The sequence below is a fragment of the Rhodanobacter umsongensis genome (genome assembly GCF_042654965.1).
Taxonomy (GTDB): Bacteria; Pseudomonadota; Gammaproteobacteria; order Xanthomonadales; family Rhodanobacteraceae; genus Rhodanobacter; species Rhodanobacter umsongensis.
This window is the reverse complement of sequence record NZ_JBHSMK010000002.1, coordinates 895,077-952,747: the sequence shown is the minus strand read 5'-3', so window position 1 is coordinate 952,747 and position 57,671 is coordinate 895,077. Positions and strand designations below refer to the sequence as shown.

47 protein-coding genes (2 of these 47 cut by a window edge) are annotated in these 57,671 nt (G+C 67.5%); 30 read left to right on the top strand and 17 right to left on the bottom strand.

The features are described 5' to 3' along the window. On the bottom strand, positions 1–387 hold the beginning of the coding sequence (locus tag ACFPME_RS04580; RefSeq protein WP_377302480.1) for a methyl-accepting chemotaxis protein. Its footprint begins 1,206 nt before the window's first position; only the first 387 of its 1,593 coding nucleotides appear in the window; the start codon lies at positions 385–387; the stop codon falls past the left edge of the window. Positions 388–518: 131 nt separating this feature from the next. After that, positions 519–1,535 carry an NADPH-dependent aldehyde reductase Ahr gene (gene ahr, locus ACFPME_RS04575; RefSeq protein ID WP_377302478.1) on the bottom strand — a complete coding sequence of 339 codons (1,017 nt, stop codon included), beginning with the start codon at positions 1,533–1,535 and terminating at the stop codon, positions 519–521. Positions 1,536–1,671: 136 nt separating this feature from the next. On the opposite strand from ahr, the gene ACFPME_RS04570 reads away from it, so the two are divergent. Beyond that, a complete protein-coding gene (locus tag ACFPME_RS04570) occupies positions 1,672–2,637 on the top strand; it encodes a potassium channel beta subunit family protein (RefSeq protein ID WP_377302477.1) in 966 nt (321 codons plus the stop codon). Between the two features lie 48 nt (positions 2,638–2,685). Here the strand turns inward: ACFPME_RS04570 and ACFPME_RS04565 are convergent, their stop codons facing one another. From ACFPME_RS04565 to ACFPME_RS04550, 4 genes are read right to left on the bottom strand one after another with little or no spacing between them, the layout of a single operon-like run. Next, positions 2,686–4,773, bottom strand: coding sequence for an oxidoreductase (locus ACFPME_RS04565; RefSeq protein WP_377302476.1), 2,088 nt, complete (start codon positions 4,771–4,773; stop codon positions 2,686–2,688). Between the two features lie 4 nt (positions 4,774–4,777). After that, the gene (locus ACFPME_RS04560) at positions 4,778–6,079 is read right to left on the bottom strand and encodes an amino acid permease (protein ID WP_377302474.1); all 1,302 of its coding nucleotides are present in this window, start codon (positions 6,077–6,079) and stop codon (positions 4,778–4,780) included. Between the two features lie 14 nt (positions 6,080–6,093). Continuing rightward, positions 6,094–7,395: a Xaa-Pro dipeptidase gene (locus tag ACFPME_RS04555; RefSeq protein ID WP_377302472.1), complete on the bottom strand. Its 1,302-nt coding sequence runs from the start codon at positions 7,393–7,395 to the stop codon at positions 6,094–6,096. Beyond that, positions 7,392–8,462 carry an aromatic ring-hydroxylating oxygenase subunit alpha gene (locus tag ACFPME_RS04550; RefSeq protein WP_377302470.1) on the bottom strand — a complete coding sequence of 357 codons (1,071 nt, stop codon included), beginning with the start codon at positions 8,460–8,462 and terminating at the stop codon, positions 7,392–7,394. Before ACFPME_RS04550 ends, ACFPME_RS04555 begins: the two co-directional genes overlap by 4 nt. A gap of 169 nt (positions 8,463–8,631) precedes the next feature. On the opposite strand from ACFPME_RS04550, the gene ACFPME_RS04545 reads away from it, so the two are divergent. After that, positions 8,632–9,678 (top strand): DmpA family aminopeptidase, encoded by a 1,047-nt coding sequence (locus tag ACFPME_RS04545; RefSeq protein ID WP_377302468.1) that lies wholly within the window; start codon positions 8,632–8,634, stop codon positions 9,676–9,678. Between the two features lie 11 nt (positions 9,679–9,689). On the opposite strand, the gene ACFPME_RS04540 is transcribed toward ACFPME_RS04545, so the two are convergent. From ACFPME_RS04540 to ACFPME_RS04510, 7 genes are read right to left on the bottom strand one after another with little or no spacing between them, the layout of a single operon-like run. Next, the gene (locus tag ACFPME_RS04540; protein ID WP_377302466.1) at positions 9,690–11,723 is read right to left on the bottom strand and encodes a S9 family peptidase; all 2,034 of its coding nucleotides are present in this window, start codon (positions 11,721–11,723) and stop codon (positions 9,690–9,692) included. Then, the gene (locus ACFPME_RS04535; protein ID WP_377302464.1) at positions 11,720–14,281 is read right to left on the bottom strand and encodes a CehA/McbA family metallohydrolase; all 2,562 of its coding nucleotides are present in this window, start codon (positions 14,279–14,281) and stop codon (positions 11,720–11,722) included. Before ACFPME_RS04535 ends, ACFPME_RS04540 begins: the two co-directional genes overlap by 4 nt. A gap of 2 nt (positions 14,282–14,283) precedes the next feature. After that, the gene (locus ACFPME_RS04530) at positions 14,284–15,618 is read right to left on the bottom strand and encodes an acetyl ornithine aminotransferase family protein (RefSeq protein ID WP_377302462.1); all 1,335 of its coding nucleotides are present in this window, start codon (positions 15,616–15,618) and stop codon (positions 14,284–14,286) included. 5 nt (positions 15,619–15,623) lie between these two features. After that, a complete protein-coding gene (locus tag ACFPME_RS04525; protein WP_377302460.1) occupies positions 15,624–16,418 on the bottom strand; it encodes a CoA-transferase subunit beta in 795 nt (264 codons plus the stop codon). Further along, complete coding sequence (locus ACFPME_RS04520; RefSeq protein WP_377302458.1) at positions 16,415–17,266, bottom strand: CoA transferase subunit A; 852 nt, start codon at positions 17,264–17,266, stop codon at positions 16,415–16,417. Before ACFPME_RS04520 ends, ACFPME_RS04525 begins: the two co-directional genes overlap by 4 nt. Further along, positions 17,263–18,846 carry an aldehyde dehydrogenase family protein gene (locus ACFPME_RS04515; protein ID WP_377302456.1) on the bottom strand — a complete coding sequence of 528 codons (1,584 nt, stop codon included), beginning with the start codon at positions 18,844–18,846 and terminating at the stop codon, positions 17,263–17,265. Before ACFPME_RS04515 ends, ACFPME_RS04520 begins: the two co-directional genes overlap by 4 nt. 9 nt (positions 18,847–18,855) lie before the next feature. Continuing rightward, entirely contained in the window at positions 18,856–20,175 is a 1,320-nt protein-coding gene (locus ACFPME_RS04510) for an aminotransferase family protein (protein WP_377302454.1), read from the bottom strand. A 103-nt stretch (positions 20,176–20,278) separates the two neighbouring features. Between ACFPME_RS04510 and ACFPME_RS04505 the strand changes: the two genes are divergently transcribed. From ACFPME_RS04505 to ACFPME_RS04385, 25 genes are all read left to right on the top strand, one after another. After that, positions 20,279–21,097 (top strand): IclR family transcriptional regulator domain-containing protein, encoded by an 819-nt coding sequence (locus ACFPME_RS04505; RefSeq protein ID WP_377302452.1) that lies wholly within the window; start codon positions 20,279–20,281, stop codon positions 21,095–21,097. Then, complete coding sequence (gene pcaF, locus ACFPME_RS04500) at positions 21,090–22,292, top strand: 3-oxoadipyl-CoA thiolase (protein ID WP_377302450.1); 1,203 nt, start codon at positions 21,090–21,092, stop codon at positions 22,290–22,292. The genes ACFPME_RS04505 and pcaF overlap by 8 nt, the downstream gene beginning before the upstream one ends. Continuing rightward, entirely contained in the window at positions 22,289–23,686 is a 1,398-nt protein-coding gene (locus ACFPME_RS04495; RefSeq protein WP_377302448.1) for a M20/M25/M40 family metallo-hydrolase, read from the top strand. The genes pcaF and ACFPME_RS04495 overlap by 4 nt, the downstream gene beginning before the upstream one ends. Positions 23,687–23,786: 100 nt before the next feature. Next, entirely contained in the window at positions 23,787–25,826 is a 2,040-nt protein-coding gene (locus ACFPME_RS04490; protein ID WP_377302446.1) for a tetratricopeptide repeat-containing sulfotransferase family protein, read from the top strand. A 28-nt stretch (positions 25,827–25,854) separates the two neighbouring features. Then, the gene (locus ACFPME_RS04485) at positions 25,855–28,374 is read left to right on the top strand and encodes a TonB-dependent receptor (RefSeq protein WP_377302444.1); all 2,520 of its coding nucleotides are present in this window, start codon (positions 25,855–25,857) and stop codon (positions 28,372–28,374) included. A gap of 262 nt (positions 28,375–28,636) precedes the next feature. Next, on the top strand, positions 28,637–29,908 hold the full coding sequence (locus ACFPME_RS04480; RefSeq protein ID WP_377302442.1) for an efflux RND transporter periplasmic adaptor subunit: 1,272 nt from the start codon (positions 28,637–28,639) through the stop codon (positions 29,906–29,908). 67 nt (positions 29,909–29,975) lie between these two features. Beyond that, positions 29,976–30,695: an ABC transporter ATP-binding protein gene (locus ACFPME_RS04475; RefSeq protein WP_377302440.1), complete on the top strand. Its 720-nt coding sequence runs from the start codon at positions 29,976–29,978 to the stop codon at positions 30,693–30,695. A gap of 89 nt (positions 30,696–30,784) precedes the next feature. Then, on the top strand, positions 30,785–32,098 hold the full coding sequence (locus ACFPME_RS04470; protein ID WP_377302438.1) for an ABC transporter permease: 1,314 nt from the start codon (positions 30,785–30,787) through the stop codon (positions 32,096–32,098). Positions 32,099–32,114: 16 nt separating this feature from the next. Next, positions 32,115–33,347: an ABC transporter permease gene (locus tag ACFPME_RS04465; RefSeq protein WP_377302436.1), complete on the top strand. Its 1,233-nt coding sequence runs from the start codon at positions 32,115–32,117 to the stop codon at positions 33,345–33,347. 65 nt (positions 33,348–33,412) lie between these two features. Beyond that, positions 33,413–34,738 carry an ABC transporter permease gene (locus tag ACFPME_RS04460; RefSeq protein WP_377302434.1) on the top strand — a complete coding sequence of 442 codons (1,326 nt, stop codon included), beginning with the start codon at positions 33,413–33,415 and terminating at the stop codon, positions 34,736–34,738. Positions 34,739–34,748: 10 nt separating this feature from the next. Then, positions 34,749–36,002, top strand: coding sequence for an ABC transporter permease (locus tag ACFPME_RS04455; RefSeq protein WP_377302432.1), 1,254 nt, complete (start codon positions 34,749–34,751; stop codon positions 36,000–36,002). A 72-nt stretch (positions 36,003–36,074) separates the two neighbouring features. Continuing rightward, positions 36,075–37,373 carry an ABC transporter permease gene (locus tag ACFPME_RS04450; protein WP_377302430.1) on the top strand — a complete coding sequence of 433 codons (1,299 nt, stop codon included), beginning with the start codon at positions 36,075–36,077 and terminating at the stop codon, positions 37,371–37,373. A gap of 1 nt (position 37,374) precedes the next feature. After that, on the top strand, positions 37,375–38,598 hold the full coding sequence (locus tag ACFPME_RS04445; RefSeq protein ID WP_377302428.1) for an ABC transporter permease: 1,224 nt from the start codon (positions 37,375–37,377) through the stop codon (positions 38,596–38,598). A gap of 26 nt (positions 38,599–38,624) precedes the next feature. Then, positions 38,625–39,929, top strand: a complete 1,305-nt coding sequence (locus ACFPME_RS04440) for an ABC transporter permease (RefSeq protein WP_377302426.1) — start codon at positions 38,625–38,627, stop codon at positions 39,927–39,929. Between the two features lie 7 nt (positions 39,930–39,936). After that, positions 39,937–41,166: an ABC transporter permease gene (locus ACFPME_RS04435; protein ID WP_377302424.1), complete on the top strand. Its 1,230-nt coding sequence runs from the start codon at positions 39,937–39,939 to the stop codon at positions 41,164–41,166. 27 nt (positions 41,167–41,193) lie between these two features. Then, on the top strand, positions 41,194–42,495 hold the full coding sequence (locus ACFPME_RS04430; RefSeq protein ID WP_377302422.1) for an ABC transporter permease: 1,302 nt from the start codon (positions 41,194–41,196) through the stop codon (positions 42,493–42,495). Between the two features lie 11 nt (positions 42,496–42,506). Next, positions 42,507–43,724: an ABC transporter permease gene (locus ACFPME_RS04425; protein WP_377302420.1), complete on the top strand. Its 1,218-nt coding sequence runs from the start codon at positions 42,507–42,509 to the stop codon at positions 43,722–43,724. A 139-nt stretch (positions 43,725–43,863) separates the two neighbouring features. Then, positions 43,864–45,165, top strand: coding sequence for an ABC transporter permease (locus ACFPME_RS04420; RefSeq protein WP_377302417.1), 1,302 nt, complete (start codon positions 43,864–43,866; stop codon positions 45,163–45,165). A 9-nt stretch (positions 45,166–45,174) separates the two neighbouring features. Next, positions 45,175–46,383 (top strand): ABC transporter permease, encoded by a 1,209-nt coding sequence (locus ACFPME_RS04415; protein WP_377302415.1) that lies wholly within the window; start codon positions 45,175–45,177, stop codon positions 46,381–46,383. A gap of 130 nt (positions 46,384–46,513) precedes the next feature. Then, positions 46,514–47,854: a sigma-54-dependent transcriptional regulator gene (locus ACFPME_RS04410; protein WP_377302413.1), complete on the top strand. Its 1,341-nt coding sequence runs from the start codon at positions 46,514–46,516 to the stop codon at positions 47,852–47,854. An 81-nt stretch (positions 47,855–47,935) separates the two neighbouring features. Next, positions 47,936–48,271 carry a hypothetical protein gene (locus ACFPME_RS04405; protein ID WP_377302411.1) on the top strand — a complete coding sequence of 112 codons (336 nt, stop codon included), beginning with the start codon at positions 47,936–47,938 and terminating at the stop codon, positions 48,269–48,271. A 31-nt stretch (positions 48,272–48,302) separates the two neighbouring features. Beyond that, the gene (locus ACFPME_RS04400; protein ID WP_377302409.1) at positions 48,303–49,691 is read left to right on the top strand and encodes a sensor histidine kinase; all 1,389 of its coding nucleotides are present in this window, start codon (positions 48,303–48,305) and stop codon (positions 49,689–49,691) included. A 235-nt stretch (positions 49,692–49,926) separates the two neighbouring features. Then, a complete protein-coding gene (locus ACFPME_RS04395) occupies positions 49,927–50,874 on the top strand; it encodes an SPFH domain-containing protein (RefSeq protein ID WP_377302407.1) in 948 nt (315 codons plus the stop codon). Between the two features lie 10 nt (positions 50,875–50,884). Then, on the top strand, positions 50,885–51,331 hold the full coding sequence (locus tag ACFPME_RS04390) for an NfeD family protein (RefSeq protein WP_377302405.1): 447 nt from the start codon (positions 50,885–50,887) through the stop codon (positions 51,329–51,331). After that, positions 51,328–52,608, top strand: a complete 1,281-nt coding sequence (locus tag ACFPME_RS04385; RefSeq protein WP_377302403.1) for a threonine/serine exporter family protein — start codon at positions 51,328–51,330, stop codon at positions 52,606–52,608. Before ACFPME_RS04390 ends, ACFPME_RS04385 begins: the two co-directional genes overlap by 4 nt. 177 nt (positions 52,609–52,785) lie before the next feature. Here the strand turns inward: ACFPME_RS04385 and ACFPME_RS04380 are convergent, their stop codons facing one another. The 3 genes from ACFPME_RS04380 to ACFPME_RS04370 all read right to left on the bottom strand — a co-directional run bounded on the left by ACFPME_RS04380 (position 52,786) and on the right by ACFPME_RS04370 (position 55,632). Beyond that, positions 52,786–53,109, bottom strand: coding sequence for an H-NS histone family protein (locus ACFPME_RS04380; RefSeq protein WP_377302401.1), 324 nt, complete (start codon positions 53,107–53,109; stop codon positions 52,786–52,788). Positions 53,110–53,399: 290 nt separating this feature from the next. Continuing rightward, positions 53,400–55,097: a proline--tRNA ligase gene (locus ACFPME_RS04375; RefSeq protein ID WP_377302399.1), complete on the bottom strand. Its 1,698-nt coding sequence runs from the start codon at positions 55,095–55,097 to the stop codon at positions 53,400–53,402. A 97-nt stretch (positions 55,098–55,194) separates the two neighbouring features. Then, the gene (locus ACFPME_RS04370; RefSeq protein WP_377302397.1) at positions 55,195–55,632 is read right to left on the bottom strand and encodes a DUF4124 domain-containing protein; all 438 of its coding nucleotides are present in this window, start codon (positions 55,630–55,632) and stop codon (positions 55,195–55,197) included. A 111-nt stretch (positions 55,633–55,743) separates the two neighbouring features. Here ACFPME_RS04370 and ACFPME_RS04365 point away from each other — a divergent pair, with 111 nt between their 5' ends. The 3 genes from ACFPME_RS04365 to rimI are packed head-to-tail and all read left to right on the top strand — an operon-like array spanning position 55,744 to position 57,505. Then, positions 55,744–56,526, top strand: a complete 783-nt coding sequence (locus ACFPME_RS04365) for a CDP-alcohol phosphatidyltransferase family protein (protein ID WP_377302395.1) — start codon at positions 55,744–55,746, stop codon at positions 56,524–56,526. Further along, positions 56,523–57,017 carry a hypothetical protein gene (locus ACFPME_RS04360; protein ID WP_377302393.1) on the top strand — a complete coding sequence of 165 codons (495 nt, stop codon included), beginning with the start codon at positions 56,523–56,525 and terminating at the stop codon, positions 57,015–57,017. Before ACFPME_RS04365 ends, ACFPME_RS04360 begins: the two co-directional genes overlap by 4 nt. A 5-nt stretch (positions 57,018–57,022) precedes the next feature. After that, the gene (gene rimI / locus ACFPME_RS04355) at positions 57,023–57,505 is read left to right on the top strand and encodes a ribosomal protein S18-alanine N-acetyltransferase (protein ID WP_377302391.1); all 483 of its coding nucleotides are present in this window, start codon (positions 57,023–57,025) and stop codon (positions 57,503–57,505) included. Positions 57,506–57,580: 75 nt separating this feature from the next. Here the strand turns inward: rimI and ACFPME_RS04350 are convergent, their stop codons facing one another. After that, positions 57,581–57,671 carry the 3' end of a valine--tRNA ligase gene (locus ACFPME_RS04350; RefSeq protein ID WP_377302389.1) on the bottom strand. 2,738 nt of this gene lie beyond the right edge of the window, so only the last 91 of its 2,829 coding nucleotides appear in the window; its start codon lies beyond the right edge, outside the window; the stop codon is at positions 57,581–57,583.

The window sequence follows — 57,671 nt, the reverse complement described above, 5'->3', positions numbered from 1 at the left end:
ATGTGTGGCGATGGCGGTTTCCACTCCTGCCGTGGAAATTCCAAGCTTCGTCATCTGATTTTTGAGGGCGGCAAGATCAGCGTAGACCTTGTTGCTGTCGTCGACGAAGGCGCTACGGTATTTCTGGAAAGACGTCGCGTCGCCGCCCCGCAGCAAGAGGTCTTTCCACTCCTGCACCTGCTTCTTGAATCCCACTTGCGCCACTCGCGCGGTATCGACCGCCGTTGCGAAAGCAGCCATTCTCTGCATCGAGCTGACTTCGAGTGCGTGGGTTTTGACCAGGCCCTGCCAGCCTCCCACGGCGACGATGATCGTTGCAGCAAGCATGAGTGCACCGAGCAGACCGAGTCTGACGGCGATGCGAAGATCACGAAAACGTAAAGTCATGGCAGCCAATTTCCGAGCATGCGCCCACTGGGATCAATGACCGCCTACTTGTATCGGCTCGCTGCGCTCGATCTTTATGATGGCTGGCTTTAAGACGGCCGGGGCCGCAGCCCGGCGCCCGTCGCTCTTGATCAGCGGCCTTCAGCCTCCAGCACGATGCGATAGCGCGCCTTGCCCGCTTCCAGGTGCGCCAGCGCCTCGTTGACCTCGCTCATCGGGAACATCTCCACCTGCGGGCGGATGTCGTGACGGGCGGCGAAGTCCAGCATGCGGGCGATGTCGACCGGCGAGCCGGTGGGCGAGCCGGAGACTTCGCGTTGCTGGCCAATCAGCGCGAATGCGGGCACCGGGATCGGTTCCAGCACCGCGCCGACCACATGCATGCGACCCTTCGGCGCCAGCGTGGCGAGCAGGGCGTTCCAGTCCATCGACACGTTCACCGTGATCAGCAGCAGGTCGAGCGAGCCGGCGATCGCCTTGATCGCGTCGGAGTCGCGGCTGGCCACTACGTGGTGCGCACCGAAACCGCGTGCCTCGTCGGCCTTGGCGGCGGTGGAGGTGAATGCGGTGACTTCGCAACCCCATGCCGCGGCGAACTTGACCGCCATGTGACCGAGACCGCCGATGCCGACCACGCCGACCCGTGCCGTCGGCTTGATGTCATAGGCCAGGAACGGCTTCAGCACCGTAATGCCGCCGCACAGCAACGGACCGGCGCTGGCCAGGTCGATGCCCTCGGGCAGCGGAATCGTCCATGCCCAATGCGCGCGCAGCTTGTCGGCAAAACCGCCGTGGTGGCCGCCAATGGTCGCCACCGATGAGGCGCACAAGTTCTGGTCGCCGGACAGGCACTGGCGGCAATGCATGCAGCTCTCGGCGGTCCAGCCGATGCCGACACGCTGGCCGATGCTCAGCCCCTTCGCCTGCGCACCCAGCGCGCTGACCCGGCCGACTGCCTCGTGCCCGGGGATGAACGGATAGCGCGCGTTGCTCCATTCGTTGTGGATCATCGACAGATCCGAATGGCAGATGCCGCAATACTCCACCGCGACTTCGACCTCCTCGGCGCCGAGTGCGCCCACGTCGAACGCGGCCAATTCCAGGGGTTTACCGGGGGCCTTGGCGGCCCAGCCCTTGATCGTGGACATGACGGACTCCGGTGTGTGGGGGGACTCGAGGTTACGCCGTTGTGCGCGTGGCGGCAGCCGGCTTTCGCGCTGGGATTGGACGTGGCAACGCCACTGTTGTCATGCTGGCGGCCCCTTCCGTCATCGGAGCATCCCCATGCTTTACCGTCGCCTTGGCAAATCCGGTCTGCAACTGTCCGCGCTGTCGTTCGGCGCCTGGGTCACCTTCGGCAAGCAGGTGGGTCGCACGCAGGCGCGCGAGCTGCTGGCGCTGGCGCACGATCGCGGGGTGAACTTCTTCGACAACGCCGAAACCTACAACAACGGCGTGGCCGAGCAGGTGATGGGCGACGTGCTGGCCGACCTGCGCTTTCCGCGCGACAGCTACTGCGTCTCCAGCAAGGTGTTCTTCGGAGCCTACGACAAGCCGCTGCCGACCCAGCGCGGGCTGTCGCGCAAGCACGTGATGGAAGCCTGCCACCAGGCGTTGCAGCGCCTGCGCGTGGACTACCTGGACCTGTACTTCTGCCATCGCCCCGATCCGGACACGCCGATCGCGGAAACCGTGGCAGCGATGGACACGCTGATCCGCCAGGGCAAGGTGCTGTACTGGGGCACCAGCGAATGGCCGGCCGAGGCGATCCACGAGGCGCATCGGATCGCGCGCGAAAACCATCTCTACGCGCCGGTGATGGAGCAGCCGGAATACAACCTGCTGCATCGCGAGCGGGTGGAGGTGGAATACGCGCCGCTGTACGAAGCCTACGGCATGGGCACCACGATCTGGTCGCCGCTGGCGTCCGGCCTGCTCAGCGGCAAGTACAACGACGGCGTGCCGGCCGACTCGCGGCTGGCCCAACCCGGTTACGAATGGCTGCGCGAAAGCGTGCTGGGCCACGGCGATGAACGCCTGGGCAAGGTGCGCGCCTTGCAACCCATCGCCGCCGAGCTCGGCACCAGCCTGGCGCAACTGGCGATCGCCTGGTGCCTGCTCAATCCGCACGTTTCCACGGTAATGCTGGGTGCCAGCCGACGCCAACAACTGGAACAGAACCTGGGCGCGCTGGAAGTCCTGCCGCGGCTGGACGCAGCCTTCGCGCAGCGGATCCGGCAGGTTATCTAGGCGGGTGCCGGGGTCGGTCGATCCGGATGCGTGGGCCGATCGCGGCAGCTAAGCCGGCGACCCGCGCAGCAAGTCGTCGGCGTCGGCGGTATGGAAGTGCCGCTTGAACGCGACCTCGCCGGAAGCCGGCTCCTCCAGTTCGCGGGCGTAGCGATGGCCGGCGTAGACCGCGTGCGCGATCAGCCCCGGCGCCTCGGCGTCGCCGATGCAGCGCAACGACTGCACGCCGGCGGTGGGCCATTCCGGTTCGCGCCGCAGCAGCTCCTGGTACAGCGCGTCGTCGGGCACGCGGGCAGTCACCGTGACCACCGCGTCGCAAGCCAGCTCGCGGCGCTGGTGGGTCCAGACGTCCTCGACGGTCAGCGTGGTGCCGTCGTAGCTGACGATGTCGTGCGACACCATCGCCTCGATGCCGAGCTTCGTCATCCGCTTGCGGATATGCCGGTAGTCGAGCGTGTGCTGGCTCCACGGCGCGATGCTGTCGTCCGGGGTGAGGTGGATCACCTCGCAGCCGCGCAGGCGCAGCAGCTCCGCGGCCACGCTGCCGTAGTAGAAGCCGTCGTCGTCGAACACGACCAAGCGGCCTTCCGGCAGGCGACCGTCCATCAGGTCGTCGGGCGTGAACACGCGGGGGTTGTTGGCTAAGCCGGGGATGGCGAAGCCGTTGCTGCGGCCGTAGCCGTCGCGGCGCCAGTGGCAGCCGGTGGCGAGCACGACATGTTCGGCGCCGAAGTCGAGCACGTCCTGCGCGGTCAAGGCCGAATCGAGATAGACGGCTATATTCGCGAGCTTGTCGATCTGGCCCACGCGCCAGTCGCGCACGCGTGCCCATTCGGCCAGGCCGGGCAGGCGCGCCTCGCGGGTGACGCGGCCGCCGAGCTCCTTGCGTGCTTCGGCCAGGCTCACTTCGTAACCGCGCTGGCCGAGCGCGCGGGCGACCTCCAGTCCGGCCGGCCCGGCACCGACCACCAGCACGCGGCTGGCCGAACGCTTCGGCGCGATGCGCTCCGGGTGCCAGCCCTTGCGCCATTCCTCGCCCATGGTCGGGTTCTGCGTGCAGCGGATCGGCGAGATGGTCATGTCGCCGGAGACGCAGATGTTGCAGCCGATGCATTCGCGGATGTCGTCGATGCGGCCTTCCTCGATCTTGCGCGGCAGGAACGGGTCGGCGATCGACGGGCGCGCGCAACCGATCATGTCCAGCACGCCGCGCTTGAGCTGCGACGCCATCGTGTCCGGCGAGGTGAAGCGGCCCACGCCCACCACCGGCTTGCTGGTGGTCTGCTTGACGAAGTCGATGAACGGCTCTTGCGCGCCTTCGCCGGCGAAGCGCGAGGGCACCGAGTCGTTGTACCAGGCGGCCACGTTCACGTCCCACAGGTCGGGCAGCTCGGCCAGCATGCCGACGATCTCCTTCGCTTCGGCCAGCTCCACCCCGCCGGGCCCGAGCAATTCCTCGGTGGCGAAGCGCAGCGCCACCGCGCAGCTGTCGCCGACCGCGTCCTTGGTGTCCTGCAGCACCTCACGCAGCAGCCGCACGCGGTTCTCCAGCGAGCCGCCATACTCGTCGCTGCGCTGGTTGCGCCGGCGCTGCAGGAAATGCATCGCCAGCGACAGGTCATGCGCGGCGTAGACGTAGATGATGTCCATCCCCGCGCGCTTGCCGCGGATCGCCGCCTCGCGATGCCAGCGGCGGTATTCGCGGATGTCGTGCAGGGTCATCGCGCGCGCCTGCGACGGGTAGCCGTACTTGGACGGCTGGTGCGAGGGCGCCAGCAGCACTTCGCGCGAATACAGGTTCGACGCGGTGGGGCCGTTGTGCGACAGCTCCAGCGCGGCCAGTGCGCCGTGCGCGTGCACCTTGTCGCACATCAGCGCCAGCGCGGGGATGTCGCGGTCGTCCCACAACCGCGCCTCGACGTAGGGCGTGAGGTCGCCGCTCGGATGGATCTCGCATTCCTCGGTGGAGACCACCGCCCAGCCGCCCTCGGCCTTGGCCTCGCGCATCGCTGCATGCGCCAGCGGCATCGCGTGGCCCATGCCGTTGCAGTGCGGCACCTGGAAGAAGCGGTTCTTCGCCGTGACCGGGCCGATCTTGATCGGGGTGAACAGGATGTCGTAGCGGGGATCGCGCATCGGGTCAGACCTTGGCGGCGGCATGGCGGCGGCGCAGCCGCATGAAGGCGTACAGCGGCAGGCCGGCGGCGATCAGGCCCAGGCCGAGCACCAGCGGTTCGTGGCCGATGCCGATGAAGGCGAACACCACGAACAGCACGCCGAGCACAGCGGCCGGCAGCACCGCGCCGCGCACCGTGCCGCGGCGCCACAGCACGATCAGCGCCAGCGAGCAGCACAGGTACAGCGGCAGGTTGGCGGCGGTGACCACGCGGGTGATGAAGGTGAAGGCCGACACCAGCGACTTGCTGTAACTCATCCACACCATCACCGAGGCCAGCGCGCCGGTGACCACCAGCGCCACCGCGGGCGCGCCGCGGCGGTTGTCGCGCACGAACACTCTGGGCAGCACGCCGTTGGCGGCCATGGTGCGGGTGAGCTCGCCCACCAGCAGCGTCCAGCCGTTGAGCGCGCCCAGCCCGCTGACCACGACGAACAGCGACAGCCAGCGGCCGAAGCCGGCGCCGCCGAAGCGGTCCATCAGCAGCGCGAACGGCGCGCTGGCGTTGCCCAGCTCCTGCTGCGGGATCAGCAGCAGCGGCACGGTGGAGACGATGATGTAGATCACCGCAGTGAGCACGGTGCCGACCATGGTGGCGCGCGGAATGGTGCGGCCGGGGTCGTTCACCCGCGCCGCCGGCACGCTGGCCGACTCGATGCCGAGCATGGCGAACAGCGCGATGGTGCCGGCGGCCATGGTGTCCTTCAGGCTGATCGGCGTGGTCGGCAGGTGCGCGCTGTAACTCGCCGGCGCGTGCAGCAGCACCCACGCGCCGAGTACGGCGATGGCGATCATCGGCAGCAGCTTGAGCGCGGTGGTGACGATCTGCACGCTGCCGCCGGCGCGCACGCCGAGCAGGTTGATCGCCACGAACAGCCACAACAGGCCCAGTGCGAATACCGCCGGGTGGATCGCCTGCAGCGTCGGGAACACCACCGTGATGTAGCCCACCACGCCGGTGGCCAGCGCCGCGTTGGTGAGCCACAGCGACACCCAGTACGCCCACAGCGCCATGTACGCGGGCAGCTCGCCGAGTGTGCGGCGGATGTAGCCATAGGGGCCGTCGGCGTCGGGCAGGGCCTGCGCCAGGTAGGAGAACACCCGCGCCAGCGCGAGGCAGCCGAGCAGGGTGACGGTCCAGCCGATCAGTGCGTTGAAGCCGTACGGCGCGAGCGAGGCAGGCAGCAGGAAGATGCCCATGCCGATCACGTTGCCCACCACCAGCGCGGTGCAGGTCCAGAAGCCGATCTTGCGATGGTTGCTCACGGGCGCGGTCATGCTCATCGGTCGAGGGAAACCGGCGTGCCGGCCTTGATCACGCCGCGGATCTGCCGCAGGCAGTCCACGTCATGCAGCGGATTGCAGCCCACCGCGACCAGGTCGGCGGCCTTGCCGGGCGCGATCGAGCCGAGCTCGCGTTCCTTGCCGAGCAGGCGCGCGGCGTCGATGGTGGCCGAACGGATCGCCTGCAGCGGGGTCATCCCGTAGCGCACCATGTAGGCGAACTGGCGCGCATCGTCGCCATACGGGTAGACGCCGGCATCGGTGCCGAACGCCAGGCGCACGCCGGCCTTGACCGCCTTGCGGAAGCCCTCGCGCTGCGCCTCGGTGGTCTCGATGTTCTTGCGCAGGATTTCCGCCGACCAGCCCGCCGCGCGTCCGACGCTGTCGATGTAGTCGCCGTCGTAGATGTCCATCACCAGCCAGGTGCCATGCTGCTTCGCCAGCGCGATCCCTTCGTCGTCGATCAGCGAGGCGTGCTCGACCGAGCGCACGCCGGCGCGTATCGCGCGCTTGATGCCTTCGGCGCCATGCGCGTGCGCCGCGACGAAGGCGCCGCGCTTCGCGGCTTCCGCCACCGCGGCGTGGATTTCGGCTTCGCTGTATTCGGATTGCCCGGGTTCGGTGCCGGCAGTCAGCACGGCGCCGGTGGCGATGACCTTGATCAGGTCGGCGCCGCCGTCGAGCACGATGTCGACATGCCGGCGCACGTCGTCCACGCCCCTGGAGACGCCGCGGCGGAATACGTCCGGCACCACGGTGCCCGGCGGCAGGCCGGTGATCTCGCCGCCGCCGCCGGGCACGGTGATGTAGGCGCCGGCGACGAACATGCGCGGTCCGGGTACATAGCCGGCGTTGATCGCGTCGCGCAGGGCGACGTCGGCGAAGCCGCGGTACGCGCCCACATCGCGCACGGTGGTGAAGCCGGCGCGCACGGTGTCGCGTGCGTTCTTCGCGCCGATGAAGGCGTCGCGTGCGGGGTTGCTCTTCAGCGGCGCGCCGGGGTCGGCCATCTGGCCTTCGTCGGCGAGATGGGTGTGCATGTCCATCAGGCCCGGCACCACGGTCCAGGCCGACCAGTCGAGCACGTGCATGCCCGCGGCGGCAGGCGTCCACGGCGCGACCGCGACGACGCGGCCGTGCTCGATGGTCACCGCCTGGTCGGCGAGCAGGCGGCCGCTGTCGACGTCGAGCAGGTGGCCGGCGCGCACCACGGTGCGCTGCGCATCCTGGGCGTGGGCGAGCGGCGCGGTGGCCAGCGCCGCGAGCGCGAAGCACAGGCCGTACAGTCTCGTGCTCATGCGGATTCCCCGGTGTCATGGGCATAGGCGGCGCGCAGCAGGTTCTGGAAATGCCAGACGCCGCCTTCGCGTTTCGGGCACAGCCGCCCGGCGCTGTAGAAACCGGATGCCAGGCCCTTCTGCACCGCTTCGCAGATCGTGATGTCCTCGGCCTGCACCTCGTCGCTGAACGACTGGTCGGCAGCGATGCGCGCCTGCGCCTGCTCGTCCTGTGCGTAGTAGTAGTCGAACTCGACCCGGCAGCGGCCCGGCCCGAGCGGCAGGATGCGGTTGGTCTGCATGCGGCCGGGCATGATGTTGAGCATCACGTTGGGATAGATGAAGTAGTAGAACGCCTGGCCGTCGCCGTAGATGTCGCCGCTGTTGCGCAGCGGCGAGGACTGCAGCGAATGCCACGCGAACAGCTCGGTGTCGTAGGCGCGGTAGTCGAGCACGCGGGACAGGCCCGGGTGCACGTGCGGCAGGTGGTAGCCCTCGAGGAAGTTGTCGATGTACACCTTCCAGTTGCACTCGAGCTCGTAGCTGTCGCGGCGCAGGTAGCGCATCGCGGCCAGGTCGATCGGCGCGATGCGTTCGGCGATGCCGGCGTAGACCTCGTCGAACGCCGGCACGTCGTCGCTTAGCGCCACGAACACCAGGCCCTGCCATTCGTGCACGCGCAGCGGCGGCAGCCGGATGTCCTCGACCTTGAAGTCGCAGGCGTCCTGCATTTCCGGCGCGCTGCGCAGCTGGCCGGCGAGGGTGTAGGTCCAGCCGTGGTACTTGCAGTGCAGTGCCTTGGCCCCCTTGCCGTTGCACAGCGCCAGCGGCCCGGCGCGGTGGCGGCAGACGTTCGGGAACGCACGCAGCACGCCGTCCTGGCCACGCACCAGCAGCACCGGCACGCCGGCGATCTGCTCGACCGCGTGGTCGCCCGGTTCGGCCAGCAAACCCTGGTGCGCCACCAGCTGCCAGCTGCGTGCGAACACCGCACGCTGCTCCATCGCCAGCATCGCATCGCCGAAGTAGTAGCGGGGGGAAAGGGCGCGCGCGCGGTCGAGACCGTCGGGCAGGGTGTCAGCTTGCATGGTGGGCTCCACTCTCGGGATAGACTGGTGCGACGAACGGCCATCTACCGGAGTCTGCATGCCCCGCTTCCGTCTCGCACTTGCATTGTGTGTCCTGTGCGGCGTCGTGTCTGCAGCCGAACCGCGAGCGCGCGATCTTGGCGTGCCGTTCGACGGAACGCCGGGGCCGTTGAACGCTATCACCGACGTCGCCGGGGTCGCGGTCGGCCAGGTCACCCTGATCGAGGATCTCGCCAACGGCCACAAGGTGCGCACCGGCGTCACCGCGATCCTGCCGCGCGGGCACGCCAGCTACGAGCTGCCAGCGTTCGGCGCGTGGTTCGCGCTCAACGGCAACGGCGAGATGACCGGCACCGCGTGGCTGGAGGAATCCGGCCAGCTGGAAGGTCCGGTGATGCTGACCAACACGCACAGCGTCGGCGTGGTGCGCGATGCGGTGATCGCCGAGCGGGTGCGCGCGGGCGGCGCCGACGCATCGGGCTACTGGTGGTCGCTGCCGGTCGTGGCCGAAACCTGGGACGGCGAGCTCAACGACATCAACGGCTTCCACGTGCATCCCGAGGATGCCGCGCGGGCGCTGCACGAGGCGAAGGGCGGGCCGGTCGCCGAGGGCAACGTCGGCGGCGGCACCGGCATGATCTGCCACGAATTCAAGTGCGGCATCGGCACCGCCTCGCGGCGCGTGCGCGTCGGCGCGCGCGACTACACGATCGGCGTGCTGGTGCAGGCCAACTACGGGCTGCGCGACAGCCTGCGCATCGCCGGCGTACCGGTGGGCCAGTACCTGCGCGACGACCGCATCTACAGCGCGCCGAACCCCGCCGCGGGCGACACCGGCTCGATCATCATCGTGGTCGCCACCGACGCGCCGCTGCTGCCGCAGCAGCTGAAGCGCATCGCCAAGCGCGCCGGCATGGGCCTGGCGCGGATGGGCAGTTATGCCGGCAACGGCTCCGGCGACATCTTCGTGGCGTTCTCCACCGCCAATGCCGAGGCGCTGCGCGACCAGCCGCTGCAACAGGCCAGCTTCATCGGCAACGACCATCTCGATGGCCTGTTCGAGGCGACCGCGCAGGCGGCCGAGGAGGCGATCGTCAACGCGATGGTCGCCGCGCGCGACATGCAGGGCGACGGTGGGCACTACGCCAGGGCGATCCCGCATGCGGCGCTGGTCAAGCTGCTCAAGCGCTTCAACCGTTATCGTCCGCCGCACTGACGCCGTGCGGTTCATGGGCCGCTGCCAGCAGGCTTCAGGAAGCGGTCGTACCAGGCCAGGTTGCGCTGCATCCGGTCGCGCAGGTAGCTCGGCACCGTGATGCCGTGGTGCTGGCCGGGATAGACCACCAGTTGCGTGGGAATCTTCAGCGAGCGCAGTGCCTGGTACATCTGCTCGGCGCCGATGCAGGGCACGTTGAAGTCGCGTTCGCCGCACTGGAACAGGGTCGGCGTGGTGATGCGGTCGGCATGCAGGAACGGGTAGCTCGCGCGGTCCCAGGCCTCGCGGTTGCCCCACGGCGTGCCCAGCTCCAGCTCGTACTCGCGCGCGTATTCGTCGTCGCCGTACATGCCGTACATGTTGCCGCTGCCGGCGCCGCTGATCGCCGCCTTGAAGCGCGTGTCACGGGCGATGATCGCGTCGGTGAGGATCGCGCCGTAGCTCCAGCCGCCGATGCCGAGGTGGTCGGGATCGGCGATGCCGAGCTTCACCGCATGGTCGACGCCGGCGAGCACGTCCTGCCTGTCCTTGTTGCCCCAGTCGGCGTAGATCGCCCGCGCGAAATCGAAACCGCGGCCGGAGCTGCCGCGCGGATTCACCGCCAGCACCGCGAAACCGTTGGCCGCGTAGACCTGCCAGTCCTCCATGAATTCATGGCTGAACTGGTACACCGGGCCGCCGTGCACGCGCAGGATGGTCGGGTAGCGCCGGCCCTGCACGTAGCCGATCGGCTTCACCAGCAGGCCGTCGAGTCTGGTGCCGTCGGCGCTGGTGAAGTGCAGCGTCTCGGTGCTTGCCAGCTGCTTGCCGGCCAGCCATTCGTTGTGGTCGGCCAGCGGGCGTAGGTGCTCGCCGTCGAGCGCGGCGAGGTTGTAGGGATGCAGGTCGTCGCCGCCGAGCACGGCGATGCGGCCGTTGCGCGACACCGACAGGTCGACATCGAAACGATCGCCATGGGTCAGCTCGGTCACCTTGCCGCTGGCCACGTCGATGCGCGCCAGGTGGGTGACCTCGGCCTGCTCGATCAGCGCGTAGACGCTGCGCCCGTCCGGCGACCAGTGCGGATGGGTGAAGCAGCGGTCGATCGGCGCGGGGATCGTCGCCTTGCCGGTGGCTACATCGATCACCGCCAGCTGCCACGGCGCGTAGTAGATCCACTTATCCTCGCCGCTCTGCAGGTAGGCGATGCGCTTGCCGTCCGGCGACCAGGCCGGGCGCGAGGCCCAGTACGGATCGAGGTCGGAGCCGGGGAAGGTGGTGAGCTGGCGCTCTTGCGCACCGGCACGGGCGTCGATGACATAGATGTCGAAGTTGAGGGTGCGGTCCGGGTCGGCGCCACGCCGGGTGACGTAGGCGATCCGGCGGCTGTCCGGCGACCACGCGGGCAGCTGCTCGTCGTGCGCGCCCGTGGTGAGTTCGGTGGCGGCGCCACTGGCGAGGTCGACCGTGTACAGGTGCTTGTGGCGCGCGCCCAGCCAGCCCGAGTCGTCGTCCTTGAACTGGAAGCGGTCGGTGACGATCGGCGGCGGGTTCTTCGGCTTCGGCGTGCCGGCGGGACGCTCGGGATCGAAGGCGATCACCGCCAGCTGCTTGCCATCCGGTGACAGCGCGAACTCCTCCACGCCGGCGGGGAGATGCGTCACCTGCCGCGCTTCGCCGCCGTCGGCGGGCATCGTCCACACCTGCGTGCCGGTGTCGTCGTCCTTGCTGGCTGCGGGCTTGCGGTCGGAGAGGAAGGCGATGAAGCGGCCGTCGCCGGACCACTGCGCCTGCGATTCGTCGGCGTCGGGCGTGTGGGTGAGCTGCGTGCGCGTGCGGCCGTCGAAGCCCACCCGCCACAGGTCCGACTGCGGCTGGTCGCGTTCGGCATTCGTGGTGGTGACGGTGTAGACCAGCCAGTGGCCGTCGGGCGACAGCGCCGGGTCGGCGAGCACGGCGATGCGGTTTATGTCGGCCGGGGTGAACGGGGTCTTGTCGGCGGCGAAGGTGGCCAGCGGCAACAGCGCCAGCGCGAGCAGGGCCAGGTGCTGCAGGCGGCGGATCATCGGCCGGCGTCCGCGGTCTTCGTCGGCGACTTGCCGGCGGCCAATGCGCGATAGGCCTCGCGGGCCTTGCTGAGGTAGTCCAGCGTCATGCGCTTCTCCGCCGCGGTGTTGTAGTCGTCGCGCGCGGCGGCGGCCTCGATGGTGCGGTCCATCCACTTGGCAAACCAGGCTGCATCGTCGCGCGCGCTGGCCGCGAGCACCTGGTCGCCCAGCCACACCGGATTGGTGGTGGCGTAGGGATAGAGGTCGAGCACTTGCGGGTCGGCACCGTCGTTCCACGCGCGCAGCAGCACCCAGCCGCCGTCGAGGTCGAGATCGCCCTCGGCGTCGAGATGGCGGCGGTCACCGCCGAGCGTGAAGGTCTTCACCACCCGGCCGTTGTGCACCAGTTCCAGATGATCCACGGCAACGGGCGAGCGCAGCGCCACGCGGTAGTGGTGGCGCCCCGGGGCGAGCTGCGTGCCGGGCCGGGCGCCGTCGAGCAGGAGGCCGAGCAGCGGGCCGTTGCTGGCGAAGCCGTGGCCGGCCTTCAGCGCGTCGAGCGCGCTGGCTGCGTCGCGCTGGCCGCCGGTGTCGAGGAAAACGCGGTTCATGCCGACCGGCCCGCGCAGCGAGGCGTAGTTCGCCATCGCATCGGTGCCGGCGCCCGTGGGCAGGCGCAGGCCCAGGTTGAGCAGGCGGTACCACACGGTGGCGGTGGCCTTGTGGTCGGAGAAGCCCATCACCTCGATGTAGTCGACCTTGCCTTCGATGACGTCGGCGGGCAGCTCGTTGCTGAGTACCGCGTCGTGCTCCGGGTCGGGCAGCACGTCGAACGGATGCACGTAGCCGACCAGGCCGCCCTGCGCGTGGGCGAGGTCGGCCACGGCGGCATTGGTCGGCCACGGGCTGGCCATCGCGGTGTGGCGGTAGGCCGAATAGCCCTGGGTGATGTAGTGGTCGTCGAGGTGCAGCAGGCCGAGGTGGCCCCAGAAACTGGTGTGGTACTCCTGCCCGTGCAGCACCAAGGTCTGCGGCGTGCTGGCCGGGTCGGCGTCGGTGCGGAAGCTGGCGATGTCCGGCACGCGCTCCTCCTTGTTCACCACCAGGTCCCACGCGATGTCGAGGTCTTCCGCGCGCGCCTGCAGCGCGAGGTGCGCCGGCGTGTTGCGGTAGTGCCCGCCGTAGTTCATGTGGATGTGCAGGTCGGCGCTGACGAAGTCGCCGAAGGCGGCCGGCAGCGCGTCCGGCACCAGCGTGGCGATGAGCTGCGTGGCGTGGCCGTTCGACAGGTCGACCGTGCGGCGCCACGGCGCGTAGGCGAAGCCGTGCTGCACCCAGATCGCGGCCTTGCCGGCCGGCACGTCCAGCGTGCACGGCGGCGCGCAGTGGAAGTAGTGCGTCTCGCTGTGCTGCAGGGCGCGGTCGAAGCCATCGTCGGCGGAGACCCAGGCGTGCGGCGGCGCGTAGGCGCGGCCGTCGCTGGCGACGATCGCCACGCGCGCCGGCGTGCGCTGGCCGTGCTCGTCGACGATGTCGAGGGTGAGTTTTGCCTGCGGCGATCGGTAGTGGCGTTGCGTCGCCGCGACGTCCTGGCTGGCACCGCCCAGCGTCTCGATCACGCGCAGCGCGGTGTCGCCATCGCGGTTGTCGATGACGGCGATGCGCGAGCCGTCCGGCGACCAGCGCGCGTTGCGGCGGTCGAACGCGCCGAAGCTCAGCGGCAGCGGCGCGGCGCCGTCGGCGGTGGTCAGCCACAGCTGTTGGTGCTGGCGGCCGTGGTAGCTGGCGTAGAGCAGGCGCTTGCCGTCCGGCGCCAGTTCGGGTCGCGCGCTCCAGCTGGTTTCCTCGCTCAGCACGCGGCGACGCTGCGTGGGGTGGTCGACATCCACCGCGAAGATGTCGCCGGTGCCCCAGCCGATCTCCGGATTGCTGACGTAGTAGATCGTCCTGCCGTCCGGCGACCAGGACGGATTGATCGCGTGGTCGAAGGCCGAGTAGTAGTAGCGGTCCAGCGTGCTCTTGCGTTCGCCCAGCAGCAGGTGCGGGTGGTGCAGGCCGGTGGCGTCGATGTCGGCGAGAAACAGGTTGAAGTGGCCGGTGCCCTGGGTGGATACCCAGGCGAGTCGCTTGCCGTCGGGCGATAGCCGCGGCTCCACGTTCACCGCGCCCTGGTCGGTGAGGCGCTGCTCGCGGCCGTTGCCGAGATCCAGCCGCCACAGCTCCAGCGCGTTGCCGTCGTAGCGGGTGAACACCACGCTGCGGCCGTCGTGCGACGCATCGGGTTGGTAGTCGTAGGCGGCCTGCGGATGGGTCAGCTCGGTGGCGCTGGCGTCGCCGATGCGCTGGCGCCAGAGCGAGCCGCTCATGCTGTAGATGAGCGTGTCGCCGTCGGGCAGGAAGCTGGCCGAGGACGGGCCGCTGGTGAGCTGCGGCAGGTACAGCTCGCGCCAGTAGTAGCTGTGCGGCAGGTCGACCTGCTTGAGCACGGGCTCGCGCGCGGCCTGCGCGGACGCCGCACCGAACATCATGACCAGCGCAGTGGCAAGGATGGGTGCGACGTTCGCGAGACGTTTCATGCTCAGGCTCCGGCGAGTGCCTGGTCGAGGCTGGCGCGCAGCAGCGCGATGGCCTCGTCCACTTCGGCGGTGGTCACGCTCAGCGGCGGCATGAAGCGCACCGTGCTGGTGCCGCAGGAAAGCAGCAGCAGGCCGTTGTGGTAGGCGCGGGTGACCACCGCATCGCACAGCGTGGTGGCCGGCGTCTTCTTGCCGTCGTTCTCCACCAGCTCCATGCCGATCCACAGCCCCTTGCCGCGCACCTCGCCGATGCACGGGTAGTCGCGCTGCAGTTCGCGCAGGCGGGCGATGAAGTGCGCGCCGACGCTGGCGGCGTTGTCCATCAGGCCGCCGCGCATCAGGTCGAGCGTGGCGTTGGCGGCGGCGCAGGTGACCGGGTTGCCGCCGTAGGTGTTGCCGTGCGCGCCGCGCTTCCACTGCGACATGATCGATTTCTTCGCGATCACCGCGCCGATCGGCAGGCCCGAGCCCAGCCCCTTGGCCGAGGTGAGGATGTCCGGCGCCACGCCCCAGTGCTCGCAGGCGAACATCTTGCCGGTGCGGCCGATGCCGGACTGCACCTCGTCGAAGATCAGCAGGATGCCGTGCTCGTCGCACAGCGCGCGCAGGCCGGCGAGGAAGCCGTCCGGCGGGGTGAGATAGCCGCCTTCGCCCTGCATCGGCTCGATCAGGATCGCCGCCACTTCGCTCGGCGGCACGCTGCGCTGGAACAGCATGCGGATGTAGTCGAGCACCGCCGCGCCCTGGTCGTCGCCGGCGAACAGCGGACGGTACGGGTTGGGATACGGCACGTGGGTGACGCCGGCCAGCGTGGGCGAGAAGCCCTTCTGCTGGGTGTACTTGCTGGAGGTGAACGACAGCGAGCCGAAGGTGCGGCCGTGGAAGCCGCCGAGGAAGCCGATGAAGCGCGGCCGCCCGGTGACATAGCGCGCCAGCTTCAACGCGCCTTCCACCGCCTCGGTGCCGGACTGGCAGATGAAGCTCATCGCCGGCTCGCCCAGCGGTGCAACGGCGGCCAGCCGCTCGCCGAGCCCGACCATCTCCTCGTGCCAGTAGTCGCTGGAGATATGCAGGAATTTCGCGGCGGCGTCCTGCACCGCCTTGACCACCTGCGGGTGCGCATGGCCGGTGGCGCATACCGCGATGCCGGCCATGAAGTCGAGGAAGCGGTTGCCGTCGACGTCCCACACCTCGGTGCCGCGGCCGTGCGACATCACGAACGGGTAGTCGCGCGGGTACGAGGGCGAGATCACCTCGGCGTCGCGGGCGATCATCGCCTGCGCCTTCGGGCCGGGCAGGGCGGTCTTGATGTGGTTCGGGTTCGGCGTGGCGTTCATCGGGATCATCCGTTCTGAAGGGGGATGCGCACGGGGCGCGCATGCGCCTCGCGCGTGCGGGCATGCAGCGCGCGCAGGGTGTCGAGTTCGTGCGCGCTCGGCGGCGCGATGGTGTCGATGCGATCGGCCAGCTGCAGCGGCCAGCCGATCGCGGCGCGGGCCTCCTCGACGGTGGCGCCCTCGAACAGCGCCACCAGCTGCAGCTCCTCGCTTTCCGGATGCGGCGCCAGCATGCCGAAGTCGGTGATCACCGCGCGCGGGCCGCCGCCGGCGGCACCGCTGCGTGCGCGGGCGCCGTGGCCGTCGAGGTAGCCGGCGCTGCTGCGGAAGGCGAGCCGCTCGACGAAGCTGCGTTTGGACGCCCGCAGCATCACGAACACCTGCCTGGCGTGCTGGGCGATCTCCGGCGCGCCGCCGGCGCCGGGCAGGCGCGTGGACGGCCTCTCGTAGGGGCCGATCACGGTGCTGTTGAGGTTGCCGTGGCGGTCGATCTGCGCGGCGCCGAGAAAGCCGATGTCGACGCGGCCGGCCTGCAGGTAATAGCTGAAGATTTCCGGCAGCGGCACCACGCAGGCGGCGGTCTGCGCCAGCTCGCCGTCGCCGATCGACAGCGGCATCACGTCAGGGCGCGTGCCGATGGTGCCCGACTCGTAGATCAGCACGATCTGCGGCGCGTGGGTGAGCCGGGCCAGGTTGCAGGCGGCGCTGGGCAGGCCGATGCCGACGAAGCAGACGTCGCGGTTCTTCAGCAGGCGCGCCGCGGCGACGGTCATCCACTCGTCGCGGGTGCAGGCGCTCATGCGGCCTCCTGCGGCAGGCTGGCGAGAAAGGCGCGATGGTCGCCGGTGGCGAGCACGTGCCGGTGCATCCAGGCGAGAAAGCGCGAACGGTCGCGCGCGATCTCGTCCCACTGCTTGTAGAAGGCGTTGTCGCGGGCGTAGTGGCCCTGCGCGTACGAGGGGTAGGCGCCGCCGGGGCAGTGCGCCACCGCGGTGACCACCCAGTGCGGCAGCACGATGCCGTTCATCGCCGGCGGCAGCGCATCGACGATCTCCTCCACCGTGACGATCAATGTCGTGGCCGCCAGCGCCGCCTCGCGCGTCGCACCGAGGATGCCCTCGATCGCCACGTTGCCGGCGCGGTCGGCGCGCTGCGCGTGCAGGATGGTGACGTCCGGATTCAACGCAGGCACCGCCGCCAGCACCTCGCCGGTGAACGGGCAGGCCACGCGGCGGATGTTCGGGTTGTGCGCAGGCAGGTCGGTGTCCAGATAGCCGCGCAGCACGCCGAACGGCAAGCGCGCCGCGCCTGCGCAGAACGCGGCGGCCATGCCGGCGTGGCTGTGCTCGTCCAGCTCGAGGGCCCGCGGCCAGTGGTTTTCCACTGCGTCACGCAAGCGGTGCAGCGAGCCGACGCCGGGGTTGCCGCCCCAGGAGAAGGTGAGCTTGCGCGCGCAGCCCATGCCGATCAGCTGATCGTAGATCAGGTCGGGCGTCATCCGGATCAGGTGCAGTTCGCGCCGGCGCTGGCGGATGATCTCGTGCCCGGCGGCGAACGGGATCAGGTGGGTGAAGCCTTCGAGCGCGACACTCGCGCCGTCGGTGATGAAGCGCTCGATCGCGTCGGCAAGCGGCAGGATCACGCTCACTCCACCACCGTGCGCGACTGCTCGCGCAGATACTGCGCGAGGTAATAGAACGAGGCGATTGCCTTGCCGGTGGAGCCCGATCCCTTCCAGCCGCCGAACGGCTGGTAGCCGGGCCAGGCGCCGGTGGTCGCGCCCTGCGGCCGATTGGCGTAGGTCACGCCGGCCTCGATGTTGTCGTGGAACCAGGCCACTTCCTCCGCGCCGCCGAAGAATCCGGCAGTCAGGCCCATGGACGTGTCGTTGGCCAGCCGCATCGCTTGCTCGGGATCGCGGTAGCGATGCAGCATCAGGATCGGCAGGAACATCTCGTGCTGCCACAGGCGATGGGCGAGCGGTGCCTCCGCCAGCGCGGGTTCCACGTAATAACCGCGGGCGAGCGCCGGCTCCCCCGCGCTGCCTTCGCCGATCCGCGCGCCGCCGGCGAGCAGGGTGGCGCCATCGGTGCGCAGTTCGTCGATGTAGCCCTGGTAGTTGGCGTAGGCAGCCGGATTGACGACCGGCCCGAGCCAGTGCTCGCGCCGGCGCGGATCGCCGATGCGGATCGCGGCGATCTGCGCCTGCAGTTTTCCGGTCAGCGCATCGGCGACGCTTTCATGCACGTACAGCCGCGACAGCGCCGAGCACTTCTGGCCGCCCATGCCGTAGGCGGAGCGCACGATGCCGGCGGCGGCGTGGTCGAGATCGGCGTGCTCGGTGACGATGCACGGATTCTTGCCGCCCATCTCGGCGATGCACGGCCGCGGATACGCGCCGCCGGCCATCTGCTGCATCAGGTGCCGTCCGACCGGCACCGAGCCGGTAAAGGTGATGCCGGCGGTGAGCGGGTGCTGCACCAGCGCCTCGCCGATGTCGCGGCCGGAGCCGGACAGGTAGTTGAACACGCCCGGCGGCAAGCCGGCATCGCGGATGCAGTCGGCGAGCAGGCGGCCGGCCCACGGCGTGTCGCTGGCGCCCTTGAGCACGACGGTGTTGCCGGTGGCCAGCGCCGCGGCCACCGGGCCGCCGGCCAGCGCCAGCGGGAAATTGAACGGCGCGATCACCACCCACACGCCGTACGGCCGCATCACGCTGGCGTTGTGCGAGGTCACGCCCTCGATCGGATCGTCCGGCAGCACGTGCGCATAGCCGGCGTGGCTTTCGAAATCGTCGGCGTAGTGGTTAAAGAAGTCGACGGTCTCCTGCGTCTCGCCGAGCGCCTCCATGCGGTTCTTGCCGACCTCCAGCACCATCGCGGCGGCTATCTCGTAGACGCGCTCCTCAAGAAGGGTGCCGACGCGGCGCAGCAGGCGCGCCCGCTCGGCGACCGGCGTCGCGCGCCAGGCCGGGTAGGCCGCGCGCGCCGCAGCCATCGCGGCATCGACATCGGCCTGGCTGGCCAGCGCGAACTCGCCGAGCCGCAGTGTGCCGTCGAAGGGGGCGCAGCGCTCGGCGTGCTGCGCGGCATCGCGATCAGCGCCGTCGATGAACAGCCGGTGGCGCGCGCCGAGCGTGGTCTCGACCCGCGCCAGCGCTGCCTCGAAGCGTTCGTGCATCGTCTCCGGCGGGTTGTACATGGTGGCGTAGGTGAGACGGAAGCTCATCGGGAATCCTCAGCAGGCAGCAGGGAAGAAGCGCGCCAGCAGGCGGTCGAGCAGGGCCAGCGCATCGGCCAGGATGTGTCCTTCGATCACCAGCGGCGGCGCCAGCAGGATCAGGTTGCCGCGGCAGGCGAACGACACGCCTTCGGCCATCGCCGCGTCGACCAGCGCATGCAACGCGGGCGGCGTCTGCGGCCATGGCGCCAGCGGTTCGCGCGTGGCGCGGTCGGCGACCAGTTCGACCACCGCGAACAGGCCGTGGCCGCCGCGCACATCGCCGATGACGGCGTGGCGTGATTGCAGCGCCTGCAGTTCGGCATACATCCATTTGCCGAGGATGCGCGAGCGCGCGATCAGGCCGTCGTCCTCGTAGGCGCGCAGTGCGGCCAGGCCGGCTGCGCACGACAGCGGATGGCCGCAGTAGGTGAGGCCGGTGTAGAGCATTTCGTGCTGCAGCCGGGCGGCAACCTCGGCCGACAGCACCACGGCGCCGAGCGGCAGATGTGCGCCGGTCAGGCCCTTGGCCAGCGTCATCAGGTCGGGCTTGCCGGCATCGCCATGACGCTGCCAGGCGAACCACTCGCCGCAGCGGCCGAAGCCGCTCATCACTTCGTCGGCGATCAGCCAGACGCCGCGCGCGCGGGTCGCCTCGCGCAGGCCGGGCCAGTAGCTGTCCGGCGGCACGATGCCGTTGGTGCCGGCGTTGGGTTCCATCAGTACCGCGGCGACCGACGACGCGCCGTGCTGGTCGATCGTGTCCGCCACCGCCGCGGCCGCGCGCTCGCCGCAGGCTTGTGCATCCTCGCTGCCGAACGGGCAATGATAAGTATCCGGCGGCGGCACATGGAGCACGCCGAACGCTTCCGGGTCGATCTGCGAACTGGTGCGTGCATCGCCGGACAGCGCCATGCAGGCGTAGCTGGCGCCGTGGTAGGAGCGGTCGCGCGTGACGATGAGCCCGTGCGGCTTGCCGCTGGCCTGGCGCGCGAACTTCACCGCGTTTTCGTTGGCATCCGCGCCGGCGAGGGTGAAGAACACGCGGCCGCCGTCGAAACCGGCCTTCTCCAGCAGCGCTTCGGCCAGCTCCGCGCGCGGCTGCGCACCCCACGCCGAGGTGACGAAGCACAACTGTTCGGCCTGCCGGCGGATCGCCGCGACCACGCGCGGATGCTGGTGGCCGAGGTTGCTGCATTCGGCCAGGCTGCTCATGTCCAGGATGCGGCGCCCGTCCTCCAGTACGAGGTGTGCGCCGCTGCCGCCGACCACGGTCGGTGCCTGCCATGCCGACTGCACGCACCAGCTGTGCAAGACACTGTCGCGTTCGTTTGCCAAGGGTGCTCCCCAACCGATTTGTTCGATAATCGCACAACAATTCGTATTGCGAACCCATTGGAAACCTTCTACGCTCGGCCTGTCAATGGAGGTCGCTCAGCGCATGGCATCGACAGCATTCGAGGACAGTGCGGATTACGTGCAATCGCTGGCGCGCGGCCTCAAGGTGCTGCGCGCGTTCGATCGCGAGCAGCCCAGCCCGAGCCTGTCCGAGGTCGCCGAGCGCGCCGGACTGTCCCGCGCAGTGGCGCGCCGCAGCCTGCTGACCCTGCAGCACCTGGGCTATGTCGGCAGCCGCGGCCGCAGCTTCTTCCTGACCCCGCGCGTGCTCGAGCTGGGCTACAGCTACCTCACCTCGCTGGACCTGACCGAGCTGGCGCAGCAGAGCCTGGAGCAGCTGTCGCAGCGGGTGGGCGAGTCGTGCTCGATGGCGGTGCTGGACGGCAGCGACATCGTCTACGTGCTGCGCGTGCCGGTGCGCCGGGTGATGAGCGTGGCGCTGGGCGTGGGTGCGCGGCTGCCCGCGTTCGCCGCCTCGATGGGGCGGGTGATCCTGGCCGACCTGCCCGAGGCCGAGCTGGCTGCGTGGCTGCGCGGTCAGAAATTCCGCGCCTACACGCCGCAGACGATCCGCACCGCCAGCGCGCTGAAGGCCGAGCTGCAGCGGGTGCGCGAGCAGGGTTATGCGCTGACCTCGCGCGAACTGGAGCCGGGACTGTGCTCGATCGCGGTGCCGATCCGCGCCGGCGACGGCCGCGTGGTGGCCGCGCTGAACATCGGCATGCCGTACAGCGACGAAGCGCCGGCGCGCGCGGTCAAGCAGATGTTGCCGGCGCTGCACGAGGCGCAGCACGCGATCGAGCAGGCGATCCGGCGCGGTGGCTGGCTGCCGCACATGGCGATGAGGAGCGTTTATGACTAGCGCCTGGCTGGTCGATGCGACGCGTACGCCGTTCGGCCGCCTTGGCGGCGCGCTGGCCGGCGTGCGCGCCGACGATCTGGCCGCGCTGCCGATCGCGGCGCTGATGGCGCGTCATCCCGCATTGGACTGGGCCGCGCTGGACGAGGTGATCCTCGGCTGCGCCAACCAGGCCGGCGAGGACAACCGCAACGTGGCGCGCATGGCGACGCTGCTGGCCGGCTTGCCCGAAAGTATTCCCGCGGTCACCGTGAATCGTTTGTGCGCATCCGGCCTCGAAGCGATCGGCCAGGCCGCGCGCGCGATCGCCTGCGGCGAGGCCGAGCTGGTCGTCGCCGGCGGCGTCGAGAGCATGTCGCGCGCGCCCTACGTGATGGCCAAGGCCGACGTTGCCTACGCCCGCGGGCAGCAGCTCGAGGACACCACGCTGGGCTGGCGCCTGGTCAATCCGCGCATGCAGGCCGGCTACGGCATCGACTCGATGACGCAGACCGCCGAGAACCTCGCACGCGAGCACGGCATCGACCGCGACAGCCAGGACGCCTATGCCCTGCGCAGCCAGCAGCGCACCGCGCACGCGCAGGCACAGGGCTGGCTGGCGGAGGAAATCACCGCCGTGCATGCGCCGCACGGGAAGGAGTCGCTCGTCGTGCAGGTCGACGAGCATCCGCGCGCCGACACCACGGCGGCGAAGCTGGCCGCGCTCAAGCCGCTGCTCGGTGCAGGCACCAGCATCACCGCCGGCAATGCGTCGGGTCTCAACGACGGCGCCGCCGCCGTGCTGCTGGCCTCCGATGCGGCGCTGGCGCGATACGGCCTGCAGCCGCTGGCGCGCATCGTCGGCATGGCCGCGGCCGGCGTCGCGCCGCGGGTGATGGGCATCGGCCCGGTGCCGGCGATCCGCAAGCTGCTCGCGCGCACCGGCCTCGGCCTGGCCGACTTCGAGCGCATCGAGATCAACGAGGCGTTCGCCGCGCAGGTGCTCGCCTGCACGCGCACGCTCGGCCTGCCCGACGATGCCGAACACGTCAACGCCAACGGCGGCGCGATCGCGCTCGGCCATCCGCTCGGCGCCAGCGGCGCGCGCCTGGCGCTGACCGCGGCGTTCGCGCTGCGTCGCCACCGCCAGCGCCGCGCGCTGGTCAGCCTGTGCGTCGGCGTCGGCCAGGGGCTGGCCCTGGCACTGGAGCGTCCATGAATCGAAACCTCGTCCTGTCTGCCCTCATCGCCACGGCGGCGCTGCTGCCGCCGGCCGGTCGCGCCGCCGATAGCGCGCCGCAGGCCGACCGCGCGCTGGGCCGCGAACTGCTCGCCGAACTGATCGCCGTCGACACCACCTCCGAACACGGCAGCACCACGCTCGCGGCGGAAAAGCTCGCCCGGCGCTTCCTCGACGCCGGCTTCGCGCCGGCGGACGTGCAGGTGGTCGGCGACGATCCGCGCCGGCGCAACCTGGTGGTGCGCCTGCGCGGCCGCGGCGAACGCGAGCCGATCCTGCTGCTCGCGCACCTCGACGTGGTGGAGGCGCGGCGCGCGGACTGGCACGTCGATCCGTTCGCGCTGACCGAGCGCGACGGCTACTTCTACGGTCGCGGCACCATGGACATCAAGGGCGCGGGCGCCGGCCTGGTCCACACGCTGCTGCGGCTGCACCGCGAAGGCTTCGCGCCGGAGGGCGACTGCATCCTCGCGCTCACCGCCGGCGAGGAAGACGGCGTCGCCAACGGCGTGCAGTGGTTGCTCGCGCATCGGCCCGAGCTGATCCGTTCCGCCTATTCGATCAACGTCGACGGCGGCGGACCGGAGATCCGCGGCGGCAAGCCGGCGGTGCTGTCGGTGGAAACCGCGGAAAAAATCTTCCTGAGCTACACCCTCACCGTGCACAACCCCGGCGGGCACAGCTCCCTGCCGACCGCCGACAACGCGATCTATCGACTCGCGAAGGGGCTGGACCGGCTGGCGTCGTTGCAGTTTCCGCTGCGCGCCAACGCGGCCACGCGGGGTTATTACGCGACGCTGGCGAAGGATTACTCGGGCGCGCTCGCCGCCGACATGCGCGCGGTCGCCCGCGAGCCGTCCGATCCGGCCGCGATGGCGCGGCTGGCGGCGTCTTCCGCCTACAACAACGCGCAGTTGCGCACGACCTGCGTGCCGACGCTGCTACAGGGCGGGCACGCCGAGAACGCCTTGCCGCAGATCGCACGGGCCACGATCAACTGCCGCCTGCTGCCGGACGAGGATCCGGGCCGCGTGGATGCGGCGCTGCGCCAGGCCGTGGCCGACTCCGGCGCCGAGATCGCCCGCGTCGCGCCGCCGCAGCCCAGCCCGCCCAGTCCGGTGGACGAAGCGCTGTTCTCGCGGATCGCCAAGGTGGCGCAAGAGCTGTGGGGACCGATTCCGGTGACGCCCTACATGTCCGCCGGCGCTTCCGACAGCGTGTTCCTGCGCGCGGCGGGGATGCCGTCCTATGTGTTCAACGGAATCGCCTACGACGTCGACGACGATCGTTCGCACGGCCAGGACGAACGCATCCTGGTCGATGCCTACTACCGTTCGCTGGAATTTGACTATAGATTGCTAAAGAATCTTTAAGGAGCTGCTGTCTCCTCATGCAACACGCCGCATTCCCCTTCCCGCACTGTCCGCCCACCGCCGTGGGCCGAGCCGCCGTGCCGCCACCGACGTGCCGGCCATGACGAACGCGACCGCCATCGGCACGCTGGAGCAGGCGCTGGTCCATGCGGAGCGCCTGCTGCAGAGCGACCCGGCCCTGGCCGGCGAACAGGCGGCGGAGATCCTCAAGGTGGCCACGAACCACCCCGCCGCGCTGCGGTTGCTGGCGGCGGCGCGGATCGGGCAGGGCGATACGCAAGGCGCGCTCGAGATCCTCGATCCGCTGGCCCGGAGCCAACCGAACTGGGCGGTCGCCCATCTCGACCTCGGCCTGGCGCTGGGCCATGACGGGCGCGGCCAGCAGGCGATCGACGCGCTGCGCCGCGCGGTGGCGCTGAAGCCCGACCTGCCGCAGGCATGGCGCGCGCTCGGCGACCACCTCATGGCCGCCGGCGAGCAGGAGGCCGCCGACGCCGCCTACGCCAACCACGTGCGCCATTCCACCAGCGACCCGCAGTTGCTGGCCGCCGCCGTCGCGCTGGTCGAGAACCGCATTCCCGAGGCCGAGGCGCTGCTGCGCGAACACCTGAAGCAGGCGCCGACCGACGTGGCGGCGATCCGCATGTTCGCCGAGGTCGCCGCCCGGCTGGGTCGCAACGAGGAAGCCCTGCACCTGCTCGAGCGTTGCCTGGAGCTGGCGCCCGGTTTCGATGCCGCGCGCCAGAACTACGCCCAGGTCCTGCATCGCAGCAACCGGCCGGAGCAGGCGCTGGCGCAGATCGATCGCCTGCTGGCGGCGGCGCCGACCCATCCCGGCTACCGCAATCTCAAGGCGGTGGTGCTGTGCCGGGTCGGCGACTACGAGCCGGCCATCGCCATCTACGCCGACCTGCTGGAAAAGTACCCGGACAATCCGAAGGTGTGGATGAGCTACGGCCACGCGCTCAAGACCGCCGGCCATGCCGGACGTGCAATTGCCGCCTACCGCCGCAGCCTGGAGCTGGAGCCGTCCTTCGGCGAAGTCTGGTGGAGCCTGGCCAACCTCAAGACTTTCCGCTTCGGCGCCGACGACCTCGCCGCGATGCGCCGGCAGCTGGCGCGCACCGACCTGGGCGACGAGGACCGGCTGCACCTGGAGTTCGCCGTCGGCAAGGCACTGGAGGACGCCGCCGACTACGAGTCTTCCTTCCGGCATTACGCGCAGGGCAACGCGATCCGCCGCACGCAGCTGCACTACAGCGCCGATGAGACCAGCGCGCGCGTGCGGCACATCCGCCAGCGCTACACCCGCGAATTCTTCGCCGCGCGCGCGGGCTGCGGCAGCCCGGCGCGCGACCCGATCTTCGTGGTCGGCCTGCCGCGTTCCGGTTCCACCCTGATCGAGCAGATCCTGGCCAGCCACAGCCAGGTCGAAGGCACCATGGAGCTGCCCGAGGTCACCTCGATCACGCGCGTGCTGCGCGAGCAGGCGGGCGCCGGCGGCGACATGCCCTACCACGAGGCGCTGGCGGCGCTGGACGCCACCGCGCTGCGCGATCTGGGCGAGCGCTACCTCGCCAACACCCGCATCCAGCGCAAGACCGTGGCGCCGTTGTTCATCGACAAGATGCCGAACAACTTCATGCACATCGGGCTGATCCACCTGATGCTGCCGAACGCGACCATCATCGATGCGCGACGGCACCCGCTGGCCTGCTGCTTCTCGGGCTTCAAGCAGCACTTCGCGCGCGGGCAGGGCTTCAGCTACAGCCTTGATGACCTGGGTCGCTACTACCGCGACTATGTCGCGCTGATGGCGCATTTCGACGCGGTGCTGCCTGGTCGCATCCACCGCGTCATCTACGAACGCATGGTCGAGGACACCGAAGGGGAGGTTCGGCGCCTGCTCGACCATTGCGGCCTGCCGTTCGAGGAATCGTGCCTGCGGTTCTTCCAGAACGAACGGCCCGTACGCACCGCGAGTTCGGAACAGGTGCGCCAGCCGATCTACCGCGGGGGCGTGGATCACTGGCAGAACTACGCACCATGGCTGGTGCCTTTGGAATCGACACTGGGGCAGGTGCTGCAGCGATACCCCGACGTGCCGGGATTTGAATCCGATGTGGCAGTTTCCGATTGATCGTCATCAACATTAGAGAGGGGATCCAATGCACAGGACTAGGGGTACAGCACAAACACGGCGGACGAGATTGAACCGCCTGCCGCTCGCCGCGGCGATCTGCTTCGCCATGAGCTCGGCGGCCTTCGCGCAGGACACCGGCCAGACCCAGGCGCCGACCGGGACGCCGGCCACGGAGCACAAGGTCGCGACGCTGAGCGCGGTGACCGTCACCGCCCAGAAACGCACCGAAAACCTGCAGAAGGTGCCGATCAGCATCCAGGTGCTGGGCACGGAAAAAATCGAGCAGCTCCACATAGCCAACTTCGATGACTATGTGAAGTACCTGCCCAGCGTGTCCTACCAGAGCGCCGGCCCCGGCTTCTCCGAGATCTACATGCGCGGCGTGGCCAGCGGCGGCGACGGCAACCATTCCGCTTCGCGGCCGAGCGTTGGCGTGTATCTGGACGAGCAGCCGGTCACCACGGTCACCGGTCCGCTCGATATCCACATGTACGACATCGCCCGCGTCGAAGCCCTGGTCGGGCCGCAGGGCACGCTTTACGGCGCCAGTGCCGAATCCGGGGCGTTGCGCATCATCACCAACAAGCCCGATGCCAGCGGTTTTGGCGCCAGCTACAGTGTCGGCATCGACTCGGTTGCCAACGGCGGCATCGGGCACGTGGCCGAGGGGATGGTCAATATCCCGATCTCCAAAACTGCGGCGATCCGCCTGGTCGGCTGGCATGAACACGATGCCGGCTATATCGACAACAAGGAAGGCACGCGCACCTACCCGAGTTCCGGCATCACCGTCAGCAACGCCAGGAACTGCACATCGACGAGCCTGCTGGTCTGCATGCCCGCGGCCAAGAAGAACTACAACACCAACGACATCGACGGCGCGCGCGCGGCGCTGAAGGTCGATCTCAACGACGACTGGTCGATCGACGGTACGGTGATGGGGCAAAACACGGTGGCCAACGGCAACATCGCCACCGATCCGGCGATCGGGGATCTGGCCGTTACCCACTTTTATCCGGAGCGCACTTCCGACCGCTGGTGGCAGGCGGCGCTGACGGTGCAGGGCAAGATCGGCAATTTCGACCTGACCTATGCCTACGCGCATCTGAAGCGGAACCAAGTGGAGCACAACGACTACAGCGACTATTCGTTCTGGTACGACCAGCTTCCCTATTCGTACGGCACCTACATCTACGACAACAACGGCGCACTGATCAATCCGTCCCAGTACATCATTGGCAAAGACAAGTACGCCATGAACAGCCACGAATTGCGCCTGGCCTCGCCGAAGGAAGATCGCCTGCGCGTGGTGGGCGGCCTGTTCTGGGAAAAGTCGGTGCACGACATCGAACAGCGCTACATGATCAACGGTCTGGCCGATTCCCTTTCGGTGACCGGCTGGCCGAGCACTCTCTGGCTGACCGAGCAGGTTCGCACTGATCGCGATGAGGCCGTGTTCGGCGAACTGTCCTACGACATCATCCCCGACACGCTCACGGCCACGGTTGGCGGGCGCTACTTCCGTGCCGACAACAGCCTGGGCGGCTTCTACGGCTTCAGCTCGGGCTACTCGCCCAGTTCCAGCTACGGCGAGGCGGGCTGCATTTCGCCACAGCCGTATCGCGGCGCCCCCTGCCTGGACTTCGACAAGAACGTGAAGGAGACCGGCTCGCTCGGCAAGGCCAATCTGACCTGGAACATCACGCCGACCAAGATGATCTACCTCACCCGATCCGAAGGCTATCGCCCCGGCGGCATCAACCGTCGCGGCTCGCTGCCGCCGTACAAGTCGGATTACCTGACCAGCTACGAGTTCGGCTGGAAAACCACCTGGTTCGCCAACCGGCTGTCGCTCAACGGCTCGGTGTTCCAGCAGGACTGGAAGGATTTCCAGTTCGGCATCCTGGGCGCCAACGGCCTGACCGAGATCAAGAACGCCAATCAGGCGCGCATCAGGGGCCTCGAGGCGGAGTTGAACTGGGCCGCCACCTACAACCTGGAAATCAGTGGCGGCGTGGCCTTCTACGATGCCAAGCTGGCCGCCAACTATTGCGGGTTCACCGACCCCAGCGGCAAGCCGATCACCGATTGTCCGGCCGGCACGGTCAACCCGCTCACGGGCGATACCGTCAGTGGGCCGGAAGCGCCCAAGGGCGCCCAGCTGCCGGTGACGCCGAAGTTCAAGGGCAACCTCATCGCCCGCTACACCTTCGATCTTGGTGAAGACGAGCTGTTCATCCAGGGTGCGCTGGTGCATGTGGGCGAACGCAGGTCTGACCTGCGCACGTTCGAGAACAGCCTGGACGGCAATCTCGCCGCCTACACCACGATGGATCTCTCCGCGGGCTTTCACAGAAACAGCTGGTCGGTGGACGTCTACATCAACAACGTGTTCGACAAGCGCGGGCAGCTCTACAAGTACGCCGAATGTGCGGAGGCGACCTGCGCCGCCCACGGCGTGGTGCCGCAATACCCCAACGGACAGGTCTACACCGTCACCAACCAGCCGCGCACCATCGGCTTACGCTTCAAGCAGGAGTTCTAGGCAGGCAAGCTGCGCGTCCGCACGGAACGGAAATTCCCGAAAGGCCCCGGTGCGAACCGGGGCCTTTCGGCTTCCTGCGGGGCGGCAGCTGACCGCGGCGTGTTCGTCCGGCTGTCCGTGTGGTGTCCGCGGACACTGCGCCGAGGGCGTCTGTGCGCATCAAACCGTTGCAAGACAATCGGTTGCCGCGCAGTTACCCAGTGGCACGTGGATTGCAAAGACTGCCATGCAACCGCGCTGTACGCGGTCAGGAACGGCACAGATGATTCGCGACACTTCCGCACAAGACCGCCTGGTCGAAGTCAAACCCAACCGCAAGCGCCAGCTGCTCCTGCTCGGTGCCGGCGTCCTCGTCCTTGGGCTGCTGGCCTGGCTGGCACCGGGTATCGGACGATTGTTTTCAGCATCGGCATCGGTCAGCAGTTCGCGGCTGGCGTTCGCCACCGTCGAGCGCGGCCTGTTCGTCAACGACATTGCCGCCGAAGGCAAGGTCGTCGCCGCGGTCAGCCCCACCTTGTACGCCACCTCCGGCGGCGCGGTGACGTTGCAGGTGCATGCCGGCGACACGGTGAAGATAGGGCAGGTGCTGGCCACCATCGTGAGCCCCGAACTCACCAACAAACTGGCGCAGGAGCAGAGCAACGCCGACGCGATGGAAGTGGATTACCAGCGCGCGCAGATCGACGCGCGCAAAAAGCGCGGCGAGCTGCAGAAGGCGTTCGACAACGCCAAGATCGACCTGCAGGCCGCCGAGCGCGACCTCGACCGCAACCAGAAGGCGTTCGCCAAGGGCGCCGTGCCGAACATGGACGTGGACCGCTCCAAGGACACCCTGCAAAAGGCGAAGATCACGCTGCAGCATGCGCAGGCGGACCTGGGCATGGACAACGCCAGCCTCAATTTCGACATCCAGTCGAAGAAGCTCGCACATGAGCGCCAGCTGCTGCTGGTGAAGGACCTGCAGCGGCAGGTCGACGACCTCAACGTGAAGTCGCCGGTGGACGGCCAGGTCGGCCAGCTGTTCATCGCCGAACGCGCCACCGTTGCCAAGGACGCGCAACTGCTCAGCGTGATCGACCTGTCGGCCCTGCAGGTGGAGATGCAGGTGCCGGAAAGCTTCGCTCGCTCGCTCGGCATCGGCATGACCGGCGAGATCAGCGGCAACGGCCACGTGTGGAAAGGCCTGGTCAGCGCGATCTCTCCCGAAGTGGTCAATGGACAGGTGGCCGCGCGGCTGCGCTTCGACGGCGAGACGCCGAAGCAGCTTCGCCAGAACCAGCGCCTGTCGGTGCGCGTGCTGCTGGACAAGCGCGACAACGTGCTCACCGTGCAGCGCGGCTCGTTCGTCGACGAATCCGGTGGCAGCTACGCCTACCTGGTGCGCGACGGCATCGCCACCAAGACCCCGATCCGCGTCGGCACTTCCAGCATCGACAAGGTGGAGATCCTCGACGGCCTCAAGGAAGGCGACCGCATCGTGATCTCCGGTACCGACAGCTTCAAGGGCGCGGCGACCGTCGCGATCAGCAACTGAGCTTCGTTGCCCTGCGCGCAGGGCAACGAGTCACAACAACAGACATCACCACCACCGAGGAACAACCATGCTCAAGATGACCCACCTGTCCAAGGTCTACCGCACCGAAGTGGTGGAGACCTATGCCCTGCGCGATTTCAACATCGACGTGAAGGAGGGCGAGTTCGTCGCCGTCACCGGTCCGTCCGGCTCCGGCAAGACCACCTTCCTGACCATCGCCGGCCTGCTGGAAACCTTCTCGGGCGGCGAGTACCACCTGGACGGCATCGAGGTCAGCAACCTCAACGACAACGCCCGTTCGAAGATCCGCAACGAGAAGATCGGCTTCATCTTCCAGGCGTTCAACCTGATCCCCGACCTCAACGTGTTCGACAACATCGAGGTGCCGCTGCGCTACCGCGGCATGAAGGCGGCCGAGCGCAAGCAGCGCATCATGGATTCGCTGGAGCGCGTCGGCCTGGCCTCGCGCGCCAAGCACTATCCGGCCGAACTGTCCGGCGGTCAGCAGCAGCGCGTGGCGATCGCCCGCGCACTGGCCGGCTCGCCGCGCCTGCTGCTGGCGGATGAGCCCACCGGCAACCTGGATACGCAGATGGCGCGCAGCGTGCTGGAGCTGCTCGAAGACATCCATCGCGAGGGCGCCACCATCGTGATGGTCACGCATGACCCCGAGCTCGCCGCGCGCGCACAGCGCAACGTGCACATCATCGACGGCCAGGTGGTGGACCTGTCGGAGGATCCGCGCTTCCACACCATGCACGCGGAACACGCCGGCACGATCGCCTGAGCCCGGCGCCGCGAGGCGTCCCACGGAAATAACGCCCCTCGGCACCACCCGGGGGGCACCGCAATCATCCCCGGAGAGTCATCGCCGCAATGTTCGCCTACTACTTCCAGCTTGGTCTGCGCAGCCTGCGCCGCAATCCGGCGCTGACCGCGTTGATGGTGATGGCGATCGGTTTCGGCGTGGCGGCATCGATGATCACCTGGTCGGTGTTCCGCGCGGTGTCGGGTGACCCGATTCCCGGCAAATCCTCGCAGCTGTATACGGTGCTGGTCGACAACCGCGGCCCGCAATACAACGACGAGGGTGAGCCGCCGGAGGCGCTCACCTATACCGACGCCACCGCGCTGGTCGCGGCCCACAAGGCCGCGCATCAGACGCTGCTCTTCGCCGTGGCGCCATCGGTGCTGCCGGAAGGCAACCAGAGCATTCCCTTCATCGCCGACGGCTACGCCACCAACGCGGATTTCTTCGGCATGTTCGACGTGCCGTTCGAATACGGCGGACCCTGGCACGCAAGCGACGACGACGGGCGCGCCGCGGTGGCCGTGATCAGCCACGAGCTCAACCAGCAGCTTTTCAACGGCGCCGACAGCGTGGGCCGCGAGATCACCATGGATCGGCACACGTACCGCGTCGTCGGTGTGACGGCGCACTGGGATCCGCAGCCGCGCTATTACGACGTGTTCAGCGGCAACCAGTTCGGCGATCCGGTGCAGCTGTACCTGCCATTCACCCGTGCGGTCGACGTGGCGATGGACACCTCCGGACGCAACAACTGCGGCAGCAATGTGGATTTCGGCACCGGCCGCGATGCCTGGCTGCACGGCGAATGCGTGTGGGTGCCGGTATGGGTGGAGCTCGCCGATCAGGCCGCGGCGACAAGCTATCGGGAGTTCCTCACCCACTATGCCGCCGAGCAGCAGCGTGCCGGCCGCTTTCACTGGGCACCGAACGTACGCCTGCGCGACGTCAACAACTGGCTCGATTACATGCATGTCGTGCCGCCGGAAAGCCGCATCTCGCTGATGGTCGCGCTGGGCTTCTTCATCATCTGCCTGGTCAACACCATCGGGTTGCTGCTGGCCAAGTTCATGCGCCGCGCGGCGGAGATCGGCGTGCGTCGCGCACTCGGCGCGCCACGAGGCGAGATCTATCGCCAGTTCCTGATCGAGGCGGCCACGGTGGGCCTGGCCGGCGGCGTGCTCGGCCTGCTGCTGACGGCGCTGGGCATGTTCGGCGTGGGCTTGCTGTTCGAACCGCAGATCGCGCGGCTTGCCCATCTCGACTTTTCGCTGGTCGCGATGACCTTGCTGGTGGCGGTCGTGGCCACCGTACTGGCGGCTTTCTATCCCACCTGGCGCGCCGCGAAAGTGCAGCCGGCGTGGCAGCTGAAATCCAACTGAGAGGATGGGGAACATCATGCAGATCAAACCCATTCTCGCCGCCATGCGGCACCACAAGGCCGGCACCGTGCTCATTGCGTTGCAGATCGCGCTGACCCTGGCGATTGTCTGCAATGCGCTGTTCATCATCCAGCAGCGCATGGCGCGGATGGCGCGGCCCAGCGGCGTGGATGAAACCAACCTGTTCGTGATACGCAGCGATTGGGCCGACAAATCCGATCCGCAGCGCATCGACGTGCAGATGCAGGCCGACCTGATCGCCTTGCGCCAGCTCGGCAGCGTGCAGGATGCCGCGCCGACCAACAGCTTCCCCCTGCACGGTACCGGCTGGGACAACTTCATCAAGCTGCAGCCCGACCAGGTCAAGATGACGACCGACTCGGCGATCTATTTCTCCGATGACCACACCTTGGCGACGCTGGGCACGCACCTGATCGCCGGGCGCAATTTCACCGCGAGCGAAGTCGGCGCCCAGCAACCTCGCGACGCGATGCACTCTGCGCAGGTGATCATCAGCAAGGACCTGGCGCATCGGCTGTATCCCGATGGCTCGGCGCTGGGCAAGACCATCTATGTATCGATGGGGAACAAGCCGTCCACCGTCATCGGCATCACCGACACCTTGCAGGCGCACATGACCGGCAGCTGGGCCGGTCCCTACGCATACAACGCCGTGCTGGTGCCGGCGCGGCTGTTGAACGACTACACGTACTACGTGGTTCGCGCGCGGCCCGGCCAGCTTGCCGCCGCGATGCGCGATGCGCCGAAGGCCCTGTACGCGCAGAGCCGCATGCGCATCATCGACCGCAAGGACGGCGTGATGACTTTCGCCCAGGTACGCGAGCGCGCCTACGAGCGTGACGTGGGCATGGCGATCCTGATGGGCATCATCAGCGTGGTGCTGCTGGCGATCACGGCCGCCGGCATCGTGGGCCTGACCAGCTTCTGGGTCGGCCAGCGGCGCAAGCAGATCGGTGTGCGCCGTGCCCTGGGCGCCACGCGGGGCGACATCCTCAACTATTTCCTCACCGAGAACCTGCTGATCGGCATCGGTGGCGTGCTGATGGGTGCGGTGCTGGCGGTCGGCATCAACCTGTGGATGGTGACGCAGTTCGAAATGGCGCGGTTGTCGCTGGCCTATGTCGTGGTAGGCGTGATTGCGTTGCTGTTGCTTGGCCAGGGCGCGGTGCTGGCGCCGGCGTTGCGTGCTTCGCAGGTCTCGCCGGTAGAGGCGACGCGATCGGTGTGAATGCATGAAACCCTCTTCCCGACATCCGTTGGGGAGAAGGTGCCCGAAACCCCACGGAGAACGACATGTTCAGCTATTACCTCGAGTTGGCCTTCCGCAGCCTCAGGCGCAGCCCCGGTCTCACCGCGCTGATGGTGCTGGCGATCGGCTTCGGCGTGGCCGCGTCGATGACCACCTGGTCGGTGTTTCGCGCGGTATCGGGCGACCCGATCCCGTGGAAGTCGTCGCAACTGTTCGTGCCGCAGATCGACATGTGGGGACCGAAAGGCCGTGGCCCCAACAGTACCGACAATGAGCCGCCGGATGCGATGGATTACACCGACGCGATGGCGTTGATGCGTGCGCATCGCGGCAAGCTGCAGTCGGCGATGTACCAGATCTCGCCTTCGGTGGTGCCGGCCGATGCCAGCAAGCATCCGATCAACGTGAGCGGACACGCGGTGTACAGCGAATTCTTTCCGATGCTCGATGTGCCGTTTCTGTACGGCGGCGGCTGGAATGCGGATGCCGACACACAGCGCGCCGCAGTTGCCGTGATCAGCAGCAAGCTCAACGAGAAACTGTTCGGTGGCGAAAACAGCGTGGGCCGCACGGTCAACATCGAGGGCAAGGATTACCGCGTGGTCGGCGTACTCAACAACTGGAACCCGCAGCCGCGCTTCTACGACGTGGTCAATACCGGTGGCTTTTCCACCGGCGTGGAGGACGTGTTCATTCCGTTCGAGCGTGCCATCGCGATGGGCATTCCCAACGATGGCAATACGAACTGCAGCGAAATCCCCGCGGAGTCGGGTTTCGTGGGCCTGCAGCATTCCAGCTGCATCTGGATCGCCTACATGGTCCAGCTCGATGACGCCGCCGCGGTCAGCGCCTATCGCTCCTGGCTGGATGGATACGCGAAGGATCAGCAGAACGCCGGGCGCTTCGGCTGGGCTCCGAACAACCGATTGCGCGACGTGCCGGCGTTCCTCGATCACGAGCAGGTGGTGCCCAGCGACACCAAGGTTTCGCTGCTGGTGGCGCTTGGCCTGCTGATCGTCTGCCTGGTCAATACCGCCGGGCTGCTGCTGGCGAAGTTCCTGCGCCGCAGCAGCGAGATCGGCGTGCGCCGTGCGCTGGGCGCACCCCGCATGGCGATCTATGCGCAGTTCCTCACCGAGGCCGGCATGATCGGACTGGCCGGCGGTGCGCTGGGCCTGCTGCTCACCGGCGTGGGCGTGGCCAGCGTGAGCTGGGTGCTGCCCAAGGACATCGCCTCGCTGGCGCGGCTGGATGTCTCGCTGCTCGCGCTCACCCTGCTGGTCGCCGTGGTCGCGACCACGCTGGCGGGGCTCTATCCCACCTTCCGTGCCTCGCGCGTGCAGCCCGCGTGGCAGCTCAAGTCGAACTGAGGATCATCCCATGACTCTGCATCCCATGATCTCGGCATTGCGCAGGCACAAGGCGGGCGTGGTGCTGATCGCACTGCAGATCGCGCTGACCCTCGCGATCGTCTGCAACGCGGTGTTCATCATTGGCCAACGCATCGAGCGGGTGCACCGCCCGACCGGCCTGGACGAAAACAATCTGTTCCTGGTCAGCCAGCAATGGGTGGGCGCACCCAATGGCGACGATCCGGACAGCGTGGAGAAACTCGACAGCATGCAGCAGGCCGATCTTGCTGCGCTGCGCAGCCTGCCGGACGTTGCCTCGGTAGCGCCGATCAACTCGCTGCCGCTGCTCAACTCCTCGTGGAACGGCTCGGTGGCGCTGCAGCCGGGCAAGGAGCTGCGCCAAGGCAACGCACGCACGACGTACTACTTCACCGACGACCAGGCGCTGGCCACCCTGGGATTGCGCCTGGTGGCAGGCCGGGCATTCACGGCGGCCGACGTGCAGCATCAGGGCATGCGCGACAAGCGCGAGCCATCCATCGTGATCATGACCAAGGCGCTTGCCGACAAGCTGTTTCCGAAGGGCGACGCGTTGGGCAAGGCCATCTATCTCAACGGCGACCCCGCGCCGACCACCATCATCGGCTTGGTGGAGCGCATGCAGGTGCCGGCAGTGGGTAGCTGGACCAGCAGCTTCGTGTGGAACGCGACACTGGCGCCGACTCGCCTGAACGCGAACTTCGCGCGCTATGCCATTCGTGCCAAGCCGGGCCGGCTGCAAGCGGCGATGCAGGCGGTGACGCCAGCGCTGTACAAGACCAATCCGCTGCGCGTGCTCGACGACGACAGCGTCAAGTCGTTCGCCGACATTCGCGCCGAGGCTTACCGCGCCGATGTCGGCATGGCCATCCTGATGGGCGTGGTATGCCTGATCCTGCTGGCGGTCACCGCCGCCGGCATCGTCGGCCTCACCAGTTTCTGGGTCGGCCAGCGGCACCGGCAGATCGGCGTGCGGCGTGCGCTGGGAGCTCGCAAGGTCGACATCCTGCATTACTTCCAGATCGAGAACCTGGCGATTGCCAGTGTCGGCGCGGTGATCGGCCTGCTGCTCGCGATCGGCCTCAACCTGCTGCTGATGCACCACTTCGAGATGGATCGCCTGCCGGCGGCGTATGTGCTGGTCGGCATCGTGGTGGTGCTGGCGCTGGGGCAGGGTGCGGTATTCGTGCCGGCGCGGCGTGCGTCCAACGTGCCGCCGGTGGTGGCGACGCGGGCAGTGTGAATACGTGAAAGCTTGAAAGCCGCCCCCTCCCCGGCGCCGCCGGGGAGAGACCGTAGTTCATGGAGCGAGACGATGTTCAGCTACTACCTGGATCTGGCTCTGCGCAGCTTCAGACGCAACAAGGCGCTCACCGTGCTGATGGTGGTGGCGATCGCGCTGGGCATCGGCGCCAGCATGACCACGTTGACCGTGCTGCACGTGCTGTCCGGTGATCCGCTGCCGGAAAAGAGCAGCAAGCTGTTCTATCCGCAACTGGATCCGCAGGACATGGATGGCTACAAGCCGCGGGACGATCCGCCGGCGCAGGTCGGCTGGGTCGACGGCATGGCGCTGCTGCATGCCAAGCGCGGCCGCTACCAGGCGCTGATGACCGGCGGCGCGGTGCCGATCCAGCCTGCGCAGTCCTCCATCGATCCGTTCTTCGAGGACGCGCGCTACACCTCCGCCGATTTCTTCCCGATGTTCGAGGTGCCGTTCCTCTACGGACATGGCTGGAACGCGGCCGACGACGAAGCCAGCGCGCGCGTGGCCGTGCTTACGCGCGAACTCAACGACAAGCTGTTCGGCGGCAAGGACAGTACCGGGCAGACCTTGCGCATGGACGACGTGGCGTTCCGCGTCGTCGGCGTGCTGGACAGCTGGCGGCCGACGCCGCACTTCTACGATCTCAACACGGGCAGTTACTCCTCCGACGAGGGTGTGTTCGTGCCGCTGACCACGGCGGTGGATCTGAAGTTCGCCCGCAACGGCTCGACCGATTGCTGGGGCAAGGGCTCGCGCGACAACATGAAGACCGCCACCTGCACCTGGCTGCAATTGTGGGTGCAGCTGGATACGCCGGCGGCTGCCGCTGCGTACCGTGAGTTCCTGCTCAACTATTCCAGGGACCAGAAGGCGCTGGGCCGTTTCCAGCGCCCGCCCAATGTGCGCCTGCCCGACCTGATGGGCTGGCTGGATTTCAACAAGGTGGTGCCCAGCGATGTGCATCTGCAGGTATGGCTGGCGTTCGGCTTCCTGCTGGTGTGCCTGGTCAATACGGTCGGGCTGATGCTGGCCAAGTTTTTGCGCCGCTCGGGCGAACTCGGCGTGCGCCGCGCACTGGGCGCTTCGCGCCGCTCGCTGTTTGCGCAGCTGCTGGTCGAAGCCGCGGCGGTCGGCCTGGCCGGCGGTGCCGGCGGCCTGCTGCTGGCGGTGCTCGGCCTGTGGCTGGTGCGCAGGCAACCTTCGGACTATGCCGCGCTGGCGCATCTGGACTTGCCGATGTTGCTGGCGACGTTCGTGTTTGCCGTCGTGGCCAGCTTGCTGGCGGGCCTGCTGCCGGCCTGGCGCGCCTGCCTGATTCCGCCTGCGCTGCAATTGAAGAGCAACTGACATGGATATCCGCCCCATTCTTTCCACGTTGCGCCGGCACAAGATCACCGCGCTGCTGCTGGTGCTGGAAATCGCGCTGACCTGCGCCATCGTCTGCAACGCCGTGTTCCTGATCAGCCAGCGCCTGCAGCGCACCGAGATGGTCAGTGGCGTGGTCGAGCACGAGCTGGTGCAGCTCCAGGTGGCCAACATCGGCAAGCCCGCCGATGCCAAGGCGCGCGCGCAGGAAGACCTCGCGCTGCTGCGACGGATCCCCGGGGTGACCGCGGCGGCGCTGGTCAACCAGGTGCCGTTCACCAACAGCTCGTCCAATACCAGCATCAAGCTCGATCCGACGCAGAAGCTGCCCACCCTCAACGCCACCATGTACATGGGCGAAGGCCTGATCAAGACCTACGGCGTGCAGCTGGTCGCGGGACGCGATTTCAATGCCGACGAGTACATGGACTACGACGACATGCGCGCCGATCCCAACCTGCAGAGCAAGGTGGGTTCGGTGGTGATCACGCAGGCGATGGCGGAACGGCTGTGGCCCGGGGGCAGCGCGCTGGGCAAGAGCATCTATCTCGGCGACACCTCGGTGCGCGTGATCGGCGTGATGCAGGCGCTGATCCGGCCATCGCTGTTCATGGGTGACGACACGGCGCAGTGGACGATGGTCTTCCCGCTGCGGCTGAGCGCTGCCAGCGCATCCCGATACGTGTTGCGCACGGCGCCCGGACAGCGCGAGAGCGTGCTCGAGGGCGCGGCCAATGTGCTGCGCAAGGCCGACCCGCACCGCATCATCCTCGGGAAGAAGACACTCGACGACATCCGCAGCGATTTCTTCCAGAACGACCGCGCCATGGCCGGGATCCTGGTCGGGGTCATCATCGCGCTGCTGGTCGTGACGGCGCTGGGCATCGTCGGCCTGGCCAGCTTCTGGGTGGCGCAGCGGCGCCGCCAGATCGGCGTGCGCCGCGCACTGGGCGCGACCCGGCGCAACATCCTCAACTACTTCCAGACCGAGAACTTCCTGCTCGCCACCATCGGTATCGCGCTGGGCATGGTGCTGGCCTACGGCGTCAACCTGTTCCTCATGCTGCACTACGAATTGCCCAGACTTCCAGCCGTCTATTTCCCGGTCGGCGCAATCGTGTTGTGGCTGATCGGGCAGCTGGCGGTGCTAGGCCCGGCGCTGCGCGCCGCGGCCGTGCCACCGGTGGTGGCGACGAGGTCGGTGTGATGCAACCCTTGATTGGAGCGTGACGGATGCTTGCCTATTACCTCGACCTGGCCCTGCGCAGTCTTCGGCGCAACAAGGTGCTCACCACGCTGATGGTGTTGGCGCTGGCGCTGGGCATCGGCGCCACGATCACCACGCTGACCGTGTTGCGGCTGCTCTCCGGCGATCCGCTGCCGCAGAAGAGCGCGCAGCTCTTCTACCCGCAGATCGATCCGAATACGAAGGACGGCTATATCGCCGGGCAGGCCAAACCGGCGCCGACGATGACCTATGTCGATGCGATGAACCTGCTGCGGGCGCACCGCGCCACGCACCAGGCGGCGATGGCGCTGAGCCAGGCGAAGATCCTGCCGCAACAGGGCGGCAAGCACCCGTTCTTCAGCGACACGGTGATGACCACGGCGGATTTCTTTGCGATGTTCGATGCGCCGTTCCAGTACGGCGGTGGCTGGACGGCCGCGAACGACGACAACGGTGCGCAACTGGTGGTGATCGCCGGATTCCTCAACGACAAGCTGTTCGGCGGCGCCGACAGCGTGGGCAGGACCATTCGCCTGAACGACCGCGACTTCCGCATCGTGGGCGTGCTGAAACCGTGGGCGCCGCAGCCGCGCTTCTATGCGCAGAATCTTGGCGGCCGCAGTTACGGCGACGGCGACGCCGCATTCCTGCCGCTGAAGACGGCGCGCGCGATCGAGATGGGTCCGCAGGACACCGAATGCTACGCGTCCGTCACCGACATCAAGCACCTGGAAACGGCGCCGTGCATGTGGCTCGGTGTGTGGGTGGAACTGGCCGATGACGCCGCCGTGTCGAGCTACAAGTCCTTCCTGTCCAGCTACGTGCAGCAGCAGATCGCGCAGGGCCGCTTGCAGCGGCCGGAGACGGCACTGCTCGATCTGATGGGATGGCTGCGCGACCAGCAGGTGGTGCCTGACGACGTGCGCCTGCAGGCCGGGCTGGCGTTCGGTTTCCTGCTGATCTGCGTGGTCAATACGGTCGGCCTGCTGCTGGCCAAATGTCTGCGGCGCTCGCAGGAAATCGGCGTGCGTCGTGCGCTGGGTGCCACCCGGCGCGAAATATTCACCCAGTTCATGATCGAGGCGGCCATCGTCGGCATGGCCGGCGGCGTACTGGGTCTGCTGTTCGCCGAGCTGGGATTGCTGGGCATCCGTCACCAGCCCGCGGAATATGCCAGCCTCGCGCACCTCGATCTGGGCATGTTCTCTTTCACCTTCGTCGTCGCCCTGGGCGCCAGCTTGATCGCCGGCATCCTGCCGGCCTGGCGCGCCTGCGTGCTGGCGCCGGCCCCGCAACTGAAAGCTGCCTGAGGTGGCCATGGAAATCCGTCCGATCTTCGCCAGCCTGCGCAAGCACCGCATTCCCGCCTGCCTGATCGTGCTGGAGATCGCGCTGGCCTGCGCGGTGCTGTGCAACGCCGTGTTCATGATCAGCCAGCGCGTGTCCGACATCCATCTGGGCAATGCGATCGACGAGCAGGGCATCGCCACGGTGGTCCTTCGCGGCACCGACGACAAGCTGGCCGGCAGCGACATTCCGCGCAACCTCGCCGCGCTGCGCGGCATCGCCGGCGTGCAGGCGGTGGCGGCGACCAGCACGCTGCCGCTCAGCCACAACAACTGGGGCTGGAGCTTCGGCCTCGACCCCGACGTCACCGTCAGCGGCCAGAAGAGCCACAACGTCTCGCTGTACTTCGTCGGCGAAGGCGCCGACCAGGCGCTGGGGCTGCGCCTGCTGCAGGGGCGTTTCTTCAACGGCGACGACTACGCCGGCAGCAAGTTCGACACGGCACCCCTGCCGGAAACCCATGTGGTCGTCATCACCCAAAGCCTGGCCAAAAAGCTGTGGCCGGGACAGTCGGCGCTGGGCAAGAAGCTGTATTCGATGCCGCACTACTACATGGTGATCGGCGTGGTGGCCGACGTGCTGCGCCCGGGATTTGGCAACCAGGCCGGGCCCTACATCTACGACAGCACGTATTACCCGCTCAGTGCCGGCGGGTCCAAGGGCGTGCTGGCCTACTACGTGATCCGCAGTGCGCCGCAGGACCGCGAGCGCATCATGCGCGAGGCCGAGCAGAAGCTGGCCGACCTCAACCCCGGCGCGGTTGCCGAGGCCCAGACATACAGCGATATCCGCGAGAAGTACTTCGCCGACATGAGCAGCATGGCCTGGATGCTGGTGCTGGTGTGCGTGGTGATGTTGGCGGTGACGGCCTTCGGCATCGTCGGCCTGACCAGCTTCTGGGTCGGCCAGCGGCGCCGGCAGATCGGCATCCGCCGTGCGGTGGGCGCCACGCGCGGACACATCATGCAGTACTTCCAGACCGAGAACCTGCTGCTGACCACGGCCGGCGTGGTCCTCGGCATGGCGCTGGCCTTCGGTATCAATCTCTACCTGATGCAGCACTACGAAATGTCGCGCATGCCCTGGTACTACCTGCCGGGCGGTGCGCTGGCGCTGTGGCTGCTGGGCCAGGCGTCGGTCTTCGGGCCGGCGCAGAAGGCGGCTTCCGTGCCACCGGTGGTGGCGACGAGGTCGGTGTGACGCAAATCGTTATTGGAGCCTGAAAAGATGTTTGCCTACTACCTCGACCTGGCCCTGCGCAGCCTCAAGCGCAACAAGGTACTCACCGCGCTGATGGTGCTGGCCATTGCCGTAGGCATCGGCGCCAGCATGACCACGCTGACGGTGGTGCACCTGTTGTCCGGCGACCCGATACCCGGCAAGAGCGGCGTGCTGTTTTTCCCGCAAGTCGATCCGGAGAATCCCGCCAGGGCGGACCACCCGGAACCCTATCCCGCCATGGACTATCGCTCGGCGACGGACCTGTGGAACGCGCACCGCGCCGACCGTCAGGCTCTCGTCACCAGCAGCTCCGTGAAAGTGCGTGCGCCGGAAACGGGGCGCCCGCCGCTGATCCTGAGCCTGCTTTCCACGACTGCGGATTTTTTCCCGATGTTCGAGGTGCCGTTCCAGTACGGCTCCGGCTGGAGTGCTCAGGACGATGCGAGCCACGCTCGCGTGGCCGTGATCTCGGCCGATCTGAACGCCAAGCTCTTCGGCGGCGCCAACAGCGTCGGCCGCAGCCTGCGGGTGCGCGACACCGACGTGCGCATTGTCGGCGTGCTCAAACCGTGGCGGCCCACGCCGCTGTTCTACGACCCGTGGAGCCAGAACTTCAGCAAGACGGAAGACGTATTCGCGCCTTTCGCTAGCAGTATGGAAATCAACGAGGGCAATTTCCAGGCCTATACCTGCTGGCACGTGCCGGACGACACGCACCACCTGCAGAACTCGGATTGCGTGTGGGTGTGGCTGTGGGTGGAACTGGACAGCCCAGCCAAGGTCGGTTCCTACGCGCGCTTCGTGACCGATTACGCGGAGCAGCAGAAGGCGATGGGGCGTTTTGCGATAGGCAAGGAGCACGTCCGGGTGCGCGATGTGATGACGATGCTGACTGCCCGCGGCATGGTGCCGGACGACGTGCGCCTGCAGGCGTGGCTGGCATCCGCATTTCTCGCCATCTGCCTGTTCAACGCGGTGGGTCTGCTGCTGGCTAAATTCCTGCGCCGAAGCGGCGAGATCGGCGTGCGCCGCGCGCTTGGTGCAAGCCGCCGCGCGATTTTCTCGCAGTGTCTGGTCGAAGCCGGCGTGATCGGTCTGCTGGGTGGCTTCTTCGGCTGGCTGTTGACCCTGACCGGCTTGTGGCTGGTGCGTCAGCAGCCGGTGGACTACGCGCATCTCGCGCATGTGGATACCGTCATGTTTCTAACTACCTTCGTGACGGCGGTCGCGACCAGCCTGCTGGCCGGGCTGATCCCCGCGTTGCGGGCCAGTCGCGTGGTTCCCGCCTGGCAACTCAAGGCGCTGTGAGGAGAACGCATATGCAGATTCGACCCATACTCGCCGCCCTGCGCCGCCACCGGCTTGCCACGTTGCTGATCGCGATGGAGGTCGCGTTGGCCTGCGCGGTGCTGTGCAACGCCTGCTTCCTGGTGGCCCAGCGCTGGAAGCTGATCCAGACGCACAGCGGCGTCGACGAAAACTCGCTGGCCGTACTGACCGTCAACGGGTTCGAGCCGGCGCAGGCGGCGGATGTCAACGCCCGCATGCTGACCGGGCTGCGCGCGATACCGGGCATGCAGGCGGTCACCCTGATCAGTCAGGTGCCGTTCGGACCGCAAGTAGGCGCTGCGGGCATTTCGCGCGATGCCGACAGTTTCAAGAGCACGATGGGTGTCGTGGATTTCGTGCTGGGCGAGCCGGGTACGTTCCAGGTCCTGGGTCTGAAACTGGTCGAGGGCCGCATGCCGCAGGCGGACGATTATCGTCCCGCCACCAATTTCGCTCCCATGGACGCGCAGGTGCTGGTGAGCCGCGCGCTGGCAGAACACGCCTGGCCGGGAGAAAGCCCGATCGGCAAGGAATTCTGGTGCGACAAGCTGCACTTCCGCGTGATGGGTGTGGTCGACCATCTGGCGCGCGCGCATCCGCGTGACTGGGGCGCGCAGGCGGCGGAGTGGACGGTATTCACACCCACGCTGCCCGGGGGTTCACTGGCCGGAACGTATCTGCTGCGCGCCAGTCCGGGCGACCTGCCTCGCGTGTTGCGCGAGGCGCGCGATGCGGTGGCGAAGATCGCGCCGGACGTGGTGCTCGATCAGGAAAACAGCCAGACCATCACCGATCTGCGCACGGATTACTTCAAGTCCGACCGCATCATGATCGACCTGCTGATCGGCGTGATCGTCACCATGCTCGGCGTCACCGCGCTGGGCATCGTCGGCCTGGCCAGTTTCTGGGTGCAGCAGAGACGCCGGCAGATCGGCGTGCGGCGTGCGCTGGGCGCCACCCGCGGCGACATCCTGCGCTACTTCCAGACCGAGAATTTCCTGATCGTCACCGGCGGCATCCTGCTCGGCATGCTGCTGGCGTTCGCGCTGAACCTGGCGCTGATGACGCACTACGAGCTGCCGCGCCTGCCGCTGTACTACCTGCCGATCGGGGCGCTGGTGCTGTGGGGGCTCGGCCAGCTGGCGGTGCTTGGCCCGGCGTTGCGCGCGGCGGCGGTGCCGCCGGTGGTGGCGACGCGATCGGTGTGATGTTTGTTCCTTCTCCCTCTGGGGAGAAAGTGCGGAGGGTGGATGAGGGTTCGGGGGAGCGAGCACTGCGCTCCGCCGAGCCCTTGCCCCATTCCTCGCTCCGCGAGGAGAGGGGCATTGGATCAAGGGGACACACGGAATGTTGGGCTACTACATCGATCTGGCGCTGGGCAGCCTCAAGCGCAATCCGGTGCTCACTGCATTGATGGTGCTGGCGATCGGGCTGGGCATCGGCGCGAGCATGACCACGCTGACGGTGTTCCACCTGCTGTCCGGCGATCCGCTGCCGGGCCGCAGCGGCACGCTGTTCCATCCGCAGCTCGATCCGAAACCGCCGGAGCCGCATGAACTGCCCCATCAGCTGACCTACGTCGATGCAATGAACCTGTGGCAGGCGCACCGCGCGGACCGTCAGGCGATCATGGCGGGCGGCAACGTAAAGGCAAAAGGAACGGACGCGGGGGCGCGTGCGATGAGCCTGCACGCGCTGGCGACGACGGCCGATTTCTTCCCGATGTTCGGCGTGTCATTCATCCATGGCAGTTCATGGACATCGGCGGATGACTTGGGGAAGGCCAGGGTCGCGGTACTGTCGCGCAGCGCCTACGAACGGCTGTTTCACGGCCGCGACGGCCTTGGCCAGCCGATCCGCGTGGGCAAGTGGGATTTTCGCGTCGTGGGTGTGATCGAGGACTGGCGGCCTGCGCCGCATTTCTACGAGCTGGACCGCGAGAGCTACGGAGAGGGCGACGACGTATTCATTCCCTTCCTGGCCTCGCGCGATCTGGCCGATCTGCAGATCACCGGCTACAGCCTGGATTGCTTCGGCAGCACCACCGACGACACCCACCTGGAAAACCAGCCCTGCCTGTGGCTGAATTTCTGGGTCGAACTGGGTACACCGGCCAAGGCACGCGGCTATCGCGACTTTCTCGCGAACTATTCGCGAGAGCAGCAGGCGCAAGGTCGCTTCACTTACACGGGGCCGCCGCACATCGCCCTGCCCGACGTGATGCAGTGGCTGGACCAGAATGGCGTGGTGCCGTCGGACGTGCGCCTGAAGGCGTGGATCGCCTTCGGCTTCCTGCTGGTCTGCCTGATGAACACGGCCGGGTTGCTGCTGGCCAAGTTCCTGCAGCGAACCACGGACATCAGCGTGCGTCGCGCCCTGGGCGCGTCACGCCGGCAGATCTTCTTCCAGTGTCTGGTGGAAGCCGCCACCGTCGGCCTGGCCGGTGGCGTGCTCGGCTTGCTGCTGGCCTGGCTGGGCTTGTGGGGAATCCGCCAGAGCCCGGCGGAGTACGCCGGCCTTGCGCATCTGGACGTTGCCACCTTCGCCGCCACGTTCGTGCTCTCGATCGCGGCAAGCCTGTGCGCGGGATGGCTGCCGGCGTGGCGAGCCTGCCATATCGCGCCCGCCCTCCAGCTCAAGACAATCTGAGGCTTGCGCATGCAGCTACGTCACGTCATGGCGGCCCTGCCGCGACACAAACTGGTATGCCTGCTGGTGGTGGTGGAGATCGCGGTGGCCTTCGCGATCCTGTGCAACGCCGCTTTCATCATCCACCAGCGCGTGCAACTGATGCAGATCGATACCGGCCTGGCCGAGGATCAGCTGATCTACGTCCACAACGACGGCGTCGGCGACGAGGCGAACGCGCCGCTGGTCGCCCGGAATTTGCTCGCGCTGCGTGGCCTGGGCGGGGTGAAGTCGGCGGTGGCGATGTTTCCGTTGCCGCTGGAAAACATGTCGATCAATTTCAGGCCGTGGCTGACGCCGGACATGAAGATCCGCGGCCCGAGCGTCGGCATGTTTGCCGGCACGCCGGGCTATCTGGATACCCTCGGCGTGAAGATCGTGCAGGGCCGCGATTTCAGCGACGCCGAATACGATGGCCTGGATGCGTCCACCAAGCCGCTGTCGCCGGCCGTGATCATCACTCGCGACCTCGCCGACAAGCTGTGGCCGGGTCAGAACCCGATCGGGCAGAAAATCTGGCGCAGCCCGACGCGCGGCTACACCGTGGTCGGCGTGGTCGAGCGGCTGGTGCGCGGCTATCTTCGCAAGGACTTCGTGCCGCAGTACACGGCGATGTTCGCGGTCAAGCCGGTGCCGTTCCTGTCCGCCCTGTACGTGATGCAGGTGAACCCGCGAGACCATGATCGTGTGTTGCGCGAGGCCTCCGATCTGCTGCTGCGGCTCAACCCCGACATGCTGATCGATGCCCAGGGGAGCTACGCCGACGTGCGCGCCGCCTATTTCCGGCGGGACGCGTCGCTGGCCTGGCTGCTGTCGATGGTATGCGCCGCCATGCTGCTGGTGACCGGGCTGGGCATCGCCGGCCTGGCCAACTTCTGGGTGCAGCAGCGGCGCCGGCAAATCGGCATCCGGCGAGCCATCGGCGCCACCCGCGGCGACATCCTGCGCTACTTCCAGACCGAGAATTTCCTGATCGTCAGCGGTGGCATCGCGCTGGGATTGCTGCTGGCCGTCGCGCTGAATTTGTTGTTGATGAAGCAATACGAATTGCCGCGCCTGCCGTTGGCCTATCTGCCGATCGGTGCGCTGACGTTGTGGCTGCTGGGTCAGCTGGCGGTGCTGGGGCCGGCCCTGCGTGCGGCGGCGATGCCGCCCGTAGTAGCGACCAGGTCGATTTGAGCCTTTGCAGCCCTCGCCCCGGCAATGCCGGGCGAGTGGGAGCTGATTGTTGCGGAGCTATACGCATGACCATAGTCATGGCAACCTTTGTGGTCCGAGCGGCATCCATGTCCGCATGTGCAGAAGAAAGATGCGAACCGTCCTGATCATCGACGACAACCCGGCCGTGGGCGAGGCGCTGTCGCTGGCGTTGTCGTTGCACGAGATCCGCCCGCTCACGGCGCTGACCCCCGACGATGGCCTGGCGGTGCTGGAGCGCGAGGCGGTGGACGTGGTGATCCAGGACATGAACTTCACCGCCGACACCACCTCGGGCGAGGAGGGCGTGGCGCTGTTCCGTGCGATTCGCGAACGCCACCCGGACTTGCCAGTCATTTTGCTCACCGCGTGGACGCACCTGGAAACGGCAGTGGAGCTGGTCAAGGCCGGCGCCGCGGATTACCTGGCCAAGCCGTGGGACGACAACAAGCTGCTGGCCACGGTGGAGAACCTGCTGGAGTTGTCCGAATCCACGCGCGAGATCAACCGTAGCCGACGTGAGCGACGCCAGCGGCGCGAAGAATTGCAGCGCAAGTACGACCTCGATGGACTGGTGTTCGCCTCCGAGGCAATGGCGCGCACGCTCGACCTGGCTTGCCAGATCGCCCGCTCGGATGTGCCGGTGTTGATCACCGGCCCCAACGGCACTGGCAAGGAACGCATCGCGGCGATCGTGCATGCGAACTCGGCGGTGAAACGCGGCGCGTTTGTCGCGGTGAATTGCGGCGCGTTGCCTGGCGAGTTGATCGAGGCGGAGCTGTTCGGCGCGGATGCCGGCGCGTATACCGGTGCGAACAAGGCCCGCGAAGGGCGTTTCGAACTGGCCGATGGCGGCACGCTGTTCCTCGACGAGATCGGCAACCTGCCGCTGCCCGGTCAGATGAAGTTGCTGCGGGTGCTGGAAACCGGCCAGTTCGAACGGCTCGGCTCCGGTCGCACGCGGCAGGTCAAGGTGCGCGTGCTGAGTGCCACCAATGCCGACCTCAAGGCGATGATCCGCGCCGGCACGTTCCGCGAGGATTTGTATTACCGACTCAACGTGATCGAGGTGAACCTGCCGCCGCTGACCGAGCGCAGCGATGACATCCTGCCGCTGGCCGAGTTTTTCCTCGATGGCCGCGCCGAACTGGGCGACGCCGCGCGCGAGGCGTTGCTGGGTTATCCGTGGCCGGGCAACGTGCGCGAACTGAAGAACGCGATCGAGCGCGCCGCCCTGCTGACGGGCAGCAATCCGATCACACCCGACCTGCTCAATCTGCCGCAGCATGCCGTGGCCGCCGCGCGCAACCTGGACGAGCCCAGTCGCGAAGCGGTGGAAGCCGCCCTGCACAAGGCCGATGGCGTGGTCAGCCGCGCCGCGCAGAACCTGGGCCTGTCGCGGCAGGCGCTGTATCGGCGGATGGAGCGCTATGGCCTGGCGGCACCGGCCTGAGGTGGTTTGACGGGTGAGCATGCTTGCCGTTGTCGGCATGCCGTACAAAGATGGCCGTATCCCTACAGCAGGAGTGGCGCCATGCGTTTTCGACTTGCCCTGATGGCGTCGACCTGGCTGATCGCCGCCGCGGCGACGGCGCAGGTGGCGCCGGCGACATCGAGCCAGAACGATAGCTGGGCAGCGCGCCCGGCGGTCGCCAGTTCGGCCGGCTTCCGCGGCCATTCGGCGGTGGAAGCGACGCCAGCCCGCAGCCATTTCAAATTCAAGGATCGCCAGCGGCCCGGTCCGGCGGATCAGCCGCCCCCCAGTGCAACCGACAAGGCGGCCGTGATGGGCACCGATCGCGCCTGGCAGAACGGACGGCCACCGGTAGACTGCGCGCAAGCGCCGATGGACGCCACATGCCGCCATTGATATCGGCTGGCCACGTCGGGGAGGCCAGCCGATGTGGCGCCGCCTGAACTCGTTGCAGGGTCGACTGACCTGGCTGCTGGCCGTGGCTGGCCTGGCCGGGGCGTTGATCTACGCAGGCATCACCCAATGGCCGCTGCCGCAGTTGCTGCTTTGGCTGCGCAAGGACATGGCCTTGTCGATACGCGCGCCGATGCAGCTGGGCATCTACGGTGGCCTGCTGGTCAGCGTGCTGGTGCTGCTGCCGCTGGCGTTTCTGCTCGCCGGCCGCGTGATGGAACCGGTCAGTCGCCTGCTGCGCGCGCTGGAGGGTGCGGTGGCCAGCTACCGCGATGGCGATTTCAGCTTTTCCATCGCGATCAACCGCAGCGACGAGCTGGGCGAACTGATCCGCATGCACAACGCGCTGGGGCAAACCCTGCGCGAGCAGCGCCAGCACCTGGTGCAACGCGAGCTGTTGCTGGATACCGTGGTGCAGAACACGCCGGTGGCGCTGGTGCTGACCGATTCGATAGGCCGCGTCGCCTACGCCAACATCGCCGCGCGTCACCTGTTCAACGAAGGACGCAATCTGGTCGGCCTGGATTTTGCGGCCCTGCTGGTCGACGCGCCGGAGGCGCTGCGCAAGGCAGTGGAAAGCGGCGAGGACGCGCTGCTCAGCGTGGAGATGGATGGCAGCGAGGAAACCTTCCACCTGTCGCAGCGCGCGTTCCGCCTGCAGGGCCGGCCGCATCGGCTGCAGCTGTTCCGGCGCATGACGCGCGAGCTTTCGCGGCAGGAAGTGGCGACCTGGAAGCGGGTGATCCGGGTGATCAGCCACGAACTCAACAATTCACTGGCGCCAATTTCTTCGCTGGCCCACTCCGGGGCCGAACTGGCCCGGCGCGGTCAACTGGACCGCCTGCCCAGCGTGTTCGCCACGATTGGTGAGCGCGCGCGGCACCTGCATGGATTCATCGCCGGCTATGCGAGCTTCGCCAAGCTGCCCACGCCGCAGCCGGTGGCGGTCGAATGGGCGCGCTTTCTCGAAGGACTGGCACTGCATTGCCAGTATCGGCTGGCCATGCCGCCGCCGGAGCAGCCGGGCGTATTCGATGCGGTACAGATCGAGCAGGTGCTGATCAACCTGATCAAGAACGCGCACGAATCAGGCGGCGCCGAAGACGAAGTCACGCTGTCGATCCTCGAGGTCGGTACCGAGCTGCGTATTGAAGTGGCCGACCGCGGCCCCGGCATGAGCGAGACCGTGCTGGCCCAGGCGCTGCTGCCGTTCTATTCGACCAAGCGTTCCGGCACCGGGCTGGGCCTGGCACTGGCGCGCGAGATCACCGAGGCGCACGGCGGCCGCGTGCTGCTGGCCAATCGCGAAGGTGGCGGTTTGCGGGTGAGTCTGCGTTTGCCGCAGGCGGTAGTGAGCCGGTAACGCAGGTCTCCGCACAGCGATGCAATCGTCCAACGGCAGGCCCGTCGTCCGGGATCGGCGGATGCCCCGCTGGTCACCGTGGTGGGCGGTCTCGTCACGTCCACCCTGCTCACTCTGGCGTTGTTGCCGGTGCTGTACGACTGGATCGAGCGCGTGCCGCACGACACCTCGATGACCACGCGGCGAGCGCGGCCTCGCCTATACTCAGGGCTTCTTCAGGAGCAGGGGGTGGGCAATGGGACAGCTTCTCGCGTTGGTGATCGTGTTCGTCGTCGTGGTTGGCGTGGCCAAGCTGGTGCGCATCGTGCCGCAGGGTTTCGAGTGGACGGTGGAGACCTTCGGCAAGTACACCCGCACCCTCAGCCCCGGCCTGCATTTCCTGGTCCCGATCTACCAGGCGGTCGGGCGCAAGATCAACATGATGGAACAGGTGCTGGACGTGCCCAGCCAGGACGTCATCACCAAGGACAACGCGGTGGTACGCGTCGACGGCGTGGTGTTCTACCAGGTGCTCGATGCGTCCAAGGCGGCGTATGAGGTTTCCAACCTGGAGCAGGCCTCGCTGGCGCTGGTGATGACCAACATCCGCACGGTGCTGGGCTCGATGGATCTGGACGAAAGCCTGAGCCAGCGCGACGCGATCAACGCGAAACTGCTCAAGGTCGTCGATGAGGCCACCCATCCATGGGGTGTCAAGGTCAACCGTATCGAGATCAAGGACATCGCGCCGCCGCGCGACCTGATCGACGCGATGGCGCGGCAGATGAAGGCCGAGCGCGAGAAGCGCGCGAACATCCTCGACGCCGAGGGTTTCCGCCAGGCGGCGATCCTCAAGGCCGAGGGCGAGAAGCAGTCGGTGATCCTGGCGGCCGAGGGAGAGAAGGAGGCGGCGTTCCGCACCGCCGAGGCGCGCGAACGATCGGCCGAGGCGGAAGCCAAGGCCACCACGATGGTGTCCGACGCGATCTCCGGCGGCAACGTCAACGCGCTGAACTACTTCGTCGCCAACAACTATGTCGACGCGCTGAAGGAAATGGCGAAGTCGCCGAACCAGAAGATGCTGCTGCTGCCGATCGAGGCCACCGGCATCCTCGGCTCGCTGGCCGGCATCGCCGAGCTGGCCAAGGAGTCGTTGGGCCAGCAGCAGAAGTCGATCACGCCGTCGCCGTCGCCATCGCGTTGAGGAGCGGATCATGTGGGAGCTTTCGACGCATTACCTGTGGTGGATCCTGGCGCTGTTGCTGATCGCCGGCGAACTGCTGCTGCCGGGCTATTTCCTGTTGTGGATCGGCCTGGCAGCGGCGGCGATGGGCGTGGTGCTGTGGGTCGTTCCCGCGCTGGGGGTGCTGGGGCAGGCGGTGCTGTTCGGTCTGCTCGCGCTTGCGTTCTGCGTCGGCTACGCGCGCTGGCTGCGGCCGCGGCTGGAACGGCGCGCGCCCGGCGGCGAGCGGCTGAACCGTCGCGCCGAGCAGCTGATCGGCCAGCGCTATGAGCTGATCGAGCCGATCGTCAACGGCCGCGGCAAGGCGCGCGTGGGCGATGGCCAGTGGCTGGTCAGCGGGCCCGACCTGCCGCTGGGCAGCACGGTGGAAGTGGTGGCCGTGGAAGGCACGACGCTGAAGGTGCGCGCGGCGCCATGAGCGTCGGCGATGCCATCGGTCCGCGGCAGTTCGCCAGCACGGCCCTGGCCACGCGGATCGCGTTTGTGCTGGAGCTAGCGCGACGGCTGCACCAGTACGGCACCTCCGCGCCACGGTTCGAGGTGGCGGTGGCGGGGGCCGCGCAGAGGCTGGGCCTGTCGGCCGACGTATGGTCCAGTCCGACCGCGGTCATCATTTCCTTCGCCGACCTGGCCGAGGGCGAGGATGCCGTGGCGCAGACGACGCAGGTGATGCGGCTTGCTCCTGGCGAGGTGAACCTGCAGCGATTGTGCGATGCCGACGATATCGCCGATCGCGTGATCGCGGGCGAGCTGGATCTGCGCGAAGGCTTCCGCCTGCTGCGTGCGCTGGGCCGGCCCGACACGCGCCGCGAAAAAATCGGCCTGCTCGCCAGCTACGGTCTCTCCGCCGCCAGCATTGCGGCGCTGTTCCTGCACAGCTCGTGGGTGGATCTGCTGGTCGCCGGCGTGATCGGCGTGATCATCGGCGGCATCACCCTGCTGGCGGCCAGCCGGCCGCGGCTGGCGGTGGCCAGCGACGCGATCTGTGCGCTGGTGGCCACCGCGGTGACGATCGTGGTGAGCGCGTTCGTGGTGCCGCTGGCGATCAAGTCGGTGGTGCTGGCCAGCTTGATCATCCTGATACCGGGCATGTCGCTGACCACCGCGGTACGCGAAATCTCCAGCCAGCACCTGGTGTCCGGCATGGCGCGCATGGGCGGTGCGATGTCGACCCTGCTCAAGCTGACCTTCGGAACCATCGCCGCTACCCAGCTGTGCACCGCACTGGGTATCACCGCGCGGGATTTTTCCCTGCCGGCACTGCCGGCCTGGACGGATTATCCGGCGCTGCTGGTGGCGGCCATCGCATTTGCCATCCTGTTCCGCGCCGCGCGTCGCGACTGGCCGGTGGTGATCGTGGCTGTCGCCGTGGGTTACCTGGCCACCCGCTGGGGCGGTGCCATTTCCGGCTCGCTGCCGGGGGCGCCGTTTGGCGTATTCCTCGGCGGCTTTCTGCTGGGCGCGCTTGCGAATATCTATGCGCGATTCGCGCACCGCCCAGGTGCCGTCATCCGCGAGCCGGGCATTCTCTTGCTGGTTCCGGGCAGCGTTGGTTTTCGCAGCATGTCGTTTCTGCTCGAGCGGGACACATCCCTGGGCATGGATACCGGCCTGCTGCTGTTGACCTTGCTGGTCTCGCTAGTGGCCGGGCTGATGTTCGGCGATCTGCTGGTGTCGCCGCGAAGGTCTCTTTAATGGATCGGCCCAGGCCCTGTAACTTCCGGTTGCGTTGGGCATGAAGCAGTGAAACCATTTCGGCATGTTTGCAGCCGCCCGATTTTGAAAAGAGTGCGGAGCAGTACATGAGGGCAGACAAAAAAAACGCCAGCTTTCAGGGCTGACGTTCTTTTCAGGCGCTGCATTGAACGGTAATCAGATCGCGAGATCCTTTTCCTTCTTGCCGGCCTTCAGTGCATCGTTGAACCAGTGCGGACGCTTGCCGCGACCGGACCAGGTCTGCGCCGGATTGGCCGGGTTGCGGTATTTCGGCGCGACGGTACCGGTGGTGCGCTTGACCTTGCCACGCGTGCTGCCGAAGATGTCCTCGAAGGAATAGCCCTCGGCCTTCAGCAGCGCATGGATTTTCTCACGCAGCTTGACGACCTTCTCCTTGCGCAGCTCGTTCTGGCGAACCTGCGCCTTGCTGATCAGGTCGTTGAGCTGGGTGTGATTGAGATTCTTGATATCGACGGCCATGATTTGACTCCCGGGGGGTGAGTGTCGGCAATAAGCGGTCCGGCCAGGGTCTGATTATTATCGCGGGCGGGCCAGACAAGTGAAACGGAGGGTGCAGCAGGGATTCTCGCTGATTTGCGGAATGATTGTAAAGCGCGTTTCATCTTCCCGCGGCCCGATACGCGATTAAGAAGTGCCTTAATTCCATTACACCGAATCTTAATACCGGATTCCGGAAATCGCCGGAGCCGGACAGAGAAACGGCCGCGCGAGGCGGCCGTTTCAATTAATCCAGCGTCATCCAGCGGCACTCAATCCAGCAAGGCAAACAATTCGTCCTGGCTGAGTGCGCGGCTTTCGCTTTCCTCGCGGGCACGATATTCCAGCGTGCCTGAGTCCAGCCCGCGCTCGCTGACCACCACGCGATGCGGGATGCCGATCAGCTCCATGTCGGCAAACATGCCGCCGGGGCGCAAGCCGCGGTCGTCGAGTACCGTCTCGATGCCACGCTGGCTGAGCGACTGGTACAGCGCTTCGGCGGCGGCGCTCACCGCAGGGAGGTTCTTTGGATTGATCACGCACACCGCAATGCGCCACGGCGCCATCGCTTCGGGCCACAGGATGCCGGCGTCGTCGTGGCGTTGCTCGATCGCGGCGGCAACGATGCGGCTGACGCCGATGCCGTAGCAGCCCATGGTCATCAACTGGGCCTTGCCGGTTTCATCGATCACGGTCGCCTTGAGCGCTTCGGCATATTTCTGGCCGAGCTGGAACACATGACCCACCTCGATGCCGCGCGCGATGTGCAGCACGCCGTGGCCGTCGGGGGACAGATCGCCCTCGACCACGTTGCGCAGATCGGCAATGCGGGTCATGCGTGCATCGCGCTCCCAGTTGGCGCCGGTGCAATGGCTGCCGTCGGCGTTGCCGCCGCAGACGAAATCGGCCAGCACGGCGGCATCGCGATCGACGATGACGGGGATCGACGCCGGCAACCCGACCGGGCCGATGAAGCCGGGGCGCGTACCGGTGGCGGCACGGATATCCTCCTCGCTGGCCAGCACCGACTGGCCGGGCAGCTCGGCCAGCTTGCCGGCCTTGACCTCGTTGATCTCGTGGTCGCCGCGCAGGCACAGCGCCACCAGGCCGTCGCGGCCGCGCACCAGCAGGGTCTTCACGCATTGCTGCGGCAATACCTTGAGGAAGTCGGCGACTTCGACGATGGTCTTCTGGGTCGGTGTAGCGACCCGTTGCAGCGCAGCGCCGGGAGCAGGGCGGGGGATGGACGGTGCCAGGGCCTCGGCCTTCTCCAGGTTGGCGGCGTAGTCGGAACCGTCCGAAAAAGCGATCGCATCCTCGCCCGAATCGGCCAGCACCTGGAATTCGTGGCTGGCATTGCCGCCGATCGCGCCGGTATCGGCCTGCACCGCGCGGAAGGTCAACCCGAGACGAGTGAAAATACGCACGTAGGCCTGATACATGGCCGCGTAGGTTTCGGCCAGCGATTCCTGCGTGAGGTGAAACGAATAGGCGTCCTTCATCAGGAATTCGCGGGCGCGCATCACGCCGAAACGCGGGCGGATCTCGTCGCGGAACTTGGTCTGGATCTGGTAGAAGTTGACCGGCAGCTGCTTGTAGCTTTTCAGCTCGTTGCGGGCAAAGTCGGTGACCACTTCTTCATGGGTCGGGCCATAGCAGTATTCCTGCTGCTTGCGGTCCTTGATTTTCAGAAGCTGCGCGCCGAATTTTTCCCAGCGTCCGGTTTCTTCCCACAGTTCTTTGGGCTGTACCGAGGGCATCAGCATTTCGATCGCACCGGCGCGATCCATTTCCTCGCGCACGATGTGCTCCACCTTGCGCAACACGCGCAGGCCCAGCGGGCTCCAGGTGTACAGGCCCGAGGCGAGCCGGCGGATCATGCCGGCGCGCAGCATCAGGCGGTGGCTGGCAATTTCGGCGTCGGCGGGGACTTCCTTGACGGTGGCCAGATGAAATTGGCTGAGGCGCATGCGGGTGTGTCCAGCTTGAATGAAGACACCCATTGTAGCGGCCCGCCGGCCGTCGCTGGCGGCAAGCCGCGGCCGCCGCCGGCGCATGAGGCGAGGATTATCTGGCCTGACAGTACTGGTTGTACTGACCCTGCGCCGCACTGGCCTGCTGCTTGCGCTGGTCGGTGTCCAGCGCCGTGGCCTTGCCGTCCTGTTGCATGACTACCGGGCCGCTGCCCTGCAAAGCGGCAAGGTTGGCTTTCAGCGAGTCGCAAAGCTTGGCGCGGTTTTCCGGGGTATCGGCCACCGGCTTGGCCGGTTCGGACGTGGGCTCGCTGCTGCCGCTGCCATCGCCCTCGCCCTCGCCGGTGTTGCGCGGCGGTGCGACCAAGGGAGCCACGGTGCCGGTCGTCTTCACCTGCTTGTAGTTCGTGCCTTGCACCGGCGGCGCTTCGGAGTAGTGCACCGTACCGCTGGCGTCGGTCCATTTGTAGACCTGGGCGGTGGCCAGCGGGGCCAGCAGCAACAGCGCCACGGCAATCAGCGAACGATGCATGGTGTTCTCCATTTCACGGGAATTCGACAGGCTACCTTGTTATCACTCTGGCGGTCCGGACTCAAGCAAGCGATGGTTTACACTGCGCGCATCCTGTCACGGTCCTGATACATGAGCGAGCCCACGCCCGTCCGGCCGCCCCGACACCGGGGCATTTACCTGCTGCCGAACCTGTTCACCACCGGTGCAATGTTCGCGGGTTTCTACGCGATCATCGCCAGCATCGGCGGCCGCTACACCGATGCGGCGGTGGCGGTGTTCATCGCGGCGGTGCTGGACGGCATGGACGGTCGGGTGGCACGGATGACCGGCACGCAAACCGAGTTCGGCGTGCAGTACGACTCGCTTTCGGACCTGGTCAGCTTCGGGCTGGCGCCGGCGCTGGTGATGTATACGTGGTCGTTGTCGGCGCTGCGCGATTTCGGCCCGCTGTGGGGCAAGCTGGGCTGGGCTGCCGCCTTCATCTATGCCGCCTGTGCCGCACTGCGGCTGGCGCGCTTCAACACCCAGGTCGGCGTGGCCGACAAGCGTTATTTCCAGGGGCTGGCCAGCCCGGCCGCGGCGGCGGTGTGCATGTCGTTCGTGTGGAGCGTGGACAAGTTCGGCCTGGCCGGCAGCGATTTCTGTTTCGTCACTCCGGTGATCGCGGTGGTCGTCGGCTTGCTGATGGTCAGCCGGTTCCGCTATTTCAGTTTCAAATCATTGCCGATGGGCGATCGCCAGCGCGTGCCGTTCGTGTGGATGGTCGGCGCCGTGCTGTTGCTGGCGCTGCTGATCCTGGATACCGCGCGGGTCCTGTTTGCCGGTTTCACGCTTTATCTGTTGTCCGGGCCGGTGTGGACGATATGGGGACTGGCTGGCCATCGGCGCCGCATACGGCGCAATGCGGCATGAGCGCGGACCCGCGCCAGCACGTGTCGGCCAGCCATCGCGACCGCGTGCTGCGTGCGCTGGGCGTGACGCCATGGGTCCGGCGCGTGCCAGCGGGCCTGCCGGCGGACATTGCCAAGCCTGCTCCGCCCGCGGCGGGCTCAGCCTCGCAGGTCGCCTGCGTGGTGGTTCTGCCGGACGGTTGCAGCACGCGCGAGCTCGATCTGCTCGGCCGTGCGCTCAACGCGTGCGGGGCGGCGCTGGCCCGTGCTGCGCGCGTCACCGTGCATGGCGGCCAGCTCGCCGCGAACGTGCCCGAGGCGCGCGCATATCTGGTGTTCGGCGAGGCGCAGGCGCACGCGTTGGGACGCACGCTGCCGGCTGCGGCCATGCATCAGGCGCAGATCGTGCTGGCCGATGAACCTGCCTTGGTGCTGACCAGTGCCGACGCCAAACGGCGGCTGTGGAGCGCATTGCGCAGCCTGCGCCGCGCGCTGGCCACAGCGGGGAGTTAGCCGTCATGGCCGCGGTCGTCAAACCGGTGATCCAGGTGCGCGGCATGCGCGCCGAGGACCTGGCCACGGTCAGCGCCATGGAGAACGCGTCCTACGAGTTTCCGTGGTCGGCCGGCATCTTCAGCGATTGCGTGAAGGCCGGGCATCCGTGTTGGGTACTGTCCGTCGACTCCGTAGTCGCCGGATACGGCATTCTGTCGATGGGTGCGGGCGAGGCGCATGTGCTGAACCTCTGTATCGGCCCGGACTATCGCGGCCGCGGGTTGGGCCGGCATCTGCTGGGGCGACTGCTGGACATCGCGCGCTGGAACGGTGCGGAGCGGGTATTCCTGGAGGTGCGGCCATCGAACCCCCTGGCGAAGAAACTTTACGAGTCGGTGGGGTTTTGCGAGATCGGGCGGCGGCCGCGCTATTACCCGGCGCGCCATGGGCGCGAGGATGCGATCGTGATGGCGCTCGATATGGCCGAAGGCCCTGTCGAGCCATAGGTAAGGACGCCCTTGATCTTCCACTCCCGGCGGCAGGTGCACCCTGCCGCCGGCAAACCCGGGAGATGCCGAACGTCAACCCAGTTTTTGCGCCTGCTCGCGCAGGGCGCCCAACGTGGTATTCCAGTCGGCGATCCGTTGCCGTTCCTGGACGACGACGTCGGCA

What these genes read in the sequence shown, in the direction of transcription:
- ACFPME_RS04405 (WP_377302411.1), top strand. Translation starts at nt 47,936, where the DNA reads ATGCGTTTTCGACTTGCCCTGATGGCGTCGACCTGGCTGATCGCCGCC.
- ACFPME_RS04400 (WP_377302409.1), top strand. Translation starts at nt 48,303, where the DNA reads ATGTGGCGCCGCCTGAACTCGTTGCAGGGTCGACTGACCTGGCTGCTG.
- ACFPME_RS04550 (WP_377302470.1), bottom strand. Translation starts at nt 8,462, where the DNA reads ATGCAAGCTGACACCCTGCCCGACGGTCTCGACCGCGCGCGCGCCCTT.
- ACFPME_RS04360 (WP_377302393.1), top strand. Translation starts at nt 56,523, where the DNA reads ATGAGCGCGGACCCGCGCCAGCACGTGTCGGCCAGCCATCGCGACCGC.
- ACFPME_RS04430 (WP_377302422.1), top strand. Translation starts at nt 41,194, where the DNA reads ATGTTTGCCTACTACCTCGACCTGGCCCTGCGCAGCCTCAAGCGCAAC.
- ACFPME_RS04385 (WP_377302403.1), top strand. Translation starts at nt 51,328, where the DNA reads ATGAGCGTCGGCGATGCCATCGGTCCGCGGCAGTTCGCCAGCACGGCC.
- pcaF (WP_377302450.1), top strand. Translation starts at nt 21,090, where the DNA reads ATGACTAGCGCCTGGCTGGTCGATGCGACGCGTACGCCGTTCGGCCGC.
- ACFPME_RS04425 (WP_377302420.1), top strand. Translation starts at nt 42,507, where the DNA reads ATGCAGATTCGACCCATACTCGCCGCCCTGCGCCGCCACCGGCTTGCC.
- ACFPME_RS04415 (WP_377302415.1), top strand. Translation starts at nt 45,175, where the DNA reads ATGCAGCTACGTCACGTCATGGCGGCCCTGCCGCGACACAAACTGGTA.
- ACFPME_RS04570 (WP_377302477.1), top strand. Translation starts at nt 1,672, where the DNA reads ATGCTTTACCGTCGCCTTGGCAAATCCGGTCTGCAACTGTCCGCGCTG.
- ACFPME_RS04540 (WP_377302466.1), bottom strand. Translation starts at nt 11,723, where the DNA reads ATGATCCGCCGCCTGCAGCACCTGGCCCTGCTCGCGCTGGCGCTGTTG.
- ACFPME_RS04555 (WP_377302472.1), bottom strand. Translation starts at nt 7,395, where the DNA reads ATGAGCACGAGACTGTACGGCCTGTGCTTCGCGCTCGCGGCGCTGGCC.
- rimI (WP_377302391.1), top strand. Translation starts at nt 57,023, where the DNA reads ATGGCCGCGGTCGTCAAACCGGTGATCCAGGTGCGCGGCATGCGCGCC.
- ACFPME_RS04565 (WP_377302476.1), bottom strand. Translation starts at nt 4,773, where the DNA reads ATGCGCGATCCCCGCTACGACATCCTGTTCACCCCGATCAAGATCGGC.
- ACFPME_RS04395 (WP_377302407.1), top strand. Translation starts at nt 49,927, where the DNA reads ATGGGACAGCTTCTCGCGTTGGTGATCGTGTTCGTCGTCGTGGTTGGC.
- ACFPME_RS04450 (WP_377302430.1), top strand. Translation starts at nt 36,075, where the DNA reads ATGTTCAGCTACTACCTGGATCTGGCTCTGCGCAGCTTCAGACGCAAC.
- ACFPME_RS04375 (WP_377302399.1), bottom strand. Translation starts at nt 55,097, where the DNA reads ATGCGCCTCAGCCAATTTCATCTGGCCACCGTCAAGGAAGTCCCCGCC.
- ACFPME_RS04505 (WP_377302452.1), top strand. Translation starts at nt 20,279, where the DNA reads ATGGCATCGACAGCATTCGAGGACAGTGCGGATTACGTGCAATCGCTG.
- ACFPME_RS04530 (WP_377302462.1), bottom strand. Translation starts at nt 15,618, where the DNA reads ATGAACGCCACGCCGAACCCGAACCACATCAAGACCGCCCTGCCCGGC.
- ACFPME_RS04535 (WP_377302464.1), bottom strand. Translation starts at nt 14,281, where the DNA reads ATGAAACGTCTCGCGAACGTCGCACCCATCCTTGCCACTGCGCTGGTC.
- ACFPME_RS04420 (WP_377302417.1), top strand. Translation starts at nt 43,864, where the DNA reads ATGTTGGGCTACTACATCGATCTGGCGCTGGGCAGCCTCAAGCGCAAT.
- ahr (WP_377302478.1), bottom strand. Translation starts at nt 1,535, where the DNA reads ATGTCCACGATCAAGGGCTGGGCCGCCAAGGCCCCCGGTAAACCCCTG.
- ACFPME_RS04455 (WP_377302432.1), top strand. Translation starts at nt 34,749, where the DNA reads ATGACTCTGCATCCCATGATCTCGGCATTGCGCAGGCACAAGGCGGGC.
- ACFPME_RS04495 (WP_377302448.1), top strand. Translation starts at nt 22,289, where the DNA reads ATGAATCGAAACCTCGTCCTGTCTGCCCTCATCGCCACGGCGGCGCTG.
- ACFPME_RS04485 (WP_377302444.1), top strand. Translation starts at nt 25,855, where the DNA reads ATGCACAGGACTAGGGGTACAGCACAAACACGGCGGACGAGATTGAAC.
- ACFPME_RS04445 (WP_377302428.1), top strand. Translation starts at nt 37,375, where the DNA reads ATGGATATCCGCCCCATTCTTTCCACGTTGCGCCGGCACAAGATCACC.
- ACFPME_RS04525 (WP_377302460.1), bottom strand. Translation starts at nt 16,418, where the DNA reads ATGAGCGCCTGCACCCGCGACGAGTGGATGACCGTCGCCGCGGCGCGC.
- ACFPME_RS04480 (WP_377302442.1), top strand. Translation starts at nt 28,637, where the DNA reads ATGATTCGCGACACTTCCGCACAAGACCGCCTGGTCGAAGTCAAACCC.
- ACFPME_RS04440 (WP_377302426.1), top strand. Translation starts at nt 38,625, where the DNA reads ATGCTTGCCTATTACCTCGACCTGGCCCTGCGCAGTCTTCGGCGCAAC.
- ACFPME_RS04435 (WP_377302424.1), top strand. Translation starts at nt 39,937, where the DNA reads ATGGAAATCCGTCCGATCTTCGCCAGCCTGCGCAAGCACCGCATTCCC.
- ACFPME_RS04365 (WP_377302395.1), top strand. Translation starts at nt 55,744, where the DNA reads ATGAGCGAGCCCACGCCCGTCCGGCCGCCCCGACACCGGGGCATTTAC.
- ACFPME_RS04515 (WP_377302456.1), bottom strand. Translation starts at nt 18,846, where the DNA reads ATGAGCTTCCGTCTCACCTACGCCACCATGTACAACCCGCCGGAGACG.
- ACFPME_RS04490 (WP_377302446.1), top strand. Translation starts at nt 23,787, where the DNA reads ATGACGAACGCGACCGCCATCGGCACGCTGGAGCAGGCGCTGGTCCAT.
- ACFPME_RS04370 (WP_377302397.1), bottom strand. Translation starts at nt 55,632, where the DNA reads ATGCATCGTTCGCTGATTGCCGTGGCGCTGTTGCTGCTGGCCCCGCTG.
- ACFPME_RS04390 (WP_377302405.1), top strand. Translation starts at nt 50,885, where the DNA reads ATGTGGGAGCTTTCGACGCATTACCTGTGGTGGATCCTGGCGCTGTTG.
- ACFPME_RS04380 (WP_377302401.1), bottom strand. Translation starts at nt 53,109, where the DNA reads ATGGCCGTCGATATCAAGAATCTCAATCACACCCAGCTCAACGACCTG.
- ACFPME_RS04470 (WP_377302438.1), top strand. Translation starts at nt 30,785, where the DNA reads ATGTTCGCCTACTACTTCCAGCTTGGTCTGCGCAGCCTGCGCCGCAAT.
- ACFPME_RS04410 (WP_377302413.1), top strand. Translation starts at nt 46,514, where the DNA reads ATGCGAACCGTCCTGATCATCGACGACAACCCGGCCGTGGGCGAGGCG.
- ACFPME_RS04465 (WP_377302436.1), top strand. Translation starts at nt 32,115, where the DNA reads ATGCAGATCAAACCCATTCTCGCCGCCATGCGGCACCACAAGGCCGGC.
- ACFPME_RS04475 (WP_377302440.1), top strand. Translation starts at nt 29,976, where the DNA reads ATGCTCAAGATGACCCACCTGTCCAAGGTCTACCGCACCGAAGTGGTG.
- ACFPME_RS04460 (WP_377302434.1), top strand. Translation starts at nt 33,413, where the DNA reads ATGTTCAGCTATTACCTCGAGTTGGCCTTCCGCAGCCTCAGGCGCAGC.